59 protein-coding genes and 1 tRNA gene (1 of these 60 running past the window's edge) are annotated in these 52,711 nt (G+C 62.5%); 43 read left to right on the top strand and 17 right to left on the bottom strand.

Annotation, left to right across the window (positions count from 1 at the left end; translation table 11 throughout):
* The 4 genes from YH64_RS12190 to YH64_RS12175 form a co-directional block, all read left to right on the top strand.
* Positions 1–249, top strand: a 249-nt coding sequence (locus YH64_RS12190; RefSeq protein ID WP_143215344.1) for a DUF485 domain-containing protein, incomplete at its 5' end; no start/stop codon positions are given.
* Positions 246–1,922 (top strand): cation/acetate symporter ActP, encoded by a 1,677-nt coding sequence (gene actP / locus YH64_RS12185; RefSeq protein WP_046804484.1) that lies wholly within the window; start codon positions 246–248, stop codon positions 1,920–1,922. The genes YH64_RS12190 and actP, both read left to right, overlap by 4 nt.
* Positions 1,923–2,010: 88 nt before the next feature.
* Positions 2,011–3,966, top strand: a complete 1,956-nt coding sequence (acs, locus tag YH64_RS12180; RefSeq protein WP_143215343.1) for an acetate--CoA ligase — start codon at positions 2,011–2,013, stop codon at positions 3,964–3,966.
* 7 nt (positions 3,967–3,973) lie between these two features.
* Positions 3,974–4,630, top strand: coding sequence for a response regulator transcription factor (locus tag YH64_RS12175; RefSeq protein ID WP_046804483.1), 657 nt, complete (start codon positions 3,974–3,976; stop codon positions 4,628–4,630).
* Here the strand turns inward: YH64_RS12175 and YH64_RS12170 are convergent.
* Positions 4,620–6,278, bottom strand: coding sequence for a hybrid sensor histidine kinase/response regulator (locus tag YH64_RS12170; protein WP_052946002.1), 1,659 nt, complete (start codon positions 6,276–6,278; stop codon positions 4,620–4,622). The genes YH64_RS12175 and YH64_RS12170 overlap by 11 nt on opposite strands.
* A 1,210-nt stretch (positions 6,279–7,488) precedes the next feature.
* On the opposite strand from YH64_RS12170, the gene YH64_RS12165 reads away from it, so the two are divergent.
* Positions 7,489–8,454 (top strand): DUF4238 domain-containing protein, encoded by a 966-nt coding sequence (locus YH64_RS12165; protein WP_046804482.1) that lies wholly within the window; start codon positions 7,489–7,491, stop codon positions 8,452–8,454.
* 27 nt (positions 8,455–8,481) lie between these two features.
* On the opposite strand, the gene YH64_RS12160 is transcribed toward YH64_RS12165, so the two are convergent.
* Entirely contained in the window at positions 8,482–9,186 is a 705-nt protein-coding gene (locus tag YH64_RS12160) for a super-infection exclusion protein B (RefSeq protein ID WP_082134448.1), read from the bottom strand.
* A 368-nt stretch (positions 9,187–9,554) separates the two neighbouring features.
* On the opposite strand from YH64_RS12160, the gene YH64_RS12155 reads away from it, so the two are divergent.
* The gene (locus YH64_RS12155) at positions 9,555–9,920 is read left to right on the top strand and encodes a response regulator (protein WP_185975370.1); all 366 of its coding nucleotides are present in this window, start codon (positions 9,555–9,557) and stop codon (positions 9,918–9,920) included.
* A 105-nt stretch (positions 9,921–10,025) separates the two neighbouring features.
* Here YH64_RS12155 and YH64_RS12150 read toward each other — a convergent pair whose 3' ends face one another.
* Entirely contained in the window at positions 10,026–11,093 is a 1,068-nt protein-coding gene (locus YH64_RS12150; protein ID WP_143215342.1) for a phage portal protein, read from the bottom strand.
* Complete coding sequence (locus tag YH64_RS12145; protein ID WP_046804503.1) at positions 11,090–12,841, bottom strand: terminase large subunit domain-containing protein; 1,752 nt, start codon at positions 12,839–12,841, stop codon at positions 11,090–11,092. Before YH64_RS12145 ends, YH64_RS12150 begins: the two co-directional genes overlap by 4 nt.
* Before the next feature lie 161 nt (positions 12,842–13,002).
* Between YH64_RS12145 and YH64_RS12140 the strand changes: the two genes are divergently transcribed.
* From YH64_RS12140 to YH64_RS12105, 8 genes are all read left to right on the top strand, one after another.
* The gene (locus YH64_RS12140; protein ID WP_046804478.1) at positions 13,003–13,860 is read left to right on the top strand and encodes a GPO family capsid scaffolding protein; all 858 of its coding nucleotides are present in this window, start codon (positions 13,003–13,005) and stop codon (positions 13,858–13,860) included.
* 30 nt (positions 13,861–13,890) lie between these two features.
* The gene (locus YH64_RS12135; RefSeq protein WP_046804477.1) at positions 13,891–14,931 is read left to right on the top strand and encodes a phage major capsid protein, P2 family; all 1,041 of its coding nucleotides are present in this window, start codon (positions 13,891–13,893) and stop codon (positions 14,929–14,931) included.
* A complete protein-coding gene (gene gpM / locus YH64_RS12130) occupies positions 14,931–15,701 on the top strand; it encodes a phage terminase small subunit (protein WP_143215341.1) in 771 nt (256 codons plus the stop codon). The genes YH64_RS12135 and gpM overlap by 1 nt, the downstream gene beginning before the upstream one ends.
* A gap of 93 nt (positions 15,702–15,794) precedes the next feature.
* Positions 15,795–16,265 (top strand): head completion/stabilization protein, encoded by a 471-nt coding sequence (locus YH64_RS12125; protein ID WP_046804475.1) that lies wholly within the window; start codon positions 15,795–15,797, stop codon positions 16,263–16,265.
* Positions 16,265–16,471 carry a tail protein X gene (locus YH64_RS12120; protein ID WP_046804474.1) on the top strand — a complete coding sequence of 69 codons (207 nt, stop codon included), beginning with the start codon at positions 16,265–16,267 and terminating at the stop codon, positions 16,469–16,471. Before YH64_RS12125 ends, YH64_RS12120 begins: the two co-directional genes overlap by 1 nt.
* 5 nt (positions 16,472–16,476) lie before the next feature.
* Positions 16,477–16,839 carry a putative holin gene (locus YH64_RS12115; protein WP_046804473.1) on the top strand — a complete coding sequence of 121 codons (363 nt, stop codon included), beginning with the start codon at positions 16,477–16,479 and terminating at the stop codon, positions 16,837–16,839.
* Positions 16,836–17,135, top strand: a complete 300-nt coding sequence (locus YH64_RS12110) for a phage holin family protein (protein WP_046804472.1) — start codon at positions 16,836–16,838, stop codon at positions 17,133–17,135. The genes YH64_RS12115 and YH64_RS12110 overlap by 4 nt, the downstream gene beginning before the upstream one ends.
* Entirely contained in the window at positions 17,128–17,931 is an 804-nt protein-coding gene (locus YH64_RS12105; protein WP_046804471.1) for an N-acetylmuramidase domain-containing protein, read from the top strand. The genes YH64_RS12110 and YH64_RS12105 overlap by 8 nt, the downstream gene beginning before the upstream one ends.
* Here the strand turns inward: YH64_RS12105 and YH64_RS30370 are convergent.
* Complete coding sequence (locus tag YH64_RS30370) at positions 17,916–18,206, bottom strand: hypothetical protein (RefSeq protein ID WP_082134446.1); 291 nt, start codon at positions 18,204–18,206, stop codon at positions 17,916–17,918. The two genes, YH64_RS12105 and YH64_RS30370, sit on opposite strands and share 16 nt — an antisense overlap.
* On the opposite strand from YH64_RS30370, the gene lysC reads away from it, so the two are divergent.
* The 9 genes from lysC to YH64_RS12055 all read left to right on the top strand — a co-directional run bounded on the left by lysC (position 18,193) and on the right by YH64_RS12055 (position 24,852).
* Positions 18,193–18,465, top strand: coding sequence for an Rz1-like lysis system protein LysC (gene lysC / locus YH64_RS30365; protein WP_082134445.1), 273 nt, complete (start codon positions 18,193–18,195; stop codon positions 18,463–18,465). The two genes, YH64_RS30370 and lysC, sit on opposite strands and share 14 nt — an antisense overlap.
* Positions 18,449–18,952: a phage tail protein gene (locus YH64_RS12090; RefSeq protein WP_046804470.1), complete on the top strand. Its 504-nt coding sequence runs from the start codon at positions 18,449–18,451 to the stop codon at positions 18,950–18,952. The genes lysC and YH64_RS12090 overlap by 17 nt, the downstream gene beginning before the upstream one ends.
* Positions 18,945–19,409 carry a phage virion morphogenesis protein gene (locus tag YH64_RS12085; RefSeq protein ID WP_046804469.1) on the top strand — a complete coding sequence of 155 codons (465 nt, stop codon included), beginning with the start codon at positions 18,945–18,947 and terminating at the stop codon, positions 19,407–19,409. Before YH64_RS12090 ends, YH64_RS12085 begins: the two co-directional genes overlap by 8 nt.
* 61 nt (positions 19,410–19,470) lie before the next feature.
* Complete coding sequence (locus tag YH64_RS12080; RefSeq protein ID WP_046804501.1) at positions 19,471–20,097, top strand: phage baseplate assembly protein V; 627 nt, start codon at positions 19,471–19,473, stop codon at positions 20,095–20,097.
* Positions 20,094–20,450, top strand: coding sequence for a GPW/gp25 family protein (locus YH64_RS12075; protein ID WP_255444356.1), 357 nt, complete (start codon positions 20,094–20,096; stop codon positions 20,448–20,450). Before YH64_RS12080 ends, YH64_RS12075 begins: the two co-directional genes overlap by 4 nt.
* Before the next feature lies 1 nt (position 20,451).
* Positions 20,452–21,369: a baseplate J/gp47 family protein gene (locus tag YH64_RS12070; protein WP_046804468.1), complete on the top strand. Its 918-nt coding sequence runs from the start codon at positions 20,452–20,454 to the stop codon at positions 21,367–21,369.
* Position 21,370: 1 nt separating this feature from the next.
* On the top strand, positions 21,371–21,991 hold the full coding sequence (locus tag YH64_RS12065; protein WP_046804467.1) for a phage tail protein I: 621 nt from the start codon (positions 21,371–21,373) through the stop codon (positions 21,989–21,991).
* On the top strand, positions 21,988–23,976 hold the full coding sequence (locus tag YH64_RS30525; protein WP_052946000.1) for a phage tail protein: 1,989 nt from the start codon (positions 21,988–21,990) through the stop codon (positions 23,974–23,976). The genes YH64_RS12065 and YH64_RS30525 overlap by 4 nt, the downstream gene beginning before the upstream one ends.
* A gap of 516 nt (positions 23,977–24,492) precedes the next feature.
* Positions 24,493–24,852: a tail fiber assembly protein gene (locus YH64_RS12055; protein ID WP_046804466.1), complete on the top strand. Its 360-nt coding sequence runs from the start codon at positions 24,493–24,495 to the stop codon at positions 24,850–24,852.
* An 8-nt stretch (positions 24,853–24,860) separates the two neighbouring features.
* Here the strand turns inward: YH64_RS12055 and YH64_RS12050 are convergent, their stop codons facing one another.
* Complete coding sequence (locus tag YH64_RS12050; protein ID WP_255444354.1) at positions 24,861–25,928, bottom strand: tyrosine-type recombinase/integrase; 1,068 nt, start codon at positions 25,926–25,928, stop codon at positions 24,861–24,863.
* Between the two features lie 102 nt (positions 25,929–26,030).
* Between YH64_RS12050 and YH64_RS12045 the strand changes: the two genes are divergently transcribed.
* From YH64_RS12045 to YH64_RS12015, 7 genes are all read left to right on the top strand, one after another.
* Complete coding sequence (locus YH64_RS12045) at positions 26,031–27,212, top strand: phage tail sheath protein (protein WP_046804465.1); 1,182 nt, start codon at positions 26,031–26,033, stop codon at positions 27,210–27,212.
* Between the two features lie 52 nt (positions 27,213–27,264).
* A complete protein-coding gene (locus YH64_RS12040) occupies positions 27,265–27,780 on the top strand; it encodes a phage major tail tube protein (RefSeq protein WP_046804464.1) in 516 nt (171 codons plus the stop codon).
* A gap of 23 nt (positions 27,781–27,803) precedes the next feature.
* On the top strand, positions 27,804–28,163 hold the full coding sequence (locus YH64_RS12035; protein WP_046804463.1) for a phage tail assembly protein: 360 nt from the start codon (positions 27,804–27,806) through the stop codon (positions 28,161–28,163).
* A gap of 8 nt (positions 28,164–28,171) precedes the next feature.
* A complete protein-coding gene (locus YH64_RS12030) occupies positions 28,172–28,288 on the top strand; it encodes a GpE family phage tail protein (protein WP_046804462.1) in 117 nt (38 codons plus the stop codon).
* Between the two features lie 3 nt (positions 28,289–28,291).
* A complete protein-coding gene (locus tag YH64_RS12025; protein WP_046804461.1) occupies positions 28,292–31,030 on the top strand; it encodes a phage tail tape measure protein in 2,739 nt (912 codons plus the stop codon).
* A gap of 14 nt (positions 31,031–31,044) precedes the next feature.
* Positions 31,045–31,500, top strand: a complete 456-nt coding sequence (locus YH64_RS12020) for a phage tail protein (RefSeq protein WP_046804460.1) — start codon at positions 31,045–31,047, stop codon at positions 31,498–31,500.
* An 86-nt stretch (positions 31,501–31,586) separates the two neighbouring features.
* Positions 31,587–32,591 carry a contractile injection system protein, VgrG/Pvc8 family gene (locus tag YH64_RS12015; RefSeq protein WP_255444352.1) on the top strand — a complete coding sequence of 335 codons (1,005 nt, stop codon included), beginning with the start codon at positions 31,587–31,589 and terminating at the stop codon, positions 32,589–32,591.
* Between the two features lie 11 nt (positions 32,592–32,602).
* Here YH64_RS12015 and YH64_RS12010 read toward each other — a convergent pair whose 3' ends face one another.
* Positions 32,603–32,896, bottom strand: a complete 294-nt coding sequence (locus YH64_RS12010; protein WP_046804458.1) for a hypothetical protein — start codon at positions 32,894–32,896, stop codon at positions 32,603–32,605.
* A 123-nt stretch (positions 32,897–33,019) separates the two neighbouring features.
* Positions 33,020–33,427 (bottom strand): helix-turn-helix domain-containing protein, encoded by a 408-nt coding sequence (locus YH64_RS12005; RefSeq protein WP_052945999.1) that lies wholly within the window; start codon positions 33,425–33,427, stop codon positions 33,020–33,022.
* Between the two features lie 307 nt (positions 33,428–33,734).
* Here YH64_RS12005 and YH64_RS30765 point away from each other — a divergent pair, with 307 nt between their 5' ends.
* The 7 genes from YH64_RS30765 (at position 33,735) to YH64_RS11970 (ending at position 38,811) form a co-directional block, all read left to right on the top strand.
* On the top strand, positions 33,735–34,025 hold the full coding sequence (locus tag YH64_RS30765; RefSeq protein ID WP_082134444.1) for an ogr/Delta-like zinc finger family protein: 291 nt from the start codon (positions 33,735–33,737) through the stop codon (positions 34,023–34,025).
* Positions 34,012–34,416 (top strand): hypothetical protein, encoded by a 405-nt coding sequence (locus YH64_RS11995; RefSeq protein ID WP_046804457.1) that lies wholly within the window; start codon positions 34,012–34,014, stop codon positions 34,414–34,416. Before YH64_RS30765 ends, YH64_RS11995 begins: the two co-directional genes overlap by 14 nt.
* Before the next feature lie 80 nt (positions 34,417–34,496).
* Complete coding sequence (locus YH64_RS11990) at positions 34,497–34,730, top strand: hypothetical protein (RefSeq protein WP_046804456.1); 234 nt, start codon at positions 34,497–34,499, stop codon at positions 34,728–34,730.
* Between the two features lie 2 nt (positions 34,731–34,732).
* The gene (locus tag YH64_RS11985; protein WP_046804455.1) at positions 34,733–37,435 is read left to right on the top strand and encodes a toprim domain-containing protein; all 2,703 of its coding nucleotides are present in this window, start codon (positions 34,733–34,735) and stop codon (positions 37,433–37,435) included.
* A 2-nt stretch (positions 37,436–37,437) separates the two neighbouring features.
* Positions 37,438–37,695 (top strand): hypothetical protein, encoded by a 258-nt coding sequence (locus YH64_RS30360; RefSeq protein ID WP_143215340.1) that lies wholly within the window; start codon positions 37,438–37,440, stop codon positions 37,693–37,695.
* 4 nt (positions 37,696–37,699) lie between these two features.
* Entirely contained in the window at positions 37,700–38,554 is an 855-nt protein-coding gene (locus YH64_RS11975; protein ID WP_046804454.1) for a hypothetical protein, read from the top strand.
* Positions 38,551–38,811 (top strand): hypothetical protein, encoded by a 261-nt coding sequence (locus YH64_RS11970; RefSeq protein ID WP_046804453.1) that lies wholly within the window; start codon positions 38,551–38,553, stop codon positions 38,809–38,811. The genes YH64_RS11975 and YH64_RS11970 overlap by 4 nt, the downstream gene beginning before the upstream one ends.
* Here YH64_RS11970 and YH64_RS11965 read toward each other — a convergent pair.
* Entirely contained in the window at positions 38,808–39,836 is a 1,029-nt protein-coding gene (locus tag YH64_RS11965; RefSeq protein WP_046804452.1) for a site-specific integrase, read from the bottom strand. The two genes, YH64_RS11970 and YH64_RS11965, sit on opposite strands and share 4 nt — an antisense overlap.
* Before the next feature lie 170 nt (positions 39,837–40,006).
* On the opposite strand from YH64_RS11965, the gene YH64_RS11960 reads away from it, so the two are divergent.
* Both YH64_RS11960 and pbpG read left to right on the top strand, forming a co-directional pair.
* A tRNA-Arg gene (locus YH64_RS11960) sits at positions 40,007–40,081 on the top strand.
* Positions 40,082–40,391: 310 nt separating this feature from the next.
* Positions 40,392–41,636: a D-alanyl-D-alanine endopeptidase gene (pbpG, locus tag YH64_RS30520; RefSeq protein WP_046804451.1), complete on the top strand. Its 1,245-nt coding sequence runs from the start codon at positions 40,392–40,394 to the stop codon at positions 41,634–41,636.
* 111 nt (positions 41,637–41,747) lie between these two features.
* Here pbpG and YH64_RS11945 read toward each other — a convergent pair whose 3' ends face one another.
* Positions 41,748–42,137, bottom strand: coding sequence for a ribbon-helix-helix domain-containing protein (locus tag YH64_RS11945; protein WP_046804450.1), 390 nt, complete (start codon positions 42,135–42,137; stop codon positions 41,748–41,750).
* 300 nt (positions 42,138–42,437) lie between these two features.
* Here YH64_RS11945 and adhP point away from each other — a divergent pair, with 300 nt between their 5' ends.
* On the top strand, positions 42,438–43,463 hold the full coding sequence (gene adhP, locus YH64_RS11940; protein WP_046804449.1) for an alcohol dehydrogenase AdhP: 1,026 nt from the start codon (positions 42,438–42,440) through the stop codon (positions 43,461–43,463).
* A 160-nt stretch (positions 43,464–43,623) separates the two neighbouring features.
* Here adhP and YH64_RS11935 read toward each other — a convergent pair whose 3' ends face one another.
* The 4 genes from YH64_RS11935 to YH64_RS11920 form a co-directional block, all read right to left on the bottom strand.
* Entirely contained in the window at positions 43,624–44,202 is a 579-nt protein-coding gene (locus YH64_RS11935) for a DJ-1/PfpI family protein (RefSeq protein WP_046804448.1), read from the bottom strand.
* Positions 44,203–44,383: 181 nt separating this feature from the next.
* Positions 44,384–45,088: an SDR family NAD(P)-dependent oxidoreductase gene (locus tag YH64_RS11930; RefSeq protein ID WP_046804447.1), complete on the bottom strand. Its 705-nt coding sequence runs from the start codon at positions 45,086–45,088 to the stop codon at positions 44,384–44,386.
* Positions 45,078–46,064 carry a tripartite tricarboxylate transporter substrate binding protein gene (locus YH64_RS11925; RefSeq protein ID WP_046804446.1) on the bottom strand — a complete coding sequence of 329 codons (987 nt, stop codon included), beginning with the start codon at positions 46,062–46,064 and terminating at the stop codon, positions 45,078–45,080. Before YH64_RS11925 ends, YH64_RS11930 begins: the two co-directional genes overlap by 11 nt.
* Before the next feature lie 99 nt (positions 46,065–46,163).
* Positions 46,164–47,102, bottom strand: a complete 939-nt coding sequence (locus tag YH64_RS11920) for a dihydrodipicolinate synthase family protein (protein WP_046804445.1) — start codon at positions 47,100–47,102, stop codon at positions 46,164–46,166.
* Positions 47,103–47,243: 141 nt separating this feature from the next.
* Here YH64_RS11920 and YH64_RS11915 point away from each other — a divergent pair, with 141 nt between their 5' ends.
* Complete coding sequence (locus YH64_RS11915; protein ID WP_255444349.1) at positions 47,244–48,137, top strand: LysR family transcriptional regulator; 894 nt, start codon at positions 47,244–47,246, stop codon at positions 48,135–48,137.
* 14 nt (positions 48,138–48,151) lie between these two features.
* Here the strand turns inward: YH64_RS11915 and ybaK are convergent, their stop codons facing one another.
* The 3 genes from ybaK to YH64_RS11900 all read right to left on the bottom strand — a co-directional run bounded on the left by ybaK (position 48,152) and on the right by YH64_RS11900 (position 50,707).
* The gene (gene ybaK, locus YH64_RS11910; RefSeq protein WP_046804443.1) at positions 48,152–48,640 is read right to left on the bottom strand and encodes a Cys-tRNA(Pro) deacylase; all 489 of its coding nucleotides are present in this window, start codon (positions 48,638–48,640) and stop codon (positions 48,152–48,154) included.
* Positions 48,641–48,733: 93 nt separating this feature from the next.
* Positions 48,734–49,717 carry a site-specific tyrosine recombinase XerD gene (gene xerD / locus YH64_RS11905; protein ID WP_046804442.1) on the bottom strand — a complete coding sequence of 328 codons (984 nt, stop codon included), beginning with the start codon at positions 49,715–49,717 and terminating at the stop codon, positions 48,734–48,736.
* Positions 49,718–49,792: 75 nt separating this feature from the next.
* The gene (locus YH64_RS11900) at positions 49,793–50,707 is read right to left on the bottom strand and encodes a LysR substrate-binding domain-containing protein (RefSeq protein WP_046804441.1); all 915 of its coding nucleotides are present in this window, start codon (positions 50,705–50,707) and stop codon (positions 49,793–49,795) included.
* Positions 50,708–50,843: 136 nt separating this feature from the next.
* On the opposite strand from YH64_RS11900, the gene YH64_RS11895 reads away from it, so the two are divergent.
* Both YH64_RS11895 and YH64_RS11890 read left to right on the top strand, forming a co-directional pair.
* A complete protein-coding gene (locus YH64_RS11895) occupies positions 50,844–52,526 on the top strand; it encodes a thiamine pyrophosphate-binding protein (RefSeq protein ID WP_046804440.1) in 1,683 nt (560 codons plus the stop codon).
* A 136-nt stretch (positions 52,527–52,662) separates the two neighbouring features.
* A protein-coding gene (locus YH64_RS11890; protein ID WP_006221118.1) for an acyl-CoA dehydrogenase crosses the window boundary here: on the top strand, positions 52,663–52,711 show its start. The gene runs 1,145 nt beyond the window's last position; only the first 49 of its 1,194 coding nucleotides appear in the window; its start codon is at positions 52,663–52,665; the stop codon falls past the right edge of the window.

The raw sequence follows: 52,711 nt of genomic DNA, 5'->3' as shown, positions 1-52,711 counted from the left end.
CGACGCCGCAGTCGCACCAGCCTGCTCTTCTTCGCCATCACCGCCGTCATCTACGCCGGCTTCATCCTGACGCTGGCATTCGACCCCGTCTTCTTCGGCAGCCCCGTGCCGGACATGACGATGAGCATTGGCGTGCTGACCGGCACGTTGGTCGTGTGCAGCGCCGTGGTGTTGATTTCCGCTTACGTGCATATCTCCAATTCCGTGTTCGACCCGCTGTTGGCCGCCATCATCAAGGACGTGTCATGAAAAACAAGAAACTGGGCGCCGCATTGATTTTCATATCGGGTTGCGCGCTGGCCGGATCGGCACGCGCCGCCACCACCGGCCAGGCCAGCATGTCCGCCATCGTCATGTTCCTGACGTTCATCGCGGGCACCATGGGCATCACCTATTGGGCCGCCAAGCGCACCCGCACCACGTCTGATTTCTACACCGCCGGCGGCGGCTTGTCGGGGTTTCAGAACGGGCTGGCCATCGCGGGCGACTACCTGTCCGCCGCCTCGTTCCTGGGCATCGCGGGCATGGTGTACGTCAGCGGCTTCGACGGCATGATCTACGCCATCGGCTTCTTGTTCGGCTGGCCCGTGGTCATGTTCCTGATCGCGGAACGGCTGCGCAACCTGGGCCGCTACAACTTCGCCGACGTGACCTCGTTCCGGCTGGCGCAAACGCCGATGCGAGTGCTGGCCGCCAGCGCATCGCTGCTGATCATCGCGCTGTACCTGATTGCGCAGATGGTGGGTGCGGGCAAGCTGATCGTGCTGCTGTTCGGGCTGGACTACAACGTGGCCGTGGTCATCGTCGGATCCCTGATGATGATCTACGTGGCCTTCGGCGGCATGACGGCCACCACCTGGGTGCAGATCATCAAGGCCGTGCTGATGCTGCTGGGCGCCACATTGATGACGGTGCTGGTCATGGCTGCGTTCAGCTACAGCCCCGACGCCTTGCTGGCCGAAGCCACGCGGGTGCACCCGTCCGGCCGCGAACTGCTGGCGCCGGGCGCGCAGGTCAGCAGCAACCCGCTTAACGCCTTGTCGCTGGGTATTGCGCTGGCGTTCGGCACGGCCGGCCTGCCGCATATCCTGATGCGATTCTTCACCGTGTCCAACGCGAAAGAAGCACGCAAATCGGTCATCTACGCCAGCTCGTTCATCGGCTACTTCTACCTGCTGACGTTCATCATCGGCTTTGGCGCGGTGGCGTTGCTGGTACGTCATCCCGAGTATTTCGTCACGGGAGCCGACGGGAAGTTCGACATGCTGAAAAGCCTGATCGGCGGCACCAACATGGTGGCGGTGCACCTGGCCAACGCCGTCGGCGGCAACCTGTTGCTGGGCTTTTTGGCGGCGGTAACCTTCGCCACCATCGTGGCGGTGGTGGCCGGGCTAGCGCTGGCCGGCGCGGCGGCCATTTCGCATGACCTGTACGCCAACGTCATTGCACGCGGCCGCGCCACTGAACGCCAGCAGATGCGCATTTCACGCTTGTCCACCATCGCGCTGGGCGTCATGGCGATCTTGCTGGGCATCGTGTTTGAAAACCAGAACGTGGCCTTCATGGTGGGCCTGGCGTTCGCCATCGCGGCCAGCGCCAACTTCCCGGTGCTGGTGCTGTCCATTTCGTGGCGCGGCTGCACCACGCGCGGGGCCACCATCGGCGGCTTCCTGGGGCTGGCCAGCGCCACGCTGTGGGTCGTGCTAAGCGACACCGTCTGGGTGGATGTGTTCGGTTTTTCCACCCCCATCACGCCCTTTCCGAACCCCGGCATCCTGTCCATCCCGCTTGCGTTCTTCTCGATCTGGCTGTTTTCAAAGTTGGACAACAGCCCGCGCGCACAACAAGAAGCCGCGGCCTTCGACGCGCTGACCGTGCGCAGCCAGACGGGCATCGGCGCCACCACGGCGGTTGCGCATTGAACGCCGCGCATGAATACGGACATGAACAGGAACATGAACATGCACCGTGCCCGATAACGATCTCCCATCAACCGCCCCAGGAGCCCTAATGGAACCCATCCCCGATCGCTACCCCGTCCCGCAAGGGTTTGCCGGGCCGCAGACGGTGACGCAGGAGCAATACGCGCAGCAGTACGCGGCGTCCTTGCAAGACCCCGACGCGTTCTGGGCAAACGCCGCCAAGCGCTTGCAGTGGTATCAGGAACCCACCCAGATCCGCGACGTGGACTTGTCGGCCGATAACTTTCACATCCGCTGGTATGCCGATGGCGAGCTCAACGTCAGCGTCAACTGTCTGGACCGGCACCTGGAAGCGCGCGGCGACAAGGTCGCGCTGATCTGGGAATCCGATGCCCCCGACCTGCCCTCGCAACGCATCACGTATCGCGAGCTTCACGCCAAGGTCTGCCAGATGGGCAACGCGCTTCGCCGCCAAGGCATCGGGCGGGGCGACCGCGTCACGATCTACCTGCCCATGATCGTCGAAACCGTCGTGGCGTTGCTGGCCTGCGCGCGCATCGGGGCCGTGCACAACGTGGTGTTCGGCGGTTTCGCGCCCGCTTCCATCGCGGACCGCGTGCGCAACTGCGGCGCTAAAGCCATCATCACCGCCGATAGCGGCCGTCGCGCGGGCCGCGGCATCCCCCTGAAAGACAACGTGGACGCCGCGCTGAACATGCCGGGCATGGAAGGCGTGCGTACCGTGCTGGTGGTGCCCCACGCCGGCACGCCGGTCACCATGACCGCCAACCGCGACCACTGGCTGGATCAGCTGATGCAAGCCGAGTCCACCGACTGCCCGCCCGAGCGCATGAACGCCGAGGACCCGCTGTTCATCCTGTACACGTCGGGCAGCACCGGCAAACCCAAGGGCATGCTGCACACCACGGGCGGTTATCTGGTCTACGCCGCCTACACGCACGCCGCCATCTTCGACATCCGCGACAGCGATGTCTTCTGGTGCACGGCCGACGTCGGCTGGATCACCGGCCATAGCTATCTGGTGTACGGCCCGCTGGCCAACGGCGCCACCACCGTCGTGTTCGAAGGCGTGCCCAGCTACCCGGACGCCTCGCGCTTCTGGCAGGTTATCGACAAGCATGCCGTGACCATCTTCTACACCGCTCCCACCGCCATCCGCGCCCTGATGCGCGAAGGCCCGGGCCCGGTGCTGCGCACGTCACGCCAGTCGTTGCGCTTGCTGGGCACCGTGGGCGAACCCATCAACCCCGAAGCCTGGCGCTGGTATCACGGCGTGGTGGGCGCGGGCCGTTGCCCCATCGTGGACACGTGGTGGCAGACCGAAACCGGCGGCATCCTGATTTCGCCGTTGCCCGGCGCCAAGGCCGCCAAACCCGGCGCGGCCGGCACGCCGTTCTTCGGCATCCGGCCCGAGCTTGTTGACGTCAAGACCGGCGCCATCATCGAGGGCGCCGGCGAGGGCAACCTGTTCATCCGCGACTCGTGGCCGGGGCAGGCGCGCACCGTGCACGGCGACGAACCGCGCTATATCCAGAGCTGCTTCAAGGATTACCCCGGCATGTACTTCACGGGCGACAGTTGCCGTCGCGACGAAGACGGCGACTACTGGATCACCGGGCGCGTGGACGATGTGCTCAACGTCAGCGGGCACCGCATCGGCACCGCCGAACTGGAAAGCGCGCTGGTGCTGCATCCCAAGGTGGCGGAGGCCGCGGCCGTGGGCTTCGCGCATGACATCAAGGGCCAGGGTATCTACGTGTATGTCACGCTGAAGGCGGGCGCGGAACCGTCCGATGCGCTGCGTCACGAACTGGTGGCGCACGTGCGCCGCGAGATCGGCCCCATCGCCACGCCCGACCATCTGCAATGGGCGCCCAGCCTGCCCAAGACGCGCTCGGGCAAGATCATGCGGCGCATCTTGCGCAAGATTGCCGAGAACTCCGTGGACGATCTGGGCGACATCACCACACTGGCCGATCCGTCGGTGGTGCAGGCGCTGGTCCGCGAACGGCGTGTGGCATGATCGGCCGATGCCTGTCCTGCTTATCGCCGATGACCACCCGCTGTTTCGTGAAGCCCTGCGTGGTGTGATCGGCCGGGTCTTTCCCGGCGCGGTCATCCACGAGGCCGACCAGGTCAGCGTGCTTTACGACCTGGTCGATTCCTGCCCCGACGCCGACCTGCTCTTGCTGGACCTGGACATGCCCGGCTCGTCGGGCCTGGGGCCGCTGAAGCAGTTGCGCGGCCAACATCCGCAACTGCCGATCGTCATTGTGTCGGCGCATGAAGATCCGCTGCTGATACGGCGGGCGCTGGATCACGGCGCGATGGGCTTCATCCCGAAATCGTCCGATGCGCAAACGCTGCGCACGGCCCTGATCCACGTGATGGACGGTGGCGCCTGGGTGCCAGGCGCCACCCCTGCCGCCAAGGCGTCTGCGGCACGCGAACCCATGATGGCGGCTAGCGTACGCGAACTGACGCCACAGCAGTTTCGCGTGTTGCAGATGGTGGGCGCCGGGCTGCTGAACAAACAGATCGCGCATGAATTGCAGGTGTCCGAAGCCACCATCAAGGCGCACATGACGGCCATCATGCGCAAGCTGCGCGTGTCCAACCGGACGCAGGCGGTATTGATCGCCGAACGCCTGGGGCTGGGCACCTGGCGTTGCGGCATCAAGGTTTGAGCGTGGCCTGAGCGCGCAGTTTTGCGGCCAGGAAGGCGCGCAGCGACGCGGGCTTGACGGGCTTGGCCAGCACCCGATAGCCGCGTAACCGCGCAGCCTGCTTCAAGGCGCTATCGCCATCCACCGACAGCAACGCGCCTCGTACGGACGGCGCGGCCGCGCGCAGCGCATCCAGGCTGTCCAGGCCGTCAAGGCGGTCGCGCAAGTGATAGTCCACCAGCAGCACGTGCGGTTGATGCCGCATCATCGACAGCGCCTCGTCCAGCGTGGCGGCGCACAGCACGCTGGCCTGCCAGCGGCCCAGCAGCGCCTGCATGCCGCCCAGCACGTCGGGGTCGCTATCCAGGCACAACACACGCAGGCCTTGTAGCGAGCCATGCGACAGCGGGCGTTCCAGGCGCGGCGGCGGCCCTTGCAGGCACGTGTTTGATCGCGGCACGCTGATCGAAAACACACTGCCGCGCCCAACGGCCGATCGCGCGTCCAGCGGATGCCCCAGCAGCGAGGCAAACCGCCGGCAGATGGACAGGCCCAGACCATACCCGCGAAGGAGCTCGTCCTGCCCCGGGGCGTGGCGCTGAAACTCGTCGTAGACGGTGCGTAGCTGATGGGGCGCAATCCCCGGCCCGGTGTCCCAGACCTGCAAGCGCACGTGCCCGCCGCAGGGCCGCGCGCTTAACAGGATGCGGCCGCTGCGCGTGTAGCGCAGCGCATTGGCCAGGAAGTTCTGCAAGATGCGGCGCAACAGGCGCGGGTCGCTGCGCACCGGCAGCGGGCGCCTGGCATGCAGGCGCAATTGCAAGCCCGCCCGCAGCGCGACCAGGCCGTACTGGTCCGCCAGTTGGCGCAGCAGCGGTTCGACGTCGAAGTCGCAAGGCTCTGCCTGCAACATGCCGGCGTTCAAGCGCGACACATCGAGCAAGCCGTCAAGCAGCTCTTCGGCCGCGCGCAGTGACGTGTTGATCCGCCCGGCCAGGTAGCGCTGTGCCTCGGGCTCATGTTCCTCGTTCAGCGCCGACGCAAACAAGCGCGCCGCGTTGATCGGTTGCAGCACATCGTGACTTACCGCCGTCAGAAACTGCGTGCGTGACTGCTGCGCCGCCTCGATCTGGCGGGTGCGCGCGCTGACACGCCGCTCAAAGGTGTCATGGATGTCGCGCAGTTGAAGCTGCACGCGCTTGAAGTCGGTGATGTCGCGGTAGCTGGTGACGTAGCCGCCTCGCGGTAGCGGCCGGCCCCGAAGCTCCACCACCCGCCCACACCGCAACGTGCGCTGGCCACGATAGACGGTGCCCGCCCGCATGAAGCCGACCCGCTTGCGCACGACCGCTTCGATATCCAGCCCGGGGCCAGAGCCAAATTTGCCACGCCGCGCGTTGAAGCGGATCACGTCCGCGACGGGTCGGCCGACTTTGAGCAGGCCGTCCGGATAGTCAAAAAAATGTTGATATTGCCGATTCCACGCCACCAGCCGCATACGGGCATCCACCACGCTGACGCCCTGATCGATGCTGTCCAACGTGGCCAGCAGGTCGGGCACGCGGGGCAGCGCCCCCGCGCCGGGCCGAAAGCGTCCCGCCCACCGAAGCGCGGCAACCGCGAGCGGGGCAAGGGCGAACAAGGCAAGCGCAAGCCAGCCCAGCGTCATGGCGCAAGTCTCCTGCATAGGGGGCGGGCCGAGGGCGCAAGTTGTAATTGTGATGATGCCCGGCGGCGTTGCGCATTATGACGCGGGCGCGGCGGCGAACGCGCTCCGGGCTGACGTCCGGCCTGCAATATCAGACAAGTACGAAGCCGCCGGGCGGGCAAGCCCGCCATACCCTTTGCACCGGCCGCCGCCGGTGGCTGTACGCCGCTGAAGGCCCAGGGCAGTGATAAACTCTGGCCCGGTCGCCACCCCATGCGCGACCCCAGCCTGACCGTCTCGCCGTAGTTAACGGCGCATCCTACAGGCCGGAGAGCCGCATAAACATTAGGTTTCTGCGATCTGCTGTAGTAGTTTTGTAGTAGTTGCTTCCAGGCACTCCCCTCAGCATCTCGGCCACCACACGGGCCATCTTCGCGCCCGATCTTCCCAACCCGATATTGCTACAGCGCCATCGTGCCCCATTTCGCGACTCGATGCGGCCGCGTCGGCCTGGCCACGTTTGCTGTCGCCACCTGCAGGTGCGCGCGCCTGGGCGCCGCCGGCGGCGGCCGCGTCAGAATGGCCACGTCCACCGTCGCCACCTGCAGGAGCGTGCGTCAGGGCGCCGCCGCCGACCGCCGCGCAGGCTTGGCCAGGTCCAGTGCCGCACACCTGCAGGCGCTTGCTTGGACGCCACCACGGGCCGCCATGAGGGATGCGCTGAACAGGAACGCGAATAAGCAACCGGCGGGCCAAGCGGCCATTCCCAACATTTCGGGAGGGGCTGGGAAAAACCTAACCTTCCTAACCATCCATAGTGAAATCGCCGGAGAGCCTTTATTCATGCGGGTTTCCGGAGTCCCTCAAAACCTAACTTTTTCCTAACTAAAGCCTAACCTGGTTAGGTTTCTATACCCTAACCTTATAAAAAATAGATATCTATATAAATCAATTACTTACGATGCGGTTAGGTTTTAGGTTAGGTCAGGTTAGGTTTTTACCCTAACCGATATTTCCCTTACGATTCAAATAGTTATTCCCCATTTCTGGGGTTGGTTAGGAAGGTTAGGTTTTCCCCAGCCCCTCCCCAATACTGCGCAAATATTGCCCGCACCTAAAAGTCCGGGCCGCCGACCAGCAACGGCGCGCGTTGCGAGCCTTGAAATTGAGGCGGTACACAATCGAAACCGTCTGGGCTAGAGTGGCGTCTTCAAAACCGGGATCCAGGGATATGGGCGAAGCTCGCAAGCATCACTACATTTCGCGCTGCTACCTTCAAGGCTTCACACACAACGGAGCGAAAAAGTCCCAACTTTTCGTTGTCAGCCTCGCTGAAAATAAAGTCTTCCAGAGCAATGCCAGCAACGTGGCCCACGTGCGTGATTTCAATCGCCTGGAAGGTCTGCCTGCCGGCGCACTCGACAACGCGTTAGGCCAATTCGAGGGGATGGCCTGTAGCGCCTTACGCCATATTGAGACTAGCCGCGCTGTACCAAGCGACGAACAATGGAACTACGTTCTGAACTTGGCGGCGCTTTTTGCTGTGCGGCACCCAGCCCAGCGAGAAAACACCAGGCGGTTTATTGCAGACGTCAGCGAGCGCGTGTTTGACCTGCTGATGGCCAAACCGGAACGCTATTACGAGACTATCGAACGCGCCCGGGCCGCAGGCTATGTGTCAAATGGCCGAGAAATATCTTTTGAGGAGATGAAGGATTTTCACGAAAGAAAACAGTACGACATCTCCGTTTCCACTGATTTCCATGTGAGGCAGGAAATGAAGGTATTGGACGTGGTGCTGGATACGTTCTCAAGACGACATTGGACGCTTCACGTTGCCGGCCAGAATGCAGGCCACTTCGCGACCAGCGATAGACCTCTCATGCTGATGAACAACGACAGCACCCCGCCTACTTTCCGGCGCCCGATCGGACACGCGACGCGGGGCACGATGGTCGTGTTCCCGATCAGCAAATCGGTCCTGGCCGTGGGCAGCTACGACAAACCGCCCGCCCCTGTCAGCCTACGTGCAGCGGACAGAGAAGCCGTGGCTCGATTCAATGGCATAACGGCACGATATGCAATCCGCGAGGTATATGGCTCCGACGCCCGCTTTCCAGTCAAAATTGGTCAACGGACTTCTGCCGGGGGCGACATGCTCAAGAATTTTAGGCTGGTCACCGCCCCTTCGTTTTAGTACGCGCGGGGGCCTCGCTCGACTGGCTCAATAGCGGCCGAGTTCCCCATTTTCGTAGCGGGCAATATTCTTGTTAGATACCTCCAACAGATGCACGCCGTCGGCACCCTTTAACAACGAAGGATTCGCGTCGAGGACTGCACGCGCCCAATCTTGCAATTCGATGCTTTGTAATGGCCCTCCACTGCGAATCGTCGTCAACATATCCCGCATGAACAATCTATGAAGCACTGGCGCGTCGCTTGGGAAATACAAGGCGTGCTGCTGTTGAACGGTAAATGCCGCGAGTAGGTCGAGTTCTTCGAATGCCAGGCCCTCAAAGCGATCCTTCAGCCGGCGTCTGTAGTGGATTGCGTCTCGCAACCACCCGAATCCCACAATGACGACTTGTATGGCGAACAAGGTCAGAAAAAAGACCGAGGCTATCAACAATATGCCGCTATACGAATCGGGAAGACTAATCGTGTCTCGCATGAAATAGGGCGCGGCGCATGCTACGCCAGCCGCAAGAGACACCGTTTTCGGCGAAGTCGCCAGCATCTTAAAAAAGCCTTGCACATCCTCCGACATATGTACCCCATGAGTTTCGCAAAGCGCCGAGCGTAGCACCATGTCACGCCAGGTCGGCAAATGCGTCGCACGTGCGTCGTTATGCGTCGCACTTAAGGTGTCACTCGCAACGCGAAGGGCGCGCCAACTATGGCGGCGCAGGGTGACGCATGATCGAGTCATTTCACGCACATTTAGCGCGCAGGCGCGGCGGGGGGAGAACTGCGCGCCAGGACTCGCAGCAGGGTTACAGCCTTACGAGACGACCCAAGGTCGTCTCGATTGCGCTCGGCATTGAGGTGCCCGCAAGCTTAGACCGGGCAGTTAGGGGGCGCGGCCTGAGTGTCTTGGGGTTTCACGCCCGTTCTTACCGGTGCTATGTAACGCACACCGCCCGGCGGCGATGAGCCTAACGCCGGGCGCCATTCCCAGCGCGCAGACTCTCTTTAGATAAGGTTGGGGGAGTACGATAGGGACTTGCCACGACCGTTTCGCGTCTAGATGCTAGGGCTGTAGAAGCGTTTATGGGGCCTATAAAAGGGATCACCGCTATGCGCGTTCTGATCGTTGACGACGACTTAAGCACTGCCGAACTGACTGCCGAATGCTTGATGCTGCACGAGGACGTCACTGTCCAGATCGTCAGTACCGGTGAGGCTGCACTGCGGTCGGTTGCGGTGAACGTGCCCGATGCGATTTTGCTGGATGTCGAGCTGTCTGAAGGCTCCGGCCTTGATCTGGCTCCAGATCTTCATACTCTGTCTCGCGGACGTGCCCGCATCATCGTGTTCAGCGGTAACGTTCCCAATTCCGATTTCGGCTGTTTGCCCCCAGGCGTAGACTGCTGGCTTACTAAGCCCGCAAGCCTTGCTGACCTTCAAGCGTGTATCAGAGGAAAGCCCTCTCGACTTGTATGAAGCGCTCGCGGCGAAGCCAGGCAGGAAAGGCGGCGGGCTAGAGCGCATGGCATAGGCGAAAAAAAGCCCCGCGTGCGGGGGCTGATCGTCGTCGAGGTGGAGCCTTTATACGTGCGACGGATGGGCGCCGGCGTCTTCTTTTGTATCGACCCCGACAACATAGGGCTTGAATTGCATCACTGGCATCCCCAGCCATGCATTCAATTCGGACAGCCTCCCTTGAAGCGGCTCGATCTCGTTGCGCGCGAACACCTGGGCGGCAGGCATTACCGCGCCAAATCCGCCCGTGTTGCCGGGCACGATGCCCATGAGCTGCGGTGGCACGCGGTGCGCCGCCAGCACATCATCGCGGGTGACCGCCTTGATATTCAGAAACTCGTCTTTGGCCGCCACCTCGCTGAGCGGAATGATCTGCACGCCTTCTTTCTTCCCGTTGGGGGAGTGGAGAAACAGATTACGGAAGTTGCCCCGCCCCTTCGAATTTTTCAATGCCGTGCGGATGGAATCGACGTCTTCCTGGCTTGCGCCGTCATCGGTGAAGTACATGATGAAACCCGCGTGACTGCCGTTGTTGTAGTAGCGCCGCCGGAACAGCGTGGCGCTTTCGTTCAACCATGCGCTTTGAAGCGTACTGAGGTATTCCGGCAGCCCGTAAACCTCCTGATTGATGTCGGCCTCTCGCAAATGCCAGATACTGCCGGGTTCGAATGGATGCTCGATGCGCGAGTGCGGCACAAAGAAGTGCGTGCCGGGTTCCACGCCCACTCGCGTGAATTTGGCCAGCGAATGGCGTAAGCCGACCACCCTTCCCGTGCGGCTGAGACGCCGCTCAATGAAGGCGTTGCCGAAGGTCAGGAAATTGAGCGCAAGCTCCTTGACCGTGGCGGTGGGCAATAACGGATGCGGAATGTAGGTACTGGCCAGCACGTTCGCCTTGAAGTAAATGGCGCTGCTGTGGTGCGTGCTGGCGCGGAACGATTTGGCCAGGCCTTCAAAACTAACGGGCGGCTCGTACCAGCGTCCGTTGTCCAAGCACTCCAAATAATCCAGAATGTCGCGCCGATCCATGACGGGTACAGCGTCGTCAAAAGTGAAGGTGTCAGCGGTCACGCGCGACGCGGCGCCGGCGCTGCGCGCCATCGGGGCGCCGTGATGATCGACGAGGGTACTCATGAATTGATCTCCAATATTGTCCGGCCTGCGCTGTCGCCCGCCAGGGATTCATAATCGAGCGAATGCATGCTCGCCCACGCAAGATCCGCGTGGCTGGTTTCTTTTGCGCGGCCGGCGGTATAGGTAACGGCGTTGCCGCTCGCGGTGATGGTCTTGCGGATCGCCATGAATGCAGCCGCGATATCGTTCATCCCGGCATCAAACAGAAAGCGGCCTGCGCGTATCAGCTCCTGCGCTTTCAGCACAAGACGCGTTTTCACCTCGGGGCTGTAGATGATCTTTCGCACGCGGGGGAAAAACTTTTTCACGAGCTGATATACGCCATGCCCCAGGCCGGTAGCGTCAATCGCAATGTCCACGACGTTGTATTGCTGCATGAGCTTCTTAATGCGGTCGGCCTGGTCCTCGAACTCTTCGCCGCGTAGTTGGTAACGCTCAAGGACGCGGAAGGGGCCGCCTGGCTTCGTGGGCAAGGCCATCACGACGAGGCCGGCCGAGTCGCCGGATAACGAAGGGTCGTAGCCGATGGAAACCGGATGCAAGCCGTAACGTCGCAGGCCGAACCAGTTCACGTCCGTCCAATCAACCATGGCGTCAACCATGCAGGACTGCATGACCTTTAGCGGGAACACGCTGGCCGTGTCGTCAATGAACTCGCACATAAGAAGGTTGGCGAATTCGTCGGGGCTGTACTCAAGTCGCAGCTCGTCAATGTCGAACAGATTGCAGCCCCCCGCCTCGGCATCAAGGATGGTGACAATCTGCCGCCACTTCCGATCCGACGCGAGCATGCCGTCCTTCAAGGTGGCATGGCTGACGTCAATGCTGGCGCGCTCCGCTTTCGGCCTGCGCTGGTTGAATTGGTCCCCGTTCCACAGCTTGAAGGCTTCATGCGACATCGAGGATGGCGTACTGAAGTACGTCTTGCGGTACTGCTTATGCAACGCCATCGCGCTGGCGACTTTGTTCAGGTCGGTGAACCGAGGCACCCAAAAATATTCATCGAAGTAGAAGTTGCCATGGTGCCCTTGCGCGGTACGTGCATTCGTGCCCAGGAATATGAGCTGCGCGCCATTGGGCAACACGATTGGATCGCCCTTCAGGTCTACGTCTGCATGCTCGCGCGCGAAGGCGATGATGTACTGCTTGAACACATGCGCCTGCGCTTTCGACGCGGACAGGAAGATTTGATTGCGCCCGGTGGCGATGGCATCAAGCAACGCCTCGCGCGCGAAGTACCACGTGGCCCCAATCTGGCGGCTCTTCAGGATCATCCGGGTGCGCTGATCCGCGTTGCGATACCAGACCTTCTGATAGCCGAATATCTCGCGCTCAAAGGCCTGAAGCAGCTTGGCCGCCTGCTCTTCGCTGATCGCGTTGCGCTCGGGCTTCTTCTTCGGGCTTGCGTTGCGACGTTCGATATTCGGGTTTAGGTCAGATTCCCTACCCCCGGTTTCGTACCGACGCACGCGTGTAGTGCGCTCAAGCTGGCGGCCTAAAAGGTCGATCTCTTTGAAGTCGATGCCTTCCTTGCGTTCCTTGGCAATAAGCGTAGCAAGCCTTGTTTCGAGGCTGCTTTCGATCTTCTGCGCTGCGGTCGCCTCGTCCCATTTATCCCGGGTCTTCCAGCTGTGGACGGTAGTGCGTTTCTCGCCCAGCTCACGGGCGATAGACGACACGCGCCACCCCATCCAGTAGAGGTGTCGCGCGCGGCGGCGCGGGTCAAGAGGTTCCGTGATTTGCAACATGGTGGCCATGCTGCCGGTAATCCTCGCGCGCGCGTAAGAAGCGGTCTTGTCTCTGCTCGATGCACATCCTTACATCGTGGCGCGCATGCCGCCCAGCATCCAACATGGCAACACTGATAGACCGCCAGCACGCACATCCAACAACCCACCGAGATACCGCCATGACCAAGAAGTTTTTCCGCGTTGCCCAGGAAGGCCAGACTACTGACGGCCGCGTCATTGAACGCCAGTGGCTGCATGACATCGCCGAAACCTACGACCCGAAAAAGTACGGCGCGCGCATCAACCTCGAACACATCCGTGGCCTGTTGCCCGATAGCCCTTTCAAGGCGTATGGCGACGTGCTGGCGGTCAAGGTCGAAGACAACGAAGAAGGCAAGGCGGAATTGTTCGCCCAGCTCGATCCCACCCCGGAACTGATCGCGTTCAACAAGGCGCGTCAGAAGGTCTACACCTCCATTGAAATTGATCCGGACTTCGCCGGGTCGGGCAAATGCGGCCTGGTCGGTCTGGCCGTCACCGATTCGCCCGCCAGCCTGGGCACCGATTACCTGGCGTTCTGCGCCGGAATGAAGGATCCGACGCGCAGCCCGCTCGCCCACAAGAAGCAAAAGCCCGCCAACTTGTTCACCGCTGCCGAACTGGTTGCGCTGGACTTCAGCGCCGAGAGCACCGACGAGCCCGACGAATCCACGAAGACGTTTTTCGGCAACCTGGGCAAGCTGTTCAGCTTTTTGAATGGCCAGCAGGTTCCGGCCACGAAGCCCGAACAAGCCCCCAGCATCCCGGCGGGCATGAACGAATTCGCCGCCGAACTGCGCAAAAACTTGGAGGCGTTCGCCACCGCCAAGGACACCGAAATCAAAGCGGTGCGCGACGATCTTGCGACCTTCAAAAAGAACGCGGTTTCGCGCGAAGAGTTCGATGCGCTGCGCAAGGAACTCGACTTTACCGACCGCAACCACAACAAGCGCCCGACCGCGACCGGCGGTAGCGGTGAAGTCGAAACCGACTGCTAACCCCTCATTCCCAATTCAGGAGCAACATCCATGCGTAACGAAACCCGCAAACAGTTTGACAAGTACCGGGCGCGCGTCGCCCAACTGAACGGCGTATCTGACACGTCGGCGTCCTTCTCCGTTGATCCTTCCATCCAACAGACGATGGAACAGAAAATCCAGGAAAGCTCTGCCTTTCTGACTTCCATCAACATGCCTTTGGTCCAAGATCAACTTGGCCAGAAAATCGGCCTCGGCGTCTCCGGCCCATCGGCCAGCCGCACGGATACCACGACGAAGAGCCGGGTAACGCGCGACATCACCGCGCTCGACCCGAACGGCTACCACTGCGTAAAGACCAACTTCGATACGCACCTGGCCTATGCGAAGCTCGATGCCTGGGCGCGCCATAAAGCGTTTCAGAATCTCGTCCGTGACGCGGTTCTCAAGCGCCAAGCGCTGGACCGCATCATGGTGGGTTGGAACGGCACGCACGCCGCCGCTGACACCAGCCTGGCGCAATACCCGCTGCTGCAGGACGTCAATAAGGGATGGTTGCAGAAGATGCGCGAACGCGCTGAGGCCCGCGTCATCGACGAAGGCGCGGCGGCTGGCAGTAAGGTGCGCATCGGCAAAGGCGGCGACTACGCCAACATCGACGCCGCCGTGTTTGATCTGGTGACCGCGCTGGATCCGTGGTTCCAGGACGATACCGAGCTGGTGGCAATCGTCGGGCGCGGTCTGCTGCATGACAAGTATTTCCCGCTCGTCAACAACAGCGAGGCCGCCACCGAAAAGGTCGCCACCGACATCATCATGAGCCAGAAGCGTGTCGGCGGCCAGCGCGCCGTCACGGTGCCGTTCTTCCCGGTCGGCACCGTGATGCTCACGCGCCTGGACAACCTTTCCATCTACGTGCAGGAAGGCAGCCGCCGGCGCCACATCAAGGAAGCGCCGGAGCGCGATCGCGTCGAATTCTACGAGTCGTCCAACGAAGACTATGCGCTGGAAGACTACGGTTGCTGCGCGCTGCTGGAAAACCTGCAGCTGCTGGACGCAGAAGGCAATCCCATCGGCGAAGGTGGCGAATAATGGCCGGCCTGGTCAAACGGCATCAGATGCGCGTAGCGGCGGCGCTCGCCGCTGCGTCGCGGCCGGCAGATGCCCCCGCCCCGACTTCCGGCCCGTACGAGCTGATGATGCATGCGCTGGTGAATGACCGGCGTACTCTCAAGTCGGTGCAATCCATCGAACGCAAGATTGAACTCAAGCGCGAAATGCTGGACAAGTACCGCGACTACGTACAGGGCGCGCTGGCCGCTGACAAGGGCGGCCAGGACGATGTCATCGTTACGGTGATGGTGTGGCTGCTGGACACGCTGCAATTTCGTCCTGCGCTGGATATCGGCGCCTACGTGCTGCGCCACGGTATCAAGCTTCCCGCTCACTACAACCGCGACGTTGCCACGCTGCTGCTCGATGAAATCACGGACGCTGCCTTGGGCGGCCGGGCGGCGCTGGACGCGGGTCTGCTTGATGAGCTGCTGACGCTTCAAGTGCTCACCGATGACCATGACGCGCCCGACCAAGCCCGCGCCAAGCTGCACCGCGTGATGGGCGAAACCCTCACGCACCTGGCCGGCGATCTGGCTGACGAGGACGCACGACGCATGGCCGCCGCCGCTCTGCAGCACCTGAACCGTGCCAAGCAGCTGGACGCGGCCGTTGGCGTGGTCAAGCTCATCGAAAAGCTGGAACGCAAGATCAAGAAGGCCGAAGGCGGCGCGCCGTCGCAGGCGGGGGAGGAAGGCCAGCCGCCGACCGCGCCCGCCGATGAGGGTGAAGCGCCGCCCCAGGCATAACCGAGTGCCCCCAACGCACACGGCGGCGCGGGGTTGAAGGTGGGCATTGCCCGACCGGACGCCCCGCCCACCGCCGATCACTGACACGCAATCATGAGCTTCGTCGCCACCACCCCCAAGCCGGCCAATGAGACCACCATCGATAACGATGGCTTTTGGCCTGATGTCAGCCCTTCCGACGCGCGCGCCGCCATGCGTCTAGACGACGGCACCGTCACAGCGGTTCGGCTGCGTCAGGCTCTTATCACTGCAATGCTGGAAGTGGGCCGCGATCTGGTGGGCTGGACCGAAGCACGCCTTGCCGAAGGCCATAAGACGCTCGACGACGTGCCCAGCCGTACGGTCATCGATGGCAAATCCATGCTGCTGCACAGTTACTTGCAGGCCGTCTATTGCTACGCCAAAGCCTCGCTTATCGAACGCATGCCGGACTACGACGTGTCGGCTGCGGGGCAGCGCAAGCAAGAAGCGTTGGCCGATGCCCCGGCCGACCTGCGACGTGACGCTCTGTGGGCAATCTCGCTTATCAAGGGCCGCGCACGCACCACGGTGGAGCTGATCTGATGCAAGTGCGCGCGCTCCAAGGTGACACCGTAGACGCCCTGTGCTGGCGCCACCTGGGCACCACGCGCGATGTCGTGGAACAAACCTACGAACTAAACCCCGGCCTAGCCGACTTGGGCGCGGTACTTCCGCACGGCCAGGTCGTCACGCTGCCGGATAGCACCCCGCAACCATCGGCGGCGCCTGCCGTCAAACTTTGGGATTGATCCAAATGGCCGAACCATCGACCGTATCGGGCGCCGTGGCCACCACGCTGGTATCCGGCGCGGCCCTGTCGCAAATCTTGCCCTTGATCGATGCCAATGCCGCCTTCGGCGCGGTCATGGGCGCGGCCTTGGTCGCAAGCACCAAGAAAGATTTGACCGCGTGGAAGCGCTTCGCCTCCTTCCTCGTGTCCGGCCTTTGCGGGTATGGCGGCGCCGGCGAGATTGTCGCCCGCGAGCTGGCCAAGGAAACCTTTTTGCCCGCCCTGGTCGGCGCCGTGGTTATCGTGCCGCTGGCGTTGAAACTGCTGGCCAAGGCGCCTGACTTTGATCTGGGCGCCATTTCTCGCGCCTTTGGGGAGAAGAAATGACCGACCTGCACCCAGCCCCTGCCTTGTCCGCCATCGCGGTCGCCTGCGCGTTTCTGTACGCCCTGACGGCCGGCCGCTTCCTCTGGTATCGGCCCAACGGCGCGCGCCACCGCCGCGCCCTTTCGTGCCTGGCGAGCGCGCTGATTGCGGCGCTCTTCTGCCGCGCGGTCGAAATCCTCTTACTACGTTCTCCTGCCAGCGCTTCCGAGCTGGTTATAGCGGGCCTGCTTTGCGCCTGCGCCTGGCGCGCGCGCGGCAACATCGCGGCGCTTGCCCGGGGAGATTCCGATGTCTGAAATCTTGCGCAAGGGCGACATCGGCCAGCGCGTCGCCGACCTGCAGGCCGATTTGCGCCGCGCCGGGTACGCCGTCGAACGCACCGCGATCTATGACGACCGCACGCGCGCCGCTGTGGCCGCGCTGCAAGCGGCAGCCGGTTTGGTCGTGGATGGCGTGTATGGGCCGAAGAGCCGCGTTGCGCTCGCCGACTTCGACGTGTCCAGCCTGCTCAAGGAATCCGACCTGATCGCCGCCGCCGAACGTCTGGGCGTGCCCTTGGCCAGCATCAAAGCAGTCAATGAGGTGGAATCACGCGGGCGCGGCTTTCTGCCCGACGGGCGCCCCGTCATCCTGTTTGAGCGTCACGTCTTCTGGAAGCAGCTTGTTGCCCACGGCGTGGACCCGACGCAGTACGGAGAGCGTCCAGCCATCTTGAGCCGTCAGCGTGGTGGCTATGCCGGCGGCGCGGCCGAGTATGTCCGACTGGCCTACGCCATGCAGATTCATGCGCCGGCCGCCCAGGAGGCAGCCAGCTGGGGATCGTTCCAGATCATGGGCTATCACTGGAAGGCGTTGGACTTTGCGGATATCGAGTCGTTCGTTGCCACTCAGCACCGCAGCGAAGGCGACCAGCTGGCGACCTTCACCGCATTTGTGCTGGCCGATGCGGCATTGCACCGTGCGTTGAAGGCAAAAAAATGGGCGCAATTCGCGCGCCTCTATAACGGCCCGGCCTACGCGGAAAACCTGTACGACATCAAACTGGCGCGCGCCTATGCGCGCTTCGCTGGCGAAACTCAGGAGGCGGGATGACGGCGATTCTCCGGACCCTGGCGCCCTACGCTATATCGCTGGTGTTGGCCGCTCTGATGTGGTTTCAACGCGGTCAGATTGAAAGTCAGGATATTGCCCTCAAGGCCTACGGGCAGATCATCAAGGGCCAGGATAGCGACCTGGCCGACCTGAAAGACCGCATGACGGGCCAGCGTCTCGATCTGCTGCAGTTGGAGCGCACGCAAGACGAAATTCGCAACGCGCTGGACCAGCGCACGTTCGACATCGAAAGGCTGAAAAATGAAGATCCGCAAATTCGCAGCTGGGCTGATTCTCTGCTGCCTGATCCTATTGCAAGGCTGCGTCAGCGCCCCGCCATTACCGGCGCCGCGGCTTACGCTGAATACCTGCGCACCCGTGACACCGTGCAGCCTGCCGGCGGCGGGTCCGAGGTCGCACGGAGACCTGACGCTGTTGATTGATCGCGTAGAGGCCGCATGGGCGATATGTGCGGCGAAGGTGGACAGCATTATCAAATGTCAGAGCGAGACCGGCCATGCGCAAAGCCAATGAACTGCGCGAGTACTTGACCAGGCACAACCGATTTTTGAATGAGTTCCCGGACCGCCTGCATGTCTTCGTGGAACAAGGGAACATTCACTGCTCCGCCACGCGCAGCTTGTCGCACGAGTATCGCTTTACTCTGACCATCGTTGTGACGGATTACGCTGGCTCGACCGATGCGCTCATGCTTCCCCTGTTGGCTTGGATTCGGGTCAAGCAGCCCGAGCTTATGGCGAACAAGGACCGCCGCGAGAACGGCATCAGCTTTGAGGTGGAGCTACTGGACAACAATGCGGCCGACGTGGAAATCAAGATACCGCTCACGGAACGGGTGATTGTGCAAAGCGCGCGCGACGGTAAAGGGATGGTTGCCGTTCACGAAGACGAGCCGGCAGACGAAGATCTGCCGCTAGACGCGGAAGAAATCACGGTGGAGCTGCCTGGATTCGATCCTGTCACGATCAGCATTCCCGCATGGCCACATCCCTATGAATGACGACTTCAGCGACGTGCAGGCCTGGGCAGCTGCCTTGATGCAGCAGCTGCGCCCAGCGGAGCGCCGCCGCGTAAACCGTGCGGTCGCGGTGGAGCTGCGCCGCAGCCAAAGCCTTCGCATCGCCTCGCAGCAAAACCCCGACGGCACGCCATATGCGCCTCGGCGCGCAAAGAAAAACCTGCGCAGCAAAGCCGGGGCCATTCGTCGCCGGATGTTCACCCGGCTGCGCACGGCCCGGTTCATGCGCATACGGGCTACGGACACTGAGGCAATTGTGGGCTACACCGGCGGCGCGGCCCGCCTGGCCATCGTTCACCAAGAAGGCCGCACAGACCGGCCCGCGCCTGGTCAAAAGCCAGTGCGGTATCCCCGCCGCAAGCTATTCGGCTTCACGCAGCAGGAACGCGACGCAGTGTTAGACACGCTCGCGCGCCATCTCGCAGGCCACCGCCTGTAGAGCGGCCTCGTACAAGGCGCACCACGTGCGCGCGCGAAAACTGCCCGGCAACATTGCCGGTATGAACGACGTCGCCGAACTCTTTCGCCTTATCTCCAACATCGTCCGCATCGGCACGGTGTTTGCCGTGGACCTGAAAAGCCGACCTGCAAAGGTCCGTGTTTCCTCCGGTGACTTGGAATCGAACTGGCTGCCCTGGCTGGAACTTCGCGCGGGGCGCACGCGCACGTGGAACCCGCTCACGGTGGGCGAGCAAGTCATCGTCCTGTGCCCCGACGGGGACCCCGCCGGCGGCGTGGTGCTGGCCGGCCTGAACTCGGAAGCCATCCCGGCGCCATCGGACAGCGAGGCGGAACACGTCACGGACTATCCGGACGGCGCACGTATCACCTACGACCATCATACCGGCAAGCTCACGGCGGTGGGCATCAAGTCGGCCTTCGTAGACGCGAGCGAGACTGCCACCCTCAAAAGCCCCGACATCACCCTTGACGGCAATGTGACGGTGACCGGCCTGCTGACGTATCAGGCCGGCATGGCGGGGAAGAACGGTAAAGGGAACGCCACCACCGTCGAAGGAAACATCATCCACATCAATGGCGATCTTTCTTCCAATGGCGTTGTGTTGCATACGCACAGGCATCGCACGCAAGGCCTGGACGCGCCCACAACGGAGCCGGTGCAATGAGCTATCTGGGTATGAACGCCGCTACGGGCCTACGCATCAGCGGACGCGAACACCTGGCGCAGTCGGTCAGCAAGGTTTTGCAGACGCCGCTTGCCACGCGCAACCGGCGCCGAACGTTTGGCGCAAAGGCAGCCGACATGATCGACTCGCCCGCGAATGGCGCAGCCGTCCTGCAGTTGTACGCAGCAGCGGCGACGGCGCTGATGTTGTGGGAACCACGATTGCGCGTGCGCTCGTTGTCGGTAGACGTGGACGCTGCCCGGCCTGGGCGCGTCGTGCTGAACATTCACGGCGAAGCCGATACGGGCGACCGAATTGAAAACGTGTCCTTCGCCACCCTTCTGAGCGCTTGACATGGCAAACCCCAACATCATCGATCTATCCCAGCTGCCCGCGCCCGACGTCGTTGAGGCACTGGACTACGAGCAAATTCTGGAAACGCGCAAGGCCCGTTACTTGGCGCTCTTTGCGCAAGAGGATCAAGACGCGATTGCCAAGGCGCTCGCACTGGAATCAGAACCGCTCGTTATCGTCCTGCAGGAGAACGCAGAACGGGAAGTGATTTTGCGTCAGCGCGTGAACGACGCGGCGCGCGCCGTATTGCTTGCCTTTGCACGCGGCAAAGACCTTGAACACATCGCGGCCGAGTACGGCGTATCACGCCAGCTCATCCAAGCCGCAAACCCTGATGCCGTGCCGCCCACTGATGCGGTGTATGAAAGCGACGACGAGCTTTGCGAACGCGCGCAAATGGCTTGGGAAGGCCTGTCCACCGCTGGCCCGCGCGACGGCTACGTGTTCCACGCCCTTAGCGCTGACGGCGCGGTGGCAGACGCCACCGCTACCAGTCCCCAGCCTTGCGATGTGCTGATCTGCGTGTTGTCCCGCGAGGGGGCCGGCGCCGCATCAGCCCAACTGGTGGCCAAGGTCACCGCCAAGCTAAGTGACGAAGACATTCGACCCATGGGCGACCGCTTGACGATTCAGTCATCGCAGATCGTGACGTACCGCGTCCGCGCCGTACTGCACATGAAAGGCGAAGGCCCGGGCCGCACGGTGGCGCTGGATGCGGCGCGCCGGGCGTGCGAGGCGTATGTGAATCGTCCGAGACGCGCGGGCGTGTCCGTGTGGCGTTCCGCCCTTACCGCTTCGCTTCATGTTGAAGGCGTGGACCATTTGGAACTGTTGGAGCCGGCGGCCGATCTGGTGCTGACCCCCGTGCAGGCGGCCACCTGCGCGGGTATCGAGCTGTCCATCGCCGTGGAAGGCTGATATGGCGGAGAAAACCACGCTGCTGCCGCCTGCTTCCACGCCCGTAGAGCGCAAGCTTGCGCAGGTGGGCGCCGACATTGAAAACGTCCCGTTGCCTATTCGTTCGCTTCGCCGCGCAGCGACGGCACCCGACGATTTGCTGCCTTGGCTGGCATGGGAACGATCAGTGGACCGGTGGGACGATTCCTGGACCGTGGCCGCGAAACGCAAGGCGTTGGCCAACTCGTTCCGGATACACCAGATCAAGGGAACCATCGGCGCGCTACGGCGCGTGGTGGAGCCGCTGGGGTATCTGCTTGAGGTGACCGAATGGCACCAAATGGCCCCCGAGGGCGCGCGCGGCACCTTCCGCCTGACCATCGGCGTGCTGGACGGCGGGATATCCGAACAGATGTATTACGAGCTGGGCCGGCTCATTGATTGCACCAAACGCCTGAGCCAGCACCTGATCGGCCTGGCCATCGCGGTAGAGGTCCGCGCGCAGGTGAATTACGGCCTCGCGTCTTACGACGGCGACGAAATGACCGTTTACCCGTATCAACCACAACCCGTGGAAGTCCGCACCGGCATGAACGCTGGCGTGGCCACGCACATCATTGACACTCTCACGGTATACCCATGACAACGTTTTTCGGAATTCTGACCAAAATTGGCGAAGCCAAGGAAGCCAACGCCAAGGCGCTGGGCGTGCCTGTCCTCATCACAGAAATGGAGGTGGGCGACGGCGGCGGCGTATCGCCGACACCGGACCGCGAGCAAACGGCCCTGATTGGCTCCAAACGTCGCGCGCAGATCAACCGATCCTTTGTGGATCCGAGCAATCCGTCTTGGCTCGTCGTGGAACAGGTCATACCGGAGCAGGTCGGCGGCTGGTGGGTTCGTGAGCTGGGCCTACGCGATGCGGACGGCGATTTGGTGGCCGTGGCCAACTGCCCGCCGACTTACAAGCCCCTGCTTTCGGAAGGGTCGGGCCGCACGCAGGTTGTCCGGATGGTGTTGCAGGTTTCAAGCGCCAAGGACTTCACCCTGAAAATCGATCCGGCCGTTGTCCTGGCGACGCGTCAGTACGTGGACGAGGGTCTGCTGAAAAAGCTCGATAAGGACGGTACGGCAGTCGCCGCGACCAAGCTGGAAACGGCCCGCTCGTTTTCGATCACGGGCGGTGCCACCGCAGCGGCAAAGACCTTTGACGGCACCGGCAATGTGGCGCTGACCGTGACCGCGTTGGACGTATCTAAAGCCACGGCCGGCACCTTGCCCGTGGCGCGGGGCGGAACGGGCGTTGCCACGGTTGCAGCGGGCGCTTATCTGGTTGGTGCCGGAACGGCCGCCCTGGCTACGCGTTCGGCGGCTCAGGTGCTGGACGATATCCAGGCCTTCCCCAAGGCGGGCGGCACCGTCAACGGGCCAGTCGTACTCGGCGCCGGCGCGGCGGTGGGCAGTCAATACGGCGCAAATACGGCAGCAGGACAGACAGCTCACGTCTTGCTGCCGGACGGCGGCGGTTTTTCGACGCACACGGGCACCATCACGGGCGCCATGAAAATCACCTTGCCGCCGGCGGCAATTGGCGCAAACACGATGATTCGGCTTCGGGTGGACATCTTCGAATACCTGACCGATGTTCCCCCCGTGACCATGTTGATTCACGGCTATGTACAAAGCACTAAGGCTTGGGGCCGGCAAGGCGCGACGATTATCGCCGGCACGGTCGGATCGGATATGGCGGTGCGGTTCGGATCTGATTCGAGTGGGGCGCTGTGCATCTGGCTTGGCGAATTGAACCGGGCATGGTCCTACCCGTCTGTGACCGTTTCCGAGGTGACGGCGAAGTACAACACTGCCGGCGCGACAGTCGCGGGATGGGCGACCGGGTGGAAGGTTGAGCCGGTCATCGCATTTGAGACCGTCGCCCAAACTGCCACGGTCAGCAATCTGGCTTTTGCCCGTTCGGATATCCCGCGCGTGACTGGCTTACAGGCGGCGCTGGACAGCCGCGTGCCGGTCGTGTCTATAAGCAGTCTGCCAACGACCAACATAGGCCCGGTCCTAGTCGCCGAAGTCGCAGAGGTGTGGATTTGGGTTTCCACGAGCTTCTATACCGGCTACCGCTCGCCCCTTTGCGGTCGGCCACTGGACGGCCACACCGTCGCGCCACTTCCCAGCGAAGTAGACGCGGTAGGCGGCGTCCTTCAGAAGTCCGCATATGCCGCGCTGTGGGGTTACGCGCAGGAAAATGGCTTGGTGCTCACCCAAGCCAATTGGGAAGCGCGGCGCGGTGGCCACTACTTCGTCAACATCGACGCGAACACCTTCCGCGTGCCCGATCTGCGCGACATGTTCCGCCGTTTCACCGGAACTGACGCTGACACTGCAAATGCAAGGGCGGTCGGTTCCCGTCAGGGCGATGCCAATAAAGCCCATTTCCATTTGCCATCGTCCGGCGGTAATTTCGTGGTCAATATGATTCCCTCGGTAGGTGGGTACGCAAATATTGCGGTCGATCCCCAAGGCTGGGTGCAGTCGAACGGCGGTAGCACGGCCACCAGCGGCGGGCCTGAAAGCCGCCCCATTAACGTCGCCTACCATCCGCGTATCCATGTCTAAATTAAGCGTGAATTCGGGGGTGGTAGGCGGTGTTGACAGGGCGCGTCTCAGTCGACGATCGAGTTGCACGAGCAGAATCGAAATCTATGCCTTGATTCACGGAGGTTCCTGTGCCTGACGGCGTCCCGACGCGGTTCGCGACGTGTCCTACAAGCGCTCCGGTAGTTTGTGGAGCGTCAGCACCTCGCAAGATGAAAGTCGCGGTCCCCTGGATTCGTTGGAGGGCATCCATCTGCGATGAACCGATAGTTCTTGCATTTGCAGTGAAGGTGACGCTATGCATGAATTCTCGGGTGATAAGCGACGTTCAGCGGACGATTTTCGGGGCCAGCCAGTACGCCGTCCATGCCGGCATTGGCGAGCAACATGCCCGCGCCGTTGGCCGATCCCGCAGCCCACGCATAGGAGTTGCCCAATAACCGACCGATGTTGTACGGCGATCGGACCGAATCGCCCTGGCGTGTGCCCAGCAGTCTCGCATTTGCAGTGCAAATTTCACCAACAGGAGTAGTACCTATGAAAGTCGCATACCAAACAGCACCCAACGGCCTTTATCTTCACGAGGTCGCCGCAAGCGAACTAGCGCTGTCGCCGGGCGAATTCAATATTCCTTTCGGCGCATATATTGAGGCGCCGCCCGCTGCGCCCGCCGGCAAAGTTGCGCGCCGCGAGGGGGAACGCTGGAACCTCGTCGATGACCACCGCAGTACCCCGCTTTGGATCGCAGAGACGGGGCTACCCTACAGCGTGGACACGAGCGCAACCGTTGACGGGCTAGAGGTCGCCTATCCCGGCTACGGACCGATACCGAGCTGGTTAACTGTCGCCGAGCCAATTAGCCCGACCGGAAAAGAAGGCGCCGACCTGGCGGAATAACGGCGGGGCTACGCGCAGGCGGCTTGCGCGGTTTCGCCAGCCAGACGGCCCAGGCGAATCTGCGCGAGCTGTCGCTTGCCCAGCGGACTTCTTGCAAGCTTCTGCGCCAACTCTCTGCCGCGAGGGTGGTAGTAGCGCAAAAGCATCCGCGTATCAACGTTTCCATTCACTTTCGCCAACTCATGCACCTGAAAGACCGTGGCGAGCTGTGACGTGCCTTCGTGCCGCAAGTCGTGAAAGCGCAAATCGTGAAAGTACGCTGCACTAGGCCGACGGCCGAACTTTCGGCATAGCGCTTCGTACTGAGCGCGGGCACGTCGCCGCGCGCGGATGAACGCGCGTGTGGCTGAACCGGGCTGCATTGTGAATATCCGGCCGCGCATTGGCTTGCCGGTCATCCAACGACGCAAAGCCTCTCGCGCGAGCGGCGTGAGGGGAACGTCCCGGGCGCGGCCGTTCTTGGTGTGGGGTAGATGCACCACGCCGTGCATCAGGTCCAAATTCTCTCGCAGAATGCCAACCACCTCAGAGCGCCGCATGCCCGTTTCACGAGCCACGATCAAGATGGTGGGCAACTCGCGTGACCTGGTGGCCCGGATGATCCAGTCCAGCTCTTCGCGCGGGCACTCCAACTCTGACACGCCCCTAAGCTGTATCTGTGTGAACAGGCGGCGGTCACGCGCATCATTTACGGCAGGCCTGCGCACAAGTTGCACCGGGTTTGCCAGCCAGTCATATCCCCAATCTTTTCGAATGATCGTGTAGACGTGCGATAGAAACGCCATCCGCCTCACGACCGTTGCCGATGCCCGAACCTTCAACCATTCGTCCCGCAGCTCCGCCAAGTCGCTGGCTCGAATGCGGTCTACCGGCCGCTGTGCAAGTCTGGTGGCGCTCCAAATGCGAGATATCGAACGTTCCGACACATGCCCCTTTTTGATAGCGGACACCTCCAACAGATAGCGCTCAAGCGCTTGCGCAAGTGTGGGTACGGCTTTTTTGATGCGTCGTCGGCTAGGGTGCATGGCGGAAAAAAAAGCCCGAAGTATCCCATGCGCTGTGTATCTCTCATGCACAAGGCAATTTCCATGCGCGCGCGAACGGTGCCCTTCAAACTGCAAGCCATACCCCGCGCATTGAAGGGCGGGATATCCGCTCACCAACAATGAGGGCTACTCATGGCACTGGACCAATATCATCACGGCGTGCGCGTTGTCGAACTCGACGGCGGCACGCGCCCCATCCGCACCGTTTCCACCGCTATCGTGGGGCTTGTGGCAACCGCCGAAGACGCCGACGCAGCGGCGTACCCGCTGAATACTCCCGTCCTCGTCACCAACATGGCCGCCGCCGCCGGCAAGGCCGGCACCAAGGGCACGTTGGCGCGCTCGCTGCAAGCCATCGCCTCGCAAACCAACCCGGCTGCCGTCATCGTGCGTGTGCCGCAGGGCGAGACGGAAGCGGAGACCACATCCAATGTCATCGGTGGCGTGGCACCGAATGGCCGATACACCGGCATGAAAGCACTGTTGGCCGCGCAGAACTCCGGCCCGAAGGTCAAGCCGCGTATCGTCGGCATTCCCGGCTTGGAAAACGCTGCAACCGTCGCGGCCCTGGCCGAGACCGCACAGAAGTTGCGCGGGTTTGGCTATGCCAGCATTGCCGGCTGCGACACCATCGAAGAGGCCGCCGCCTTCCGCGAAGGGTTCGGCCAACGCGAACTGATGCTGATCTGGCCCGAGTTCCTGGGCTGGGATTCGCGCGCCAATGCCGAAGGGATCATCACCGCATCCTCCGCCGCGCTGGGTCTGCGGGCCAAATTAGATCAGGACGTGGGCTGGCACAAGGTGCTGTCCAACGTCCCTGTCAACGGCGTTACCGGCATCAGCAAGGATGTTTTCTGGGACTTGCAAGACCCGGCCACGGACGCGGGCTATCTGAACGAGAAAGACATCACGACGCTGGTTAACCGCACGGGCTTTCGCTTCTGGGGCAGCCGCACGTGCGCCGGTCCCCAAAGCCTGTATCCGTTCGAGAACTACACCCGTACCGCGCAGATCCTCGCCGACACGATGGCCGAGGCGCACATGTGGGCGGTGGACGCGCCGCTGCATCCGTCGCTGGTCCGGGACATCCTCGAAGGCATCAATGCCAAGTTCCGCCAGCTCAAGTCACTGGGCTACATCATCGACGGCAAGGCCTGGTATGACGAAGAGCCGAACACCAAGGAATCGTTGAAGAGCGGCAAGCTGGTGCTCGACTTCGACTACACGCCCGTGCCGCCGCTGGAAGACCTGGGTTTCCGCCAGCGCATCACCGATCAATACCTGTTGGACTTCGCGCAGCGCATCGGCGCCTAACTCTCCGGCCGGCGCCCGGCGCCGGTCTCTCTGAACCCCTGGAGCCAAACAAATGGGAATGCCCAGCAAGCTCAAAAACATGAACGTCTACAACGACGGTACCAGCTATGCAGGTATCGCCACGTCCGTCACGCTGCCCAAGCTCACGCGCAAGATGGAAGCATTTCGCGGCGGCGGCTTGGGCGGTGCGGTCAAGGTGGATTTCGGCCTGGATGACGACGCGCTCAAGGTCGAATGGACGTGCGGCGGATATCTCACTCAGGTCTTGAAGCAGTACGGCTCCGTCGATGTCGCGGGCGTGCAACTGCGTTTCGCTTCGGCGTTCCAACGAGATGACACCCAGGCCGTGACGAGCGTGGAAATCGTTGTGCGCGGCCGCCATTCGGAAATCGACCGCGGCGAAATGAAAGTGGGCGACGACACCGAAATGAAGATGGTGACCGAGTGCGTTTACTACAAGGAAGTAGTGGACGGCGAGACCCTTTTTGAGATCGACCTCGTAAACATGATCCACATGGTCGGCAACGTTGACACCATGCAGGCGATTCGCACCGCCATCGGCCTCTAAAACTCTGCATCACTGGAAACCTCATGACTGACACCATCACCCCGAACAGCCACCCGCAAGCCGCCAGCCAGCCGGCGGCTGTCATCGACACGGACAACGTGAAGTCCGTTGATCTGGATGAGCCGATCAAACGCAGCAGCGGTGAAATTAAACGTGTGCTGATCCGCAAACCCAACGCTGGCGCCCTGCGCGGCGTAACCCTTATGGCGCTGGTTCAAATCGATGTCCAAGCCCTGCGCACCGTCCTGCCGCGCGTGTGCGAACCGATCCTGACGCCTGCCGAAATCAACGAGCTGGACCCGGCCGACCTGCTGAGTGTGGGGGCAACGCTGGCCAGTTTTTTTATGAGCAAGGTGGAGCGTCAGGCTATCCAAACTCCGTAGAGGACGCCATGGCGGATATCGCCATGGTGTTCCATTGGCCGCCGGCCGCGATGGACCCCATGGACCTGGCCGAGCTGGCCGACTGGCGCGAACGCGCGCGCGTACGCCACCAACCCGAGACGTAAACGATGGACAAGGCGCTACAGCTTCGCGTCATCGCGGCCCTGCAGGACAAGCTTTCCGGGCCGCTGCAGAAGATCCGAAATACGGCCGGCATGTCCGCACAGGGCGTGTCCGACCTGCGCGGCAGGCTCAAGCAGCTGACCACCGCGCAGCGCGACGTCGGCCAATTCCGCGAGCTGACGCGCGGCCTGCAATCTACTCGCGCCGAGATGGCCGCCGCGCAGCAGCGCGTGGCCACGCTCGCGCAGCAGATCCAGGGAACCACCAGCCCGACCCGCGCCATGACGCGGGAATTCAACCAGGCGGTCCGCTCTGCCCAGCAGCTCAAGGAGCGCCACGGGCAGCAGTCCATCGAGTTGCAGAAGCTGCGTGACAACCTCAGCCGCACGGGAATATCAAGCTCCAACTTGGCGCAGGATGAACGCCGTTTGCGCCAGCAGATCGACCAAACCTCTCAAGCGCTTTCGCGTCAAACGCAAAAGCTCCAAGCAGCGGCCAGCCATCAACAGAAACTCGCTGCGGCCAAAGACAAGTACGGTGCGGGCAAAGCCACCGCCGGCGCAATGGCAGGCACGGGTGTGGGCGCCCTGGCCACGGGCGGGGCCGCCCTCTACGCCGAATCGCGTTTCATCCGCCCTGGCGTAGAGTTTGACGCCAAGATGAGCAAGGTTCAGGCGCTGTCACGCCAAGACAAGGCCAGCGCAGAAATGAAAGCGCTTCGGCAGCAGGCGCGCGACCTGGGCGCGACGACGATGTTCTCGGCCACCCAGGCGGCTGACGCGCAAGGGTTTCTGGCCATGGCCGGCTTCAACGCGAAAGCAATCCTTGATGCGATGCCCGGCATGCTGTCGCTGGCCAAGGCGGGCGATACCGACCTGGCGCAGACGGCGGACATCGGTTCCAACATCCTGACGGGCTTTCAGCTTCCCGCCGAGCAGATGAGCCGCGTGGGCGACGTATTGACCGGCGCTTTCACGCGTTCCAATACCAGCTTGTACATGTTGGGCGAGACGATGAAGTACGTGGCGCCCGTTGCTTCCGGCGTTGGCGCAGACATCGAGACCGTTGCCGCAATGGCCGGCAAGCTGGGCGACGCGGGTATTCAGGGCAGCATGGGCGGCACGGCCCTGCGGGCGATCCTGGGCCGCCTCGCCGCCACTCCCAAGGCTGCCGCCGACGCGCTCAAAGAGCTGAGCATCAGCACCAAAGACGCCAAGGGAAACTTGCGTGACGTTCCGGCCATTCTGGAAGAACTGCACAAGAAAACCGCAAAGATGGGCAACGCGCAGCGGTCAGGCATCTTCAAAGCCATTGCGGGCGAGGAAGCATTCAGCGGGCTGCAGGTGCTTGTCGGCCAGGCCGGCACGGGAGACCTGCAGAAGTTCGTCACCACCCTTAAAACCCAAACGACGGGCGAAGCCGACAAGACCGCCGGCACGATGGCCGATAACCTGGTCGGGGATTTGGACGAGCTTTCCAGCGCATGGGAAGACGTGGGCATTCAAGTTGAGGAGCTGCACGATGGCAACCTGCGCAAGCTGGCGCGTGGCTTGGCTGGTGTCGTCAGCAACGTGGGCGAGTGGATGAGGGCAAATCCCAGGCTGGCCGGCGCGCTCACGATGGGCGCCACCGCCGTGGCGCTGCTGGTCGCCTCCTTCGGCGCGCTGACCCTGGCGCTGGCGGCCGTGCTAGGCCCCTTCGTCATGGTGCGCTTTGGACTGTCGATGCTGGGCATCCAGGGTGGCAGCTTGCTGGGCGTTTTGTTCAATCTGGCCAAAGGCGGGTTTGGGCTGCTGGGCGGTGCGATCATGACGGTGGGCAAACTGCTTATGGCCAACCCCATCGCGCTGGCTGTCTTGGCCATCGCCGGCGCCGCATACCTCATCTATCAGTATTGGGGTCCGATCCGCGTGTTTTTCTCGGGCCTGTGGGCGCAGGTCACAGCGGCCTTTGATGCGACGATGCAATGGCTGCGCACCGTGCTGGCCGCCCTGAACCCAATACCAATTCTTTCCGTGGCGTGGAATGGCCTGACGACCTTCTTTACTGGCATTTGGGAAAGCGTCAAAACTGCGGTCAATGGTGGCCTGGGCGGCATTGCTGCGCTTCTGGTGAACTGGTCTCCGCTAGGCCTCCTGTACACCGCGATTACTGCTGCCCTTGGCAAGCTTGGCATCGAGCTGCCGGGCAGCTTTACCGAGTTCGGCGGCATGCTGATTCAGGGGCTTATCAACGGCATCACCAGCATGGCCGGCGCGCTCAAAGAATCCATTTCCAACATCGGTACCGGCATTGTGGGGTGGTTTAAGGAAAAGCTGGGCATCCGTTCGCCAAGCCGCGTTTTCGCCGAAATGGGCGGGTTCGTTTCCGAGGGGGCCGCTGTTGGCATCGAAGACCGCCAGCCGGCCGCCGTGAAGGCCGCCCAGGCGCTCGCCGCGTCCGTGGCAATAGGTGGGGCTATGTCTCCCGCAGCGGCGGCCCTGGTGCCTCCTCCTGCGTTGGCATCGTCGGCCACCGCAATGGCGGGCGATGACCGCGCACTAGCCCGGATCGACAGCCGGCCGGCAATGTCATCGGCTGCAGCCGCCAGCAGACCCATCACCATCCAAGGCGACACCATCACGATCCACATCAGCGGCGCCAGCGCACAGCCGAGCGATATCGCCCGGGCGGTGGAAGATGCGTTGCGCCGCCGCGATAGCGACAAGGCCGCGCGGCTGCGTTCTTCCTATATCGACAACTGAAAGGAACCACCACCATGATGATGGCCCTGGGCATGTTCATTTTTGGCCTACCCACTGCTGCGTACCAGACGTTAAAGCGGCAGACGGAATGGCGGCACCCATCGAACTCGCGCATGGGCGCGGGGCCCGCGTATCAATTCGTGGGCAAGGGGGAAGACACGTTCACGCTGGGTGGAACGATCATCCCGCAGCTCTTCGGCACCACCAGCAGCCTGCGACTTCTGCGCCGCATGGGCGACACCGGTAAGGCGTACGTGATGGTTGACGGCGTAGGCACGGTGCACGGCGCCTTCATCATCACCGGCTTGGACGATGAAAGCTCAATGTTCTTTGTGAACGGCATTGCGCAGAAAGTGGACTTCACGCTCACGCTGAAATGCGTGGATGACTCCCAAGCGCGTCCGCTGCTTGATGACCTGCAAATCCCCATCGACAAGATGGACGGATCGATTCTGGGCTGGGGGCTTTGATGGCGTTGCTACCCGCCGCAAGCCAGCCCGCGCAGGGCGCCGAGCATCCCGTGCCACGTTGGCGCGTGGTCGTTGACGGCCAGGACATGACGGCCAAGGTCGCGCCGCGCCTCATGAGCTTGTCCATTACGGAATGCAGGTCCGACCAGGCCGACCAGCTCGACTTGGTTCTAGACGACGCTGACGGCCGGCTAGCGTTGCCTCGTCGTGGCGTCTCTGTCCGTGTGTATCTGGGCTGGGATGGTCCGCGCGGCCTGGTGGACAAGGGCACATTCGAAGTGGATGAGGTGGAATACTCCGGCCCGCCCGACACCATCACCTTGCGGGCGCGTAGCGCTGACATGGGCAACGCGTTGCGCACGCGCGCTACGCGCAGCTTCCACAAGACCACCATAAACGCCATCGTGGAAACCATCGCCAAAGCCCACAAGCTCACCCCTGTGGTGGGTCTTTTTGGGAAGACGAACGTTGCACACATTGACCAGACTGACGAATCGGACCTTGCGTTTCTGAACCGGATAGGCAAGCGTTACGATGCCGTGGCCACCATCAAAGAAGGCAAGTTGCTGTTTATGTCGGTGGGCACCGGCAGCACTGCGAGCGGCAAGGATATGCCCACCATCGAACTGACCCGCCGCGATGGTGACCATATCCGCTACCACGTCGCGGATCGGGATTCCTACACGGGCGTGCGCGCGTCCTGGCAAGACAAGGGCAAGGCACAGCGGCGTCACGTTTTGGCTGGCGTTATTGGCAACGCCAAGCGCCTGCGGCAACTGTATGCGAGCGAAGAGGATGCGCTTGAGGCCGCGCGCGCGGAATGGGCAAGACTTCGGCGTGGCATGGCCACATTAAAGTTCGATTTGGCTTATGGGCGGCCGGACCTTGCGCCGCAAACGAAGGTTCGATTTGCGGGCACCAAAGAGCCGATTAGCTCAACGGTATGGTTGCTGTCGCGCGTCACGCACAAGCTGGACGATAGCGGACTGACGACCAGCGCCGAGGGCGAGACGATAGAGGCGGCAGACGCACGCAAGGCGGACGAAGCCCAGCCCAGCGGCGACCTGCCTGCGGACGAGGACGCGGGCTAAGCCGCGCCGCACTACCGCTCGACGTTCAACATCAAGTTAACCACCAGCTGCACCGCGCCGATCTGGATGTTGTTGTTTCCTGAGATGGATTGACGCGGTGCTGTCTCCCCCGCGATCTGCATGTTGCCGTCACCTTCGATGCGCTGCTCGTTGGGCGGCGGCTCCGGCGGCGGGCGCGTAGCCCGTTCGTCAGAGGACCGCGCTAGTGCGGCGTACAACGTGCCCAACACGTCGTCATGCTTCGGTGATTCGTGAGGCTGATTAAGGATGTGAACGTTGGACCCGGGGCCGATAGGCTTATGCATTTCTTATCTTCCTACTGTGCTTGGCCAGCTCCATACAGGCACAAAAGACCGGACGCACCTGCAGCCCTTGCCGGCTTATGAGGGCTTCACTTCCCCCTTTGCCACAGCCCCGGCTTTGAAGATCTACGCGGCCAAATCCAACACCAACGCAATCAGCTGATCCTGCGTCGGCGCCATCTGCGCCTTGCTGGCCCGGAACAAGGCATCGGCGGCCTTGCGCTTCTTCGCGGGACTCATCTTCCGGTCGGTCGCTTCAAGCGCCAATTCCAGTGTCTCCCAAGCCATCCCATATCTCTCAAGGTCGGCTTCCAGGTCCTTAGCCGACAGCGAGCGAGCGCCGGTCACGATGTAGAGAACGTCGGCGCCGGCGGCGGCTACCGCCTCTAAGTACTTTGCGTCCGGGCTTCGCTTGCCCGATTCGTACGTGTGCTGGGCGAGGGCCTTCACCCCGCCTATCGCCCCAAAGGTTGCTTGATCCATCGCCAGGCGCTTCCGCTCTTCGCGCAGACGTTCGCCAATATTCATTTCCATAGTTTTCCCATTGACCAACTATGCGAATGCATAGATAATGTGGTTTCACACTTGTTATCAAATGCCAAACAGCATGAAACATACACCAACCGCGAGTACCAAAGGTTCCGCCAAACGGATGACAGACGCCGGGGACGTGCAAAAGATGGTCGGCTTTCGAGTACCTGTCGCCGAATTTGCACGTTGCGTCGCTCATGCAAATCAGCAAAAGCGTTCGACTTCTTCGTTCATTCGGATGCTTGCGCTTCGAGGGCTTGAAAGCTTCGAGGCGGAAATCGGTGACCCGAAATCCCGGCGGCGCTGAGCAATGAACAGATTCGGTATGGCCTGCCCTTACTGCGAAACGTGGGCGACTGTGCGCAGCAGTGAATCGCTGACGCCCCTGGTCCGGGTCGCCTATTTCCAGTGCCGCAATCTCAATTGCGGCCTCATCTGGAAGGCCCACATTGAGGCAATCGCCGCCATAACAACGTCGCCCCTTGCGTCTGCCCGACCAGACATTCACCTGCCGCTTTCCCCCTACAGCGAGGCATTGCGCCGTGCCGCTACGGCTAAAGCAGATCCTCGCCAACTGAGCCTTGACCATGAAAACCAATAACGCCAGTCTTTCCGTTGTGCATGGTTCCGTCAACTGGAGCCGCAACTTTCTTTCCGATCAGGCATACCAGTTCATTGCGGTTGAATTGGCCAACTGCAAACGCTCCGCCGTGCTGCGAGATAACCAGCTGCTTGAACGCTGCACCGCGCATCTGGTGGCGCTGGCAGGTTGCTCTATGGCAACAGCCGCAACACAAGCGGCGCAAGTTATCGCAGAACACGACAGCGCCCGTAGCCGCGTCACTCTGGACATGGACCGAAGCACCAGCCATGCCTTGTTTGTTGTGGACCGCGATCAAGGCACCACGCGCGTTATTTCCGCCGCTGAGCTGGCCGAGATTTTGGACGCCTATCAGGCCGGCCAGACGCTTCAAAGCGCGCCCGCGCACTAACCCCCTACCTATCCCTTTCGGCCTTGCTGGCGGGCGTTCTGGCGCCCACCACGGCTAACTGTTTTCCGAAGGAATTGAATATGCCTGCCATTCCCGTGCATGCGCGCATCGAAACCCACATTAATGATGACGAGGTGAGGGCCTTGGCCAAGCTCACCGAGTACCTCGTCCGTGGGTTCTATGAACCGGGGCAATCCCTGTTCCTCACCGCCGCCGCCGGCGACGCCGTTATGTCCGGCCACATGCTTACCGCTGCCTGCACAATCCACGCCGCCGCAATGCGCACGCTGCGCGAACGCAACCTGACGCTTTAATCATGAAGCCCGATCTTCACCGCGACGTCATGGAGCGCCTGAAGGCCTTTGACTTTAAGGAGGTCAAAGGCTGGCTGCGTCAAGGCCGGTGCCCCGCCTGCAACAAAAAGGAGCTGTACACGAGCGCGGACCATCCCTGGGTGCTGCGCTGTGGACGCCTGAACAACTGCGGCTATGAGGGTCACGTCAAAGACCTGTATCCCGAAATCTTCGATCATTGGTCTACGCGATACTCCGAAGAATCCAAGACCAATCCGAACGCGGCCGCCGATGCATATCTGATGCATGCCCGCGGCTTCGACATTTCCAATTTGAAAGGCTGCTACACGCAGGAGACGTACCACGACCGTGAGAAAAACATCACGTCGGCAACGGTGCGCTTCCCCGTTGCGCAGACGTATTGGGAACGCCTGATCGACCAGCCTAGCCGCTTCGGCAAGAAGAAGGCCCGCTTCAAGTATGGAGGCAGCTACATGGGCGAGTGGTGGACGCCGCCCGGGTTCGACATCGCCAAGGTTTCTGAACTGTGGCTTGTTGAAGGGATTTTCGACGCCATCGCGCTCTGGTCAGTCGGCATCCAGGCGGCGGCCCTTCTCAGCTGCAACAATTACCCAAGCGTTGCCCTGCGCGCCGTCGCGGACGCTCGCCCCAACAACTTGCCGCATCTCGTTTGGGCACTCGACGGAGATAGCGCCGGCCGCAGCTTCATCCGAAAGTTCTTTGAGCGAGCCAGCGAAGAAGGCTGGACCAGCAAGGCCGCCATCATCCCGCAGGACGGGCGCGTAAAACGCGATTGGAACGACCTTTACCAGCTCGACCGCAATACCGAAGATCCAGCAAAGCAACGTCTCTCAGCAGAAGGGCGCAAACTCTATCTGCATCATGGCGCTGTATTGCTGGCAAAGTCCGCTACTGAAAAGGCCTTGCTCCTGTACGAGCACGACAATAGCCGGACCGAGTTCGATTTTGAATTTGGCAAGCGCCTGTACTGGTTCCGCATGGACATTGACGCCTATCAAAAGGCCATGGACCGTATCGGGAACGAGGCAAAGGAACAGCTCACGTCGGAAGAGCTACGCGCGCAGGCGCTGCGCGAGGCTGGCGGAATCCGGCCTATCTCCAATTGCTATCCGACGCCGCTCTACTTCCAAGAAAACAAGCTGACGGACGAGAGCTGGTATTACTTCCGTGTGGAGTTCCCCCACGATGGGCCGCCCGTCAAGAACACCTTCACATCATCCCAGGTGTCCACAGCCAGCGAGTTCAAGAAGCGTCTGCTTGCCATCGCACCCGGCGCAATGTTCTCCGGGCAAGGCCACCATCTGGACAAGATGATGGAGCGCCGCCTTTTCAATATCAAGCGCGTCGAAACCGTCGATTTCATTGGCTACAGCCGCGAACACGGCGCTTACGTCCTCGGCCGCATTGCGGTCAAAGACGGACATATCTACGAAGTCAATCAAGAGGATTTCTTTGACATCGGAAAGCTGTCCATCAAAAGCCTGAATCAGTCGGTCATGCTTGCAATCAACAACGATCCGAACGAGTACACGACTGGTTGGCTACAGCACATTTGGACGGCCTTCGGCGCGAAGGGAATTGTGGCGGTGGCCTATTGGCTGGGTTCATTGTTCGCCGAGCAAATACGCCAAGCACAGAAGAGCTTTCCGTTTTTTGAAATTGTGGGTGAAGCTGGATCCGGCAAGTCCACCCTGATTGAGTTTCTTTGGAAGCTATTCGGGCGCAGCGACTATGAAGGTTTCGACCCATCCAAATCTACGACCGCTGCACGTGCGCGCAACTTCGCACAGGTCGCTGGCCTGCCCGTCGTGCTTATCGAGTCCGACCGTGAGACCCTGGGCGACGAAAAATCGCACGTCAAATCCTTCGATTGGGACGAGCTGAAGACTGCGTACAACGGCCGCAGCATTCGTTCCCGAGGCGTGGCCAACGGCGGCAACGAAACCTATGAGCCGCCGTTTCGCGGTTCCATCGTTATTTCGCAAAACAACGAGGTAAACGCGTCCGTACCGATTCTGTCCCGTATCGTCCACATCAACATCGACCGGGCGGGCCAAAACGCGAAGACGCTCGCCGCCGCCGTCGCATTGGAAACCATGCCAACGAGCGCGGTATCCGGTTTTATCCTCGCGGCCACTAAGCGGGAAGCGGCGATCTTGGAAACGATCACCGATCGCTACCAAACGCACCACGACGCCCTCAGCGCCCGTGGCGACTTGAAGATGCCACGCATCGTAAAGTGCCACGCCCAGCTGATGGCACTCGTGGACGCGCTTCGCCTAGTCGTGAAGTTGTCCGATGAGCAATACATGTCCGCCATGCGACTCGTCGGCGATATGGCCGCCGCTCGCCAAGTCGTCATTAACGCCGACCATCCCATCGTGCAGGAGTTTTGGGATGCGTACGCGTATCTCAACGGCGATGACGAGTTGCAGCCTCACCTCAATCACTCCTGCGATGACGACGTTATCGCGGTCAACCTCAACGAGTTCATTGAGGTGGCCGCCAACCATCGCCAGCAGGTTCCGGCGCTGCGTGACCTGAAGAAGGTCTTGCGTACCAGTCGCAAATACAAGTTCCTTGAAGTGAAGACGGTGAAGAGCCGTATTCGTCAGCACAGCAGCCAGGCCGGCAGCAACAAGGCCTCGACGGTGTACTGCTGGGTTTTCAAGAAGGGGGCATAGAGATGCAAAAGCCCACCCCTGAACAACTTGCCCAGGCTCACGCCGAATCGGGCCTTCGCGGCACGCTGACGGACGCCATGCGCTCGCCCGTGCTGGCACGCTGCTTGGAAATCACCGCGCTGGCGCTGGCGCATCCCCGTGCTGACCGTTACCGCCCACCGCCAGCCGCGCCGCCACGGCGCCTTGCCGCCGATAGGACCCCCTACACTACGCTGCCCCGCGACTACAAGCGCGCGAGTGCAGCAGATACAGACGAGTGAAACCATGCAGACTAAGAAAGATCATTACGCCGCTATCTGCGCCGATATGTTTTGGGATGCCTTCGGCCCCGAAGGCATCGCCACCCTCGCCTACTGGTACGGCGCACAGTGCAGGAACGCCCTAATGCAAGAGTGGACGCGCTTTCCCCTCATGCAAGTCTACGGACAGCCCAGCACGGGCAAGGACACGCTCATAGAATTCTTGTGGAAGCTGCTTGGCCGAGACTGCTATCTCGGCTGGATGCTCCATAAGACGACGCCGGCCGCTCTCGCGCGAAAGCTCGATGAGAATGACGGCCGGCCCGTTGTACTAATCGAACTTGATTCAGCCCCGGAAGGATTCGAACTGATTAACGTGTTTGCGGGCAATCTCCCGTATGAGGTCCTCGATCACACTTCAGGCAGGCCCTCGAAACAACACTGGTTCAATGGAGCGGCCCTGTTTGTACCCGAGGCACAGCACGCATTGCCCCCCGAACTGCAGCACCGGATGGTCAACGTACAGCTTTGTCATCGGTCAAAGGATGCGGCTGCGCAGCTTGAAATGATCCCCGTTGACCTACTGACTGCCTTTTCGAGTGACGCCCAGCGATCCTCAGACTCCGGAGCCGGGCTCATTACGCGCCGCGCTGCGATGCATCGGCAGGCGCTGACGAATAAGTACAGGCTGCGCGATCAAATCCTTTTAGACACGTATTCGCGCGTGATGGGAATGGTCGATGCGCTCACATTGGTCGTTCCACTGTCGCGTGCGCAGTTGGACACCACCATGAACCTACTGGCACATGCTGCCACCCAGCAGAATCATCGGTCCGATATGGCCGCGTCCATGTCCGGCACGCTGGAGAAGCCAGTATGAGCGACAAAACCACCACACCGCCTACAGCGTCTACGGCCATCATCTTGTATATGCGATACGGCCGCATGCGACTGACTATGGGCGAACTGGCCACCGAGCTAGGCATCAAGGAAGGTTCGTTGCGCAACTTAATCTCTGACGACAAGTGCGCCGTGGCGACCTACACCGAGGGCCGCAACCGCTACGCAGATGTGCGGGCTGTCGGCGAGTACCTCGATCAGCGCTACCGTGAGGCGTCGGTGCTTACCGACCGTTAGGCGACACGCTTCGGCATCGGCAGGACTTTGTTATGAAGTCCTGCCGGGTCGATTTGGGTGTATCGCTTCAGTTGGCGCCAGTCCTTGTGACCAGAGACCGCCGCCACTTCCGGAATCTGCCATCCGGCTTCAAAGAGGCTGCTCACCGCCTCATGCCGCATGTCGTGAAAATGCAGGTCTTCAATCTTCAGCGTCACGCACGTCCGCGTGAATAGCTGGCTCACCGTTGCGGCGCGGTACGGGAAAATTCGCCCGTCCGGAGCGTCGCGCGGCTGTCGATCAATCGCAGCCCATGCCTCGCCCAATAGCGGTATTGGCTGATCGTTTCCGATCTTCTGCTTAGGGTGCTTGCGGTCTCGCACGATAATCAGCTTGCGCACGTCGTCAAGGTCGGCCCAGCGGATGCGGAATATCTCTCCTTGCCGCAGTCCTGTATTGATAGCCACCGTCAGCACATCCACCATATAGGGGAAGTGTTCGGCGAAATATTCATAGAGCTGTTCCAGCTCCTTGGCCGTAGGCCGGCGATCGCGCTTGTTACCAGGGCCAATCAGTCCAAAATGGTGCAGCGTCGGCCGGGCGTCGCCCACCGGATCCCCGATGCGCAGGTTGAGAATGCTCTTTGTATGTCTGATGGCAGTCCCCAGCTTGGACATATGCATGTTGACTGTGTACGGCCCCGCGCCGGCACGCTGACGGCGCTGGCACCACGTCACTAGGTGCGAGGTGGCCAGCTTCTCAAGCTTCACCTGGCCCAGCCCGTCGTCCTCGGACGCTAGGTGCTGGAGCATGTAATCCTCGTTGGACTTGGGCTTGATCGGGCGCCCCGATTCGGCGCGCAGCCCGCGATACTTCTCTATCAGTTTGGCCACCGTCATGGACGCGGTTTCGGCCGAGCTTCCCTCGATCTCCAACGCCCAGCGCTGCGCCTCGATTTTGGTCTCGAACGTCCTGCTGATAGACTTGCGTCCGGCCTTTCGCACCTGGGCGCGCCACTTGGCACCAATCTTGACTATCGCGGCCATCGTGTCTTTTCCTGCTGTAGTAGTTCAGTAGTAGCCGAATATTAGTTCAGGTGAGAAACGATGATGTAGAGTGATAAACTTCCGACAAGCGAATACCCTGCAATATCAAGGCATTAACGCAAAATCCCCATGCATTCATGGGGTTGCGAAATCCCCGCAGTTTTACCCGTCTCGCCGTAGTTAAATGGATATAACCGGCCCCTCCTAAGGGTCAATTGGTGGTTCGATTCCACCCGGCGAGGCCACCCTCCGGCCTCGATTCCCACGCCAATTTGCTTCCCGCCATGCCACGCGTTCAGCCAGATGAGGGTTAATCCGGGCTACGCTCACGCGCCTTGCGCCGGTAGCTTCTCATGTCGCTCCTTGTGACGAATTGAATCTTCGTCAATACGTCACCGATATTTTTTTCGGGCAAGATGGCGAATCGCCTTGCGTGCAACTTGATGTGCTGTTTAAATTCGACGCGTAAGCCCCTAATTCATCTGGACTTTTCCTGAACCGACGTCACGCCGGCTTAAGAAATACTTTTTCACAGACTGACAAGCCTGCTCAACCATGGCATTTTCCTGGAAACGTGCAATTGCGAACGCGGTAGCGCCGGCGGCGCTGGCGCTGTGCGCGCTCCTGCCCCCCGCCGCGCAAGCCGCGAAAAATTCTGACCCTTGCAAGACCAACGCCAAATCGGCGGCTTGCAAGGCGCAACAAGCCAAGAAAGCGCCTGCTCCCAAGGCCAGCGCCGGCAAGACGTCGGCGGGCAAGCAAGCCGCGCCGAAGTCTTCGGCCTCTGCCAAGCAAGCCGCGCCCAAATCTTCGTCCACCGCCAAGAAAGCCCCGCCCAAGTCTTCGTCCACCGCCAAGAACGCCGCGCCCAAGGGCGGCAAGCAGGTGGCCGCCAAGGCCACGCCGCCTAAGAAAGGCGCCGCCGCCACGGGCAAGAACGGCAAGCCGAACAAGCCCGGCCGCGCCCAGCGCCTGGCTGCGGCCGGGGCTGCGTCGGCAGCCATGCCGCCGCCCGCCTCGTCGGTACGCGCGGAAGCGGCGGCGCTGCGATCCAGCACCGCCTATGTGCAAGACCTGGAAACCTCGACCGTCCTTTTTGCAAAGAACGAAAACGTGGTGCGCCCCATCGCTTCCATTTCGAAGCTGATGACCGCCGTGGTCGTGGTGGACGCCAACCTGCCGATGGATGAAATGCTTGAGATCACCGACGACGACGTCGATGGCCTGAAGCACACAACGTCGCGTCTGCGCGTGGGCACCAAGCTGTCGCGCGGCGACATGCTGCACCTGGCGCTGATGTCTTCCGAGAACCGCGCCGCCAACGCGCTGGGCCGCCATTACCCGGGCGGCCTGCCGGCGTTCGTGGCCGCCATGAACGCCAAGGCGCAATCGTTGGGCATGACCAGCACGCGCTTTATCGAGCCCACCGGCCTGTCCAGCAACAACGTGTCGTCGCCGCACGATCTGGCCCGCCTGCTGCGCGCGGCCTCGCAGCGGCCGTTGATTCACCGCTACTCGACCGACACCGAGTACGAAGTTGAAATCAACAACCGCACGCAAACCTTCCGCAACACGAACCTGCTGGTGCGCAAGCCCGACTGGGACATCAAGGTGTCCAAGACCGGCTACATCAACGAAGCCGGCGAATGCCTGGTGATGCTGGCTCGCATCAATGGCCGCGACCTGGCCATCGTGCTGCTGGATTCGCAGGGCAAGCTGTCACGGATTGGCGATGCGGTGCGCATTCGCCGTATCGTGCAGAACGAAGTGGCGCTGGCGTCGATTCAACCGGGTGGCTGAACGCCTGACCCGCTAAGCGCTGCGCAATGAAAAGGCCCGATCTGATCGGGCCTTTTCTTTTGGATGCGCGGCGCTTGAATGCGCTACGTTCGCCGGCGCAATTCGGTCTTGCTACGCAGCGGCGCGGCGTTTGGCGCGCAGCGGCTCAGCGTCGTACATGGAAGCGGGCAGGCCTTGCAGCACGGCTTGCGGGTTCAGCGATTGGATCGGCACCGCCGCGTCGCGCGGAATCCGGCCATCGGCTTGCAGCAGTTGATAACGCAGGCAGCACACGCGCAGGAACGACGTGAAGTTGGCGGCTTCGCCCCGATATTCGACCAGTTCGTCGTACAGGCGCTCGATCAGTTGCGTAACGCGCATGCCGTCGCGCCCCGCGATTTCTTCCAGGGTTTGCCAGAACAGCCGTTCCAGTCGCAAGCTGGTTGCCACGCCGTGCAGGCGCAAAGACCGGGTTTCGGGCGCGTACGACTGCTCGCTTGCGCGGATGAAGATTTCACACATGGGGGGCTCCTGCAAGGTCGGCGCGCCATGCCAAACAGCGCGCCTGCGGTGGACCACTGTACGACGTTTGGCGCGGCGGCTGCAAGATGCCACGCCGCCGCCATGCGCCGCGCCCTGCCCCGTCCGATTGACCCTTGAATACGCGGCCCGCGACCCCGGCATTTTTGGGGGCCGGAGTCTAACGATTCTGCAACGACACGTTTCCTATCGCCTTCCATCAACTACGGGTTGATATAAATCATGGATTAAAAGCTGTCCGCGTTCGAGCATGGTGAAACAGACCTGACTTCGGAGGTAGAGATGGATAAAACCATGAAGGCCGCAGTAGCGCGCGCATTTGGTGAACCCCTGGTGATCGAGGAAGTCGCGGTGCCGCGACCCGGGCCGGGCGAATTGCTGGTCAAGATCGAGGCCTGCGGGGTTTGTCATACCGACCTGCATGCCGTGCAGGGCGACTGGCCCGTCAAACCCAACCCGCCCTTCATTCCCGGCCACGAAGGCGTCGGCCACGTGGTGGCGGTGGGCGCGGGCGTGACCCATGTGAAAGAAGGCGATCGCGTCGGCATCCCGTGGCTGTATTCCGCTTGCGGCCATTGCGAACATTGCCTGGGCGGCTGGGAAACCCTGTGCGAACAGCAACAGAACGCCGGCTATTCCGTCAACGGCGGCTTCGCGGAATACGCGCTGGCCGCCGCCGACTACGTGGGGCTGCTGCCCAAGAACGTTGGCTTCATCGACATTGCTCCCGTGCTGTGCGCGGGGGTGACCGTCTACAAAGGCTTGAAGATGACGGACACGCGGCCCGGCAACTGGGTCGTGATTTCGGGCGTGGGTGGGCTGGGCCACATGGCCGTGCAATACGCCCGCGCAATGGGCCTGAACGTGGCCGCCGTGGACATCGACGACGCCAAGCTGGATCTGGCTCGCCGCCTGGGCGCCGAAGTCACCGTCAATGCCCGGACGACAGACCCGGCGGCTTACCTGAAGCGTGAAATTGGCGGCGCCCATGGCGCGCTGATCACCGCCGTGTCGCCCAAGGCTTTCGAACAGGCGCTGGGCATGGTGCGGCGCGGCGGCACCGTGGCGCTGAACGGCTTGCCACCGGGCGACTTCCCGCTGTCCATCTTCGACATGGTGCTCAACGGCGTGACCGTGCGCGGTTCCATCGTGGGTTCGCGTTTGGACTTGCAGGAATCGCTGCAATTCGCCGAAGAGGGCAAGGTCCGCGCGACCGTCTCGACGGACCGGCTGGAGAACATCAACAGCGTGTTCGACCGCATGAAGCAAGGGCAGATCGAAGGCCGCGTCGTGCTGGACTTTGCCTGACCCGACCTGACGGGATCGGTTGAACACAAAGGGCTTTGGGGCGTGATCCCGTGATCCCGTGATCCCGTGATCGCTTGATGGCTTGATGGCTTGATGGCTTGAACGCAACGGCTCCCCGGGGCACTCCCATGCCCCGGGGAGCCTTTGTGCGCTCGTCCCGTCAGTGCGTGATCTTCGTGCCCAGCACCGCCAGGAACTGCGACAGCCATGCCGGATGCGCGGGCCACGCGGGCGCGGTCACCAAATTGCCGTCGGTATAGGCCTGGTCGATGCCGATCTCGGCATAGGTGCCGCCCGCCAGACGCACTTCCGGTGCGCACGCCGGGTACGCCGAGCAGGTGCGGCCTTTCAGGATGCCGGCAGCGGCCAGCAACTGCGCGCCATGGCACACGGCCGCGATCGGCTTTCCGGCTTGATCGAAATAACGCACGATCTCCAATACCTTTTCGTTCAAGCGCAGGTATTCCGGTGCGCGGCCGCCCGGAATAACCAGGCCGTCATACGACGCCGGTTCGACGCGGGCAAAATCAAAATTCAGCGCAAAGTTGTGGCCGCGCTTTTCGCTGTAGGTTTGGGCGCCTTCGAAGTCGTGGATGGCGGTGGCAATGGTGTCGCCCGCTTTCTTGTCCGGGCAGACCGCGTGCACGGTGTGCCCCACGGCCAGCAGCGTCTGGAACGGCACCATGGTTTCGTAGTCTTCGGCGTAATCGCCGACCAGCATCAACAGTCTTTTGCTCATGGAAGTCTCCTTGGGATGAGGGCAGCCGGTTGCGCGCCCAGCGTGGTGGGGCCCGGTTCTTGATGTTGTAGCGGCCATTGTGCCCCCGCCGCGAAGACGGATGGTGGTAATGGGATACCACGCGCGGGATACCAGCGCCCGGCAGGCAAGCGTGGCATCCCGCGCAGTGCCGCAAAGGCGTTCAGCGCGGCAGCGATGCGCCGCCGCAGATCGCGATGTCCTGGCCGGTGATCGCCGCCGCCTCGCGCGACATCAGAAAGTGCACCAATGCCGCGATTTCGTCGGGCTGGATCAGCCGCCCGATCGGCGGCATGCGCGGCGCGCTGGCCGCGCGCGCCGGGTCATCCAGCATGGCCGTCTGCGTGGCGGCCGGCGACACCACGTTTACCGTGACGCCCTGCGGCGCCAGCTCGGCGGCCCAACTGCGCGCCAATGCCACCAGCGCGGCCTTGGACGCGGCGTACTGGCTGCGACCCGCCATGCCCTGCGCCACGCGGCTGCCGATCAGCACCACACGGCCGTCGCCGCGCGCGGCCATCTCGGGCGTCAGGATCTGCGCCAGGCGAACGGCGACATCCACGTGCAGCTTCCACATGCGCTCGCCGTCGGCCGGGTCCATCAGCGCCAGGGGCCCGACCCGCAATATGCCCGCGGCATGAACCAGCGCGCGCGCATCCTTGAGCGTATCCAGCGCGCGCCGCGTTGCCGCCTCGTCGCACAGGTCGACGGTAATGTGGCGATAGGCATCGTGCCGCGCCACGGCCGGCCCGATGTCCAGGCCCGCCACCTGCCACCCCGCCTTCAGCAGATGCTGCACGATGGCAAGCCCGATGCCGCCCGTGGCGCCTGTCACCACGGCCAGGCCGGCGCTGCGTTCATTCGACATGAATGCGCCCCTCTTGCACGATCTTGAGCGAGCGCGCCATGTCGTCTTTCTGGAATTGCGCGAACGCACCGGCGGACCCCGGCGTCAAGGTCACCCCCAGCTGTTCGTACTTGGCCGTCATGCCCGAGGACAGGGCCTTGTTGACCTCGGCGTTCAACTTCTCGACAACGGGGGCGGGCGTGCCGGCCGGCGCCCACAGCCCGTACCAGCTATAGAACTGATAACCCGGCAAGATTTCGCTGACGGTGGGCACGTCGGGCAGGTTGGGCAAGCGCGCCTCGGACGTCACGGCCAGTATCTTCAGCATGCCGCTTTTGTAGTACGACACCGCGCCCAGCACGGGGTCGATGAAGCCGTCGATACGCCCGCCTACCAGGTCTTGCAGCGCGGGCGACGTGCCGCGATACGGGATCACCGTGTAGTCCAGGCCGCCTTGGCGCTTGAGCAGTTCCGTGGCCAGATGGCCGGCCGACCCGATCGAGCCCACGGCAAAAGTCAGGCGGCCCGGGTTCTGCTTGGCATACGCCAGCAGGCCGGCCAGGTCCGTCACCGGCAGGTCTTTTTTCACGGACAGGGACAACGGCGCCTTGCCCGCCAGGGCCACGGGCACAAAGTTCTTGTCGACGTCGTAAGGCACCGACTTCATCGTCATCGGCGCCGTCGTGAAGGTCGACGCGTTAAATAGCAGGGTGTAGCCATCGGCCGGCGACTTGGCCACCACGTCGGCGCCGATGATGCCGTTGCCGCCCGAGCGGTTCTCCACGATGAAGGTTTGCCCCGTCTGCTCGCTGAGCTTCTGGGCCAGATCGCGGCCCAGCATGTCCAGCGTGCCGCCAGGCGGAAAGGGAATCACAAACCGGACCTGATGCGAAGGATAGCTGTTCTGGGCCTGGGCCTGCGCCAGACCCTGCACCCCGGCGCCGGCAAGACCAACGCACAGCGCAACCAGGCCGCGCAACACGATTCTTTTTTGCATGATTTGTCTCCTCTTATTGATTATCCGTTGCGGCATCGTGCGGCGGTATGGCCCCAAGGCCATCCGCCTGCTTGCGTGCCGCCACGCGCGCAATCGGTGCTAGCGCGCCAGCAACTTCGCGTTCGACAGCGCCGCGCGCAGTGCGTCCATGTCGGCGTCGCCGGGCGCCTCGGTGGGCGGGCGCACGGTGGCGTTGTCCAGCACTCCGGCCAGGTACATGCCGGCCTTCATGCGGGCATGCGCCTCGCCAGTGGGCTCGCCGCCGCCGTAGACCGCATCTTTCAGCGGCGTGATCAGCGCCTGCACCTGCTGGGCGCGCTTCAGGTCGCCCGCCTTGACGGCTTCCCACAGGTCAATGATGAGTTGCGGGATGAAGGTGGCGAAGCCCACCAGCGCGCCGTCCACTCCCTGCACCATCGAGGCCAGCAGGTATTCGTCGTGGCAGGTCAGGATGGCCTTGGACGCATCCGCGTCGCGCAGCGCCTGGATGTCGCGGGCATATTTGTTCATGTCGCGCTGGCCCACCTTGAACGCCTGCACGTAAGGCAGGCGGGCCAGGTCCGCCAGCAGCTGCGATGAATACGAGGCGCGCGTCCACGCGGGATATACGTGGCACACCAGGTCCAGGTCGGGCGCGGCGCGGTGTATGGCGTCGAAATAATCCAGCGCGTGCCCGGGCGTGAAGCCAAAGCGCAACCAGTGATGAGGCGGCATGACGTCCAATGCGGCGGCGCCCGCTTCCCGCGCGGCGCGGGCATGTTCCGTTGCCTCGGCAATGCCTTCGCACACAATCGACGAAATCACCGGCAGCTTGCCGCGCAGCTCGTCGGCCACGATACGGGTGACCTGCGTGCGTTCGGACGGGGTCAGGGAAAACACCTCGCCGGTGTGGCCGTTGGTCATGACGGCAACCACGCCTTCATGGCCGGCCAGCCACGACGCCAGGCGGCGAAGCGCGGGTTCGTCGATGCGGTGGTCGGCGGTAAAGGGGCAGGAAATTGCCGGGATGATGCCGCGGTAATTCGAGATGGAAGCCATGCTGCGTCTCCGTATCTTGTACGTGTTGGAATGGCTTTATGATCGCGGTAGCCCCTTGCGGCCGTCCAATACTCGAATTGCATAGAATTATTTTTGCTGCGGCGCACACACCTCATGGGACCCGGAAATCGACCTTTGGACATGAATTGGCTGGAGGACTTTTGCGCCCTGGCCGAGACAGGCAGTTTTTCGCGCGCGGCGGAAGCTCGCGCCATCGCACAACCGGCATTCAGCCGACACATTCGCGCGCTGGAAGAATGGGTGGGCGCCGACCTGTTCGACCGCAGCACCCACCCCACCGAGCTGACCGCGGCGGGCCAGAAATTCCTGCCGCTGCTCAAGCAGGTGATGGCCGACCTGGAGGCCGCGCGCATCAAGGCCATGGCCGCCCACGCGCAGCATGGCGCCAGCCTGCGCTTTGCCGCGACGCATCTGCTGGCGTTGTCGTTCTTCCCCAAATGGCTGACGCGGCTGGAAACCAGGATGGAAGTCGGCGCCATCCAGATGATGTCCGACAGTTTCCAGGCCTGCGAAGACCTGATGGCGCAGCGTCGCGTGCAGTTCCTGCTGTGCCACCGTCATCCTCAGGTAGCCAGCCGGCTGGATGAATTCGCCTATCCCAAGGTGTGCCTGGGTACCGACGTGCTGGTGCCGGTCAGTGCGCCGGCCTCGGACGCCAAGGGCGAACCGACACACCGCCTGGATGGCGACGACGCGGTGCCGTTCCTGGCCTATGGGTCCTCATCAGGACTGGGCCGCATCGTGGCCAGCCAATTGCGATACATGCCAATGCACGCTGACCGCATTCAGACCAGCTTTGTCGGACCGCACGCCACGCTGCTGCGATCCATGGCGATCCAAGGCCGCGGCATCGCGTGGCTGCCGGACATGCTGGTGCATGAAGACTTGCAAGACGGCAAGCTGGTCCGCGCCGGGGGACCGGAATGGGACATCCCGCTTGAGATCTGCCTCTTCAGGCAACCGAGCGACATGGCGCCGGTTGCCGAAAACTTGTGGGCGCTGGTCAGCGCCTGAGCCGCACGGCCGCCTTATTCCAACGCCACCGACACCGGCTTTGCGCCCAGCACCGTGACCAGCACGTTGGGGTCGATGCCGATCAGGTAGCCGCGCCTGCCGCCGTTGATATAGACGACCGGGTACGTCAGCACATCGGCTTCGACCCACACCGGCATTTTCTTGCGCGTGCCGAAGGGCGACGTGCCGCCCACCTGGTAACCAGAATGCCGTTGCGCCACTTCGGGCTTGCAGGGCTCGACCTTTTTCAGGCCGGCCTGACGCGCCAGGTTCTTCGTGGAGACCTCGCGGTCGCCGTGCATCACCACGATCAAGGGCTTGGCCGATTCGTCTTCCATCACCAAGGTCTTGACGACAGCATGCGGGTCCAGGCCCAGCTGGCGCGCGGCCTCACTGGCGCCGCCATGGTCGACGTAGTCGTAGGTGTGCTCGGTGTAGGGCACCTTGTGCTGCTTGAGGAGCTGGGTGGCGGGGGTTTCCGAAACGTGGCGGGCTTTGCTCATGGATAGGCCGGGTTGAGATGGGGAAGAAGAGGAACAAGAGCAGGGCTAAAAACAAGGCTAAATACAAGGCAAAGAACGGGCGTCCGCCAGTGGCTATCCGCGCGGGTGGTGGGCGGCGTGCAGCGCCTTGAGGCGCTCGCGTGCCACGTGCGTGTAGATCTGCGTGGTGGAAATATCGGCGTGGCCCAGCAGCATCTGCACCACGCGCAGGTCCGCGCCATGGTTCAGCAGATGCGTGGCAAAGGCGTGGCGCAGCACGTGCGGGGATAGCGGTGCGTGGATGTCGGCCAGCAACGCGTATTTTTTCACCAACTGCCAGAAGGCTTGCCGCGACATGGGTTCGGCGCGGCCGGTAATGAACAACGCGTCGCTCTGCCGGCCCGCCGCCAGTTCGGGGCGCGCCGTCTTCATGTACTGGTCGATCCAGTGGGCGGCCTCGGCCCCCAGCGGCACCAGGCGGTCCTTGCCGCCCTTGCCCAGCACCACGCGCACCACGCCTTCGTTCAGGCTGACATCCAAGGCGCGCACGCCCACCAGTTCGGACACGCGCAGGCCGGTGGCGTACAGCGTTTCCAGCATGGCGCGGTCGCGCAGGCCGCGCGGTTGCGTGGCATCCGGTGCGCGCAGCAACGCATCCACCTGTTGTTCAGACAGCGTCTTGGGCAGGCGCGGCGGCTGCTTGGCGGCAATCAGGGTCAGGCAGGGATCGCGTTCGGCGCGATGCTCGCGCAGCGCCCAGGCGAAAAAGCGCCGCAGCGCGGCCAGCCGGCGGTTGGCGGTGGTGGCGCGGGTTTCTTCGTGGCGGAAGGCGAACCAGGCTTCGATGTCGGCCTTGTCAGCCTTGCACAGCGGCTTGGCTTGCCCGACGGGCAACGCGTGCGCGCCGGCCGCATCGCCATAGCGGTCGGCCATTTCTCGGGCGTACGCTTCGGGGTCTTCCAGCCAGCGGGCGAAACCCGTCAGGTCGCGGCGATAGGCGGCCAGCGTGTTGGCGGACAAGCCGTCTTCAAGCCACACGGCGTCGATGAAGGCGTCGATATCGGCTTGGGAAGCTAAGGGCGGGCGGGAAGTCGACATAGGGATGCGGCATTCTAGAACGTTCGGAAGACGGCGGCAGGCTTGAAAGCCGAGGGCGCGTCGGGCAGCCGGCGGTTATCGTTCCCCGACGCCCGCCGCCGCGGACTTCAGCCAGGCTTCAAACAGCTTCAGTGCGTCAGAGCGCTCGCTGCGCTGTGGATAGCCAAAGTAATACCCCTGGCTGACGGTCAGCGACTGCGGCACCGGCATGGCCAGCGTGCCCTGGTCCAGCGCGGGCTGCGCCAGAAAGCGCGGCATCAGCCCCACCCCCAAGCCGGCCTGCACCGCCGCCATCACCATGGTGAACAGCTCATAGCGCGGGCCGCCCGCCGCCTGCGGGCCATAAAGATGGTTATTGGCGCCGTACCACTGGCGCCAGGCGTCCGGCCGCGAGGCCAGGTGTAGATGCGTCATGCCCGCCAGCACGCTGACCCCGGCTTGCGCCGTCTTGGCGGCCCGGGCGGCCAGCGCCGGCGCGCACACCGGCACCAGTTCGCGCTCGGGAAACAGCAACACGCCCTGGGTGCCGGGCCACAGGCCGTCGCCGTGATACAGCGCGCCGTCAAACGGCTGGTCCTTGAATTGAAACGGCAAGGTGCGCACCGACAGGCTGACGGTGATGTCCGCGTGCGCGTCCTGGAAATCGGCCAGTCGCGGGATCAGCCACGTGGTGGCCAGCGTGGGCACCACCGCGATATGGATGCTGCGCCCCATGCCGGTGCGGCTGACCAGCCCGAAGGTGTCTTTTTCGATCTGGTCCAGATGGTGACGGATGCGTCCCGCGTATTCGGCGCCGTGATCGGTCAGCACGATGCGCCGGCGCACGCGGGTGAACAGTTGCACGCCCAGGCGTGCTTCCAGGCTGGCCACCTGGCGGTAGACCGCGCTGTGAGTCAGGGACAGTTCTTCGGCCGCCCGGGAAAAGCTGCCCAGCCGGGCCGATGCCTCGAACGCCTGCAAGGCGGTCAAATTGGGGATGCCGTTTCTCATGGACCAAACTGCCTGAAAGCCAACAGGGCACTACGTGCCGGGGAATCAATAGATTGTGCAATTTTATCAATTGCGTTGTGCGGCCAGGGCACATATCCTCGGGAGTCTTATCCTCGGCTACCCACGACACCCCACCATGTCTCAGCAAGATTCCCGCCTTGGCGGTCACATTCTGGTCGACCAACTGGTCGCCCAGGGCGTCAAACACGTTTTCTGCGTTCCCGGCGAGAGCTACCTGGCGGTGCTGGACGGCCTGCACGACGCGGACATCAAAGTGACGGTGTGCCGTCAGGAAGGCGGCGCGGCCATGATGGCCGACGCGCACGGCAAGCTGACCGGCGAACCCGGCATCTGCATGGTGACCCGTGGCCCGGGCGCGTCCAACGCGCTGGCCGGCGTGCACATTGCCAAGCAGGATTCCACGCCGCTGATCCTGTTCGTGGGCCAGATCGAACGCGGCATGCGCGAACGCGAAGCCTTCCAGGAAATGGACTACCGCGCCGTCTTCGGCACGCAGGCCAAGTGGGTCACCGAGATCGATCAGGTCGAACGCATCCCCGAACTGATCTCGCGCGCGTTCCACATCGCCACGTCGGGCCGTCCCGGCCCCGTCGTGATTGCGCTGCCCGAAGACATGCTGGTCGAAGCGGCCAAGGTGGCTGACGCCCCGCGCTATGAGTTGATCGAATCCTCCCCCACGGCCGGCCAGTTGGCCGACCTGGAAAAGCTGCTGGCCGACGCCAAGAACCCCGTCGCCATCCTGGGCGGCACCCGCTGGGACGCCCGCGCGGTGCAGCAGTTTGCCGACTTCGCGCAGCGCCATGCGCTGCCCACGGCCGTGTCGTTCCGCCGCCAGATGTTGTTCCCGGCCGACCACCCGTGCTTTATCGGCGACGTGGGCCTGGGCATCAACCCGGCACTGCTCAAGCGCGTGGCCGACGCCGACCTGATCCTGCTGGTGGGCGGCCGCATGTCCGAGAACCCCAGCCAGGCCTACACGCTGCTGGACATCCCTGTCCCGAAGCAAAAGCTGGTGCACGTACATCCCGACACCGCCGAACTCGGCCGCGTCTACCGCGCCACGCTGGCCATCAACACGTCGCCCGCCGCGTTCGCCGAATCGCTGGGCAGCCTGAAGGCGCCGGCCAAGCCCGTGTGGGCGGAAGGCACGCAGGCCATGCGCGAGTCGTACCTGAAATGGAGCGACCCAGAAACCATCACGACGCCGGGCGCGCTGCAAATGGGCCAGGTCATGGCCTATCTGGAAAAGACGCTGCCGGCCGACGCCATCATGACCAACGGCGCGGGCAACTACGCCACCTGGCTGCATCGCTTCCACCGCTTCACGCGCTTTGGCACGCAGTTGGCGCCGACGTCGGGCTCGATGGGCTATGGCCTGCCCGCGGCAGTGGGCGCCAAGCGCGTCTGGCCCGACAAGACGGTTGTCTGCTTTGCCGGCGACGGCTGCTTCCTGATGCACGGCCAGGAATTTGCCACCGCCGTCCAGTACGACCTGCCCATCATCGTGGTGCTGGTCGACAACGGCATGTACGGCACCATCCGCATGCACCAGGAAAAGCACTATCCCGGCCGCGTGTCCGCGACCGAACTGAAAAACCCGGACTTTGCCGACTACGCGCGCGCCTTTGGCGGCCACGGCGAACGCGTGGAAACCACCGAACAATTCGGCCCGGCTTTCGAACGCGCGCTGGCCAGCGGCAAGCCGGCCATCCTGCACTGCTTCATCGACCCCGAAACCATCACCCCGTCGACGACCTTGGAAAAGATCCGCGACGCGGCGCTCAAAGCCCAGCACTGACACCCCTGATCCGGCCGGCAATCCAGCGGCGCGCTCCCTAGCGCGCCGCCCTCGGAAACCCGAACTTGCCGCCCGAATTATTTTAGGTTTAAACTTTCTAGATTCCGAATACGGAAATCCATAGCGGAGACCCAGCATGTCCTCGAATCCTTCTTTTCAATGGCAAGATCCCCTGTTGCTGGACC

This window comes from Achromobacter sp. LC458 (assembly GCF_001005835.2).
GTDB classification, from domain to species: domain Bacteria; phylum Pseudomonadota; class Gammaproteobacteria; order Burkholderiales; family Burkholderiaceae_B; genus Achromobacter; species Achromobacter spanius_B.
This window is presented reverse-complemented; position numbering and strand designations above follow the sequence as displayed.

Excerpts from the sequence above, each read along its gene's own strand:
- actP (WP_046804484.1), top strand. The coding sequence starts at position 246 with ATGAAAAACAAGAAACTGGGCGCCGCATTGATTTTCATATCGGGTTGC.
- acs (WP_143215343.1), top strand. The coding sequence starts at position 2,011 with ATGGAACCCATCCCCGATCGCTACCCCGTCCCGCAAGGGTTTGCCGGG.
- YH64_RS12175 (WP_046804483.1), top strand. The coding sequence starts at position 3,974 with ATGCCTGTCCTGCTTATCGCCGATGACCACCCGCTGTTTCGTGAAGCC.
- YH64_RS12170 (WP_052946002.1), bottom strand. The coding sequence starts at position 6,278 with ATGACGCTGGGCTGGCTTGCGCTTGCCTTGTTCGCCCTTGCCCCGCTC.
- YH64_RS12165 (WP_046804482.1), top strand. The coding sequence starts at position 7,489 with ATGGGCGAAGCTCGCAAGCATCACTACATTTCGCGCTGCTACCTTCAA.
- YH64_RS12160 (WP_082134448.1), bottom strand. The coding sequence starts at position 9,186 with ATGACTCGATCATGCGTCACCCTGCGCCGCCATAGTTGGCGCGCCCTT.
- YH64_RS12155 (WP_185975370.1), top strand. The coding sequence starts at position 9,555 with ATGCGCGTTCTGATCGTTGACGACGACTTAAGCACTGCCGAACTGACT.
- YH64_RS12150 (WP_143215342.1), bottom strand. The coding sequence starts at position 11,093 with ATGAGTACCCTCGTCGATCATCACGGCGCCCCGATGGCGCGCAGCGCC.
- YH64_RS12145 (WP_046804503.1), bottom strand. The coding sequence starts at position 12,841 with ATGTTGCAAATCACGGAACCTCTTGACCCGCGCCGCCGCGCGCGACAC.
- YH64_RS12140 (WP_046804478.1), top strand. The coding sequence starts at position 13,003 with ATGACCAAGAAGTTTTTCCGCGTTGCCCAGGAAGGCCAGACTACTGAC.
- YH64_RS12135 (WP_046804477.1), top strand. The coding sequence starts at position 13,891 with ATGCGTAACGAAACCCGCAAACAGTTTGACAAGTACCGGGCGCGCGTC.
- gpM (WP_143215341.1), top strand. The coding sequence starts at position 14,931 with ATGGCCGGCCTGGTCAAACGGCATCAGATGCGCGTAGCGGCGGCGCTC.
- YH64_RS12125 (WP_046804475.1), top strand. The coding sequence starts at position 15,795 with ATGAGCTTCGTCGCCACCACCCCCAAGCCGGCCAATGAGACCACCATC.
- YH64_RS12120 (WP_046804474.1), top strand. The coding sequence starts at position 16,265 with ATGCAAGTGCGCGCGCTCCAAGGTGACACCGTAGACGCCCTGTGCTGG.
- YH64_RS12115 (WP_046804473.1), top strand. The coding sequence starts at position 16,477 with ATGGCCGAACCATCGACCGTATCGGGCGCCGTGGCCACCACGCTGGTA.
- YH64_RS12110 (WP_046804472.1), top strand. The coding sequence starts at position 16,836 with ATGACCGACCTGCACCCAGCCCCTGCCTTGTCCGCCATCGCGGTCGCC.
- YH64_RS12105 (WP_046804471.1), top strand. The coding sequence starts at position 17,128 with ATGTCTGAAATCTTGCGCAAGGGCGACATCGGCCAGCGCGTCGCCGAC.
- lysC (WP_082134445.1), top strand. The coding sequence starts at position 18,193 with ATGAAGATCCGCAAATTCGCAGCTGGGCTGATTCTCTGCTGCCTGATC.
- YH64_RS12090 (WP_046804470.1), top strand. The coding sequence starts at position 18,449 with ATGCGCAAAGCCAATGAACTGCGCGAGTACTTGACCAGGCACAACCGA.
- YH64_RS12085 (WP_046804469.1), top strand. The coding sequence starts at position 18,945 with ATGAATGACGACTTCAGCGACGTGCAGGCCTGGGCAGCTGCCTTGATG.
- YH64_RS12080 (WP_046804501.1), top strand. The coding sequence starts at position 19,471 with ATGAACGACGTCGCCGAACTCTTTCGCCTTATCTCCAACATCGTCCGC.
- YH64_RS12075 (WP_255444356.1), top strand. The coding sequence starts at position 20,094 with ATGAGCTATCTGGGTATGAACGCCGCTACGGGCCTACGCATCAGCGGA.
- YH64_RS12070 (WP_046804468.1), top strand. The coding sequence starts at position 20,452 with ATGGCAAACCCCAACATCATCGATCTATCCCAGCTGCCCGCGCCCGAC.
- YH64_RS12065 (WP_046804467.1), top strand. The coding sequence starts at position 21,371 with ATGGCGGAGAAAACCACGCTGCTGCCGCCTGCTTCCACGCCCGTAGAG.
- YH64_RS30525 (WP_052946000.1), top strand. The coding sequence starts at position 21,988 with ATGACAACGTTTTTCGGAATTCTGACCAAAATTGGCGAAGCCAAGGAA.
- YH64_RS12055 (WP_046804466.1), top strand. The coding sequence starts at position 24,493 with ATGAAAGTCGCATACCAAACAGCACCCAACGGCCTTTATCTTCACGAG.
- YH64_RS12045 (WP_046804465.1), top strand. The coding sequence starts at position 26,031 with ATGGCACTGGACCAATATCATCACGGCGTGCGCGTTGTCGAACTCGAC.
- YH64_RS12040 (WP_046804464.1), top strand. The coding sequence starts at position 27,265 with ATGGGAATGCCCAGCAAGCTCAAAAACATGAACGTCTACAACGACGGT.
- YH64_RS12035 (WP_046804463.1), top strand. The coding sequence starts at position 27,804 with ATGACTGACACCATCACCCCGAACAGCCACCCGCAAGCCGCCAGCCAG.
- YH64_RS12030 (WP_046804462.1), top strand. The coding sequence starts at position 28,172 with ATGGCGGATATCGCCATGGTGTTCCATTGGCCGCCGGCCGCGATGGAC.
- YH64_RS12025 (WP_046804461.1), top strand. The coding sequence starts at position 28,292 with ATGGACAAGGCGCTACAGCTTCGCGTCATCGCGGCCCTGCAGGACAAG.
- YH64_RS12020 (WP_046804460.1), top strand. The coding sequence starts at position 31,045 with ATGATGATGGCCCTGGGCATGTTCATTTTTGGCCTACCCACTGCTGCG.
- YH64_RS12015 (WP_255444352.1), top strand. The coding sequence starts at position 31,587 with ATGACGGCCAAGGTCGCGCCGCGCCTCATGAGCTTGTCCATTACGGAA.
- YH64_RS12010 (WP_046804458.1), bottom strand. The coding sequence starts at position 32,896 with ATGCATAAGCCTATCGGCCCCGGGTCCAACGTTCACATCCTTAATCAG.
- YH64_RS12005 (WP_052945999.1), bottom strand. The coding sequence starts at position 33,427 with ATGGAAATGAATATTGGCGAACGTCTGCGCGAAGAGCGGAAGCGCCTG.
- YH64_RS30765 (WP_082134444.1), top strand. The coding sequence starts at position 33,735 with ATGAACAGATTCGGTATGGCCTGCCCTTACTGCGAAACGTGGGCGACT.
- YH64_RS11995 (WP_046804457.1), top strand. The coding sequence starts at position 34,012 with ATGAAAACCAATAACGCCAGTCTTTCCGTTGTGCATGGTTCCGTCAAC.
- YH64_RS11990 (WP_046804456.1), top strand. The coding sequence starts at position 34,497 with ATGCCTGCCATTCCCGTGCATGCGCGCATCGAAACCCACATTAATGAT.
- YH64_RS11985 (WP_046804455.1), top strand. The coding sequence starts at position 34,733 with ATGAAGCCCGATCTTCACCGCGACGTCATGGAGCGCCTGAAGGCCTTT.
- YH64_RS30360 (WP_143215340.1), top strand. The coding sequence starts at position 37,438 with ATGCAAAAGCCCACCCCTGAACAACTTGCCCAGGCTCACGCCGAATCG.
- YH64_RS11975 (WP_046804454.1), top strand. The coding sequence starts at position 37,700 with ATGCAGACTAAGAAAGATCATTACGCCGCTATCTGCGCCGATATGTTT.
- YH64_RS11970 (WP_046804453.1), top strand. The coding sequence starts at position 38,551 with ATGAGCGACAAAACCACCACACCGCCTACAGCGTCTACGGCCATCATC.
- YH64_RS11965 (WP_046804452.1), bottom strand. The coding sequence starts at position 39,836 with ATGGCCGCGATAGTCAAGATTGGTGCCAAGTGGCGCGCCCAGGTGCGA.
- pbpG (WP_046804451.1), top strand. The coding sequence starts at position 40,392 with ATGGCATTTTCCTGGAAACGTGCAATTGCGAACGCGGTAGCGCCGGCG.
- YH64_RS11945 (WP_046804450.1), bottom strand. The coding sequence starts at position 42,137 with ATGTGTGAAATCTTCATCCGCGCAAGCGAGCAGTCGTACGCGCCCGAA.
- adhP (WP_046804449.1), top strand. The coding sequence starts at position 42,438 with ATGGATAAAACCATGAAGGCCGCAGTAGCGCGCGCATTTGGTGAACCC.
- YH64_RS11935 (WP_046804448.1), bottom strand. The coding sequence starts at position 44,202 with ATGAGCAAAAGACTGTTGATGCTGGTCGGCGATTACGCCGAAGACTAC.
- YH64_RS11930 (WP_046804447.1), bottom strand. The coding sequence starts at position 45,088 with ATGTCGAATGAACGCAGCGCCGGCCTGGCCGTGGTGACAGGCGCCACG.
- YH64_RS11925 (WP_046804446.1), bottom strand. The coding sequence starts at position 46,064 with ATGCAAAAAAGAATCGTGTTGCGCGGCCTGGTTGCGCTGTGCGTTGGT.
- YH64_RS11920 (WP_046804445.1), bottom strand. The coding sequence starts at position 47,102 with ATGGCTTCCATCTCGAATTACCGCGGCATCATCCCGGCAATTTCCTGC.
- YH64_RS11915 (WP_255444349.1), top strand. The coding sequence starts at position 47,244 with ATGAATTGGCTGGAGGACTTTTGCGCCCTGGCCGAGACAGGCAGTTTT.
- ybaK (WP_046804443.1), bottom strand. The coding sequence starts at position 48,640 with ATGAGCAAAGCCCGCCACGTTTCGGAAACCCCCGCCACCCAGCTCCTC.
- xerD (WP_046804442.1), bottom strand. The coding sequence starts at position 49,717 with ATGTCGACTTCCCGCCCGCCCTTAGCTTCCCAAGCCGATATCGACGCC.
- YH64_RS11900 (WP_046804441.1), bottom strand. The coding sequence starts at position 50,707 with ATGAGAAACGGCATCCCCAATTTGACCGCCTTGCAGGCGTTCGAGGCA.
- YH64_RS11895 (WP_046804440.1), top strand. The coding sequence starts at position 50,844 with ATGTCTCAGCAAGATTCCCGCCTTGGCGGTCACATTCTGGTCGACCAA.